We start from the raw sequence: 41,580 nt of genomic DNA on the forward strand, positions 1-41,580 counted from the left end.
ATTTTAAATCTTACCCGAGTTTGTCTACAGTCTGAGATCATTCTTTCATCAGAATGATCTTTTTAGTTACTGACAATATTCATTTAGGAACCAGTCATAGAAATCTGACTCCCCAAGTTGGAAAATAGGAATGGGTTTTGAAACGAGATTGGCAGCCTTCTGATAGCAATCTGGCCAAGCGATAACTGCTTGAATATTATCTAGTTCATTTAACAGTTTAAAATCGCTTTCTTCTTTAACTAATACGGCCTTTGGATAAATTTCGCGTTTATAGCCTTCAATCAATATGACATGCGGTTCAAAAAAACGCAGTACACCAAGCAGGGCGGGCACGGAAGGAGGTTCATTCTTACTCATTCGTGACAAAAGCTGAATCGTTCCGGCACCCTCTACCATTGAGGCAGCTGCACCGGCTGAAAAGTGTTGTTCAGAATCATTTTCGCCAATATCGGGTATCCCTCCATGACCATGATGTTTTAAGACCGCCACTTCAATTTGTTGGTTGGTTAGTAAGTGAATCAAGTTTTTAATAAGCGTGGTTTTACCACTGTTTTTAAATCCAACAATTTGAAAAACAATGGTATTTACCATGGCCAGCTACTTCCAGTTTGGTCATCAAGTAATAAGGTTTCTACTAAGTCACCTTTTTGGAAACCGCGGGTCCCGCCTGGGAGAATCGTTAAACAATCTGCACCAGCCAGACTCATAATAATATTTGACTTGTCGACGCCGCTTGGCACTACTTCGAGCCTGCCATCTTGATAAGTCAAGGTAGTGCGGACAAAGCGGTGGAAAGGGTTGGCTTTTGGTAAGTCCGTACCTAAGTAGGCTTGTACCTTACGTAGATGCGGTGTATCAGAGAAAGAAAGAGAACGGACAATCGGCCTGACAAATAATTCAAAACCTACATAACAGGCGGATGGATTTCCGGAAAGTCCGAATAATAATTTATTCCCAAGAGCAGCTACCGTGGTGACACTACCTGGCCGCATAGCAACTTTGTTAAAGAGAACTTCTGCGCCTAATTTTTGATAAATGTCGGGCAGATAGTCATAATCTCCTACCGATACACCACCAGTAGTAATTAACATGTCTACCTGATCGATCGCAACTGAAATGGCACGGTAACTCGTTTCAAGTTCATCCACTAATTGGCCAAAGTAGACAACCTCACCGCCTGCTCTTGCTATCTGAGCAGCAATCATATGGGCATTACTATTGCGGATTTTCCCAGCTTGAAGCGGTTCATGTACTTCTAATAACTCAGAACCAGTTGCATAAAGTCCGATTACCGGTTTTTTTGCGACAGGTACTTCCGCATAACCGAATGTAGCCAATACACCTTTCATTCCTGGGTTAATTTGACTCCCCTTTTTGATTATGACGTCGCCTTTCTTAGCATCCTCTCCTTGAAAAGAGACATTTTCTCCTTTTTTTATGGATCGTTTAAAAGAAATATACTTCTTCCCATCTTTCTCAAAGCCTTTTGTTAGTTCTAGCATAATAACCGAATCACATTCTGCTGGCATTTGGGTACCTGTCATAATTCGTACAGCTTGGTTTTTTTGCACAGTTTTCGAAGAAACCATCCCTGCTCCAAGTTCTTCAATTACTTCAAACTCTAGTGGATTAGAAAGCGAACCGAATGTGGTATCTTCAGATCGAAGAGCAAACCCGTCATAGGGGGAACGATTGAAATGAGGTACATCATGAGTGGCGACAATATCCTCAGCTAAAAAACGCCCCTGACATTCTGCTATGGTGACATACTCTTTTTCTCCAAAGCCTTTTTTATCAATAATTTTAGTAACAGCTTCTGCTACGCTGATTGGTATTCTACGTTCGAGCATCATTTTTCACTCCTATTTTTTCTATGTCCTGTTTTATGGTACAACTATAACAAAATAATGACAGCGATGGTATATTTCAAGGCTCTCGAAAGATACTACAAAAAAACCGTTCCGGTTATACGGGACGGTTTAAGCTAAAGCTATTTTCTTAATCGACCAAGTTCTTCCGCAATGGCTTCCATCTCTCTTGGACTGAAATTACCTTTTCTCATGACCATTTCATAAATGTCGCGAAGTTCTTCGTACATTTCAGAATTGAAATTGGTGGATTTAATCGCACCGAAATTCATGAATTTAAGCTTTGTTTTAATTTCATCCACCATGTATTCGATGGTTTCGGGTGTGTTAGTAGACAAATCCATTATTTTTCTTCCTTTCGCTTCAGGGTTCAATTATGTCCATCTTTTCATGATTACTCGAAGAAGTCAATGTTCATTTCTCCTTTTAGTTAGTGATAATATAAAATAAATGTGGACAGATGAGATATACTTAAAGAATAAATTTCTAAAAATGGATATATAGTAAAGGAGGACAAAGTGATGACTCAACATTTCAATGAGAATAAAAAAAACAGTCAATTTACGAAAGCAGTATTACTAGGCGCCCTGGCAGGTGCGGTAATAAGTTTATTTGATAAGGAAACTAGAAGCTCAGTAGCCGTCAATGGTAAATCCTTTGCTTCAGGCGTCAAAAACTTTTTATTACATCCAGATGGTGTACTGAATCAGGTGAAAGAAGCAACGGGAACGATGAGGAGTACAGTTGAGAAAATATCAGATGATGTTTCTTTCATTGCGGATAAAGTGGATGAGTTTAAAGAGGTGCCTTCTCAACTAGTGAAGATGGTAATCGATACGAAGGAATCGTTTGAACAAGACAAAGGCAGCAATACTTCGAGAGACATTCCGCAAAAACAAACAATGCTATAAAATAAGGGGCAGAAATCAGGTGAGATATGTCCAGTAATTTTGACTGGGTGCATGAATCCTTTTTAGTTAAGCTGATGAAGCGAATACATGGAGATGACGCAGTGGGGATGGCCTCACAATTGGCTTATTTTTTCCTATTGTCTTTATTTCCTTTGCTGATTTTTCTGGTTACTCTCTTGCCTTACCTGCCAATTTCACAAAACGATATCCTTAACTCGATTGGCAGTTTTGCACCGCCCGAATCAATGAAATTAATTGAAGATAATTTAACCGAGATTATGAAGGGGAGCAGACCTCTGCTCTCTTTGGGAATCTTAGGAACGATATGGTCAGCTTCAAATGGGTTAAACGCTATAATTAAAGCTTTCAATAGAGCCTACGATGTACCTGAGACGAGAAACTATATCATGGCGAGGTTCGTTTCAATCTTGCTGACACTGGCTATGTTATTTGTTTTTGTTATTGCCCTCATGCTTCCCGTATTTGGAAAACAAATTGGTCTCTTTCTTTTTGATGCTTTGGGGATGACCAAGGAATTTTTGTCCGTTTGGATTGCGTTAAGATGGATCATAACCCTTTTGATTGTGTTGTTAGTCTTTACGGTTCTTTATTGGATTGCCCCTAATAAGCGACTGAAATGTTTGACTGTACTTCCTGGTGCTGTGTTTGCAACCTGCGGGTTAGGCATCGTTTCCTGGGGATTTTCGTTTTATGTGGAACACTACGGTAATTATGCAAATACCTATGGAAGTCTTGGCGGAATAATTGTCTTAATGATTTGGTTTTATTTATCGGGGATAATTATTATTATCGGCGGTGAATTAAATGCCATGAGAAGTGAAAAGAATAATCCAAAATGTGAGTAGTCATCCATTGATTTCTGTGTTGAGTTTCCTTATGAAAAGCCATACTAAAAGGAAGTTCAACTAGGGGGTTGAAAAAATGGCGAAAAGCAGTACGAAGAAAAAGGGAAAGAAGCACTCAAAGAATAAGACAAGTGGATCAGCTAATGGAAAAAATGCATACCATTAAAAGTCATCAAGTAAAGGCTGTCGAGATTTCTCGTCAGCCTTTACTCTACATATAGTCTCTATCTGCTATTACTAATGCTGTATCCCTCTGCGCTTTTTTCTTTAAATAATCCTAATGAAATAAAAATAATCAGCAGCATGGAACTCATGACGAAGAAAAATCCTCCTTCTAAAAATTGTATGATGATTCCGCCAATGAAAGGTCCTGTAATACTTCCTAAACTGAAAAAAATACCGCACAAAAGATTTCCAGTTGGTAATAGGTTTGATGGCAGTAAATCGGCCATATAACTGATTCCTAAAGAAAAAGTGGATCCGACCATGATGCCAGCAGCTAAAAAACACGTAAATAACCCTACGGTAGATTGATCAACGAAGCCTGCGATGGTGAAAATTAAAAAACCAGAGAACATAATAATCATCAAAATCTTATGCCGGCCATATTTGTCACTTAGCATACCAAGTGGTATTTGCGAAATGATACTGCCAGCGGCAAATGCTGGAATAATAATAGAGACACTTGAAAGGTCAAGTCCAGAACGCAATGCGTAGACAGGAAAACTGCCGTTAAGTGTGGCCTCAAGAAAACCATAGCTAAATGGCGGAAGAAAGGCTACCCATGCGTATCGGCTGACTTTAGAGAAACGTTTAAGTGTACCGAAAAATGAGGATGTTTCAAGATCAGGGTCTTGATCAGGAAAAGAATTTTTTAAGAAAAAGACGAATGTCCAGACTAGTAGACTCATGATGCTTGAAATAATAAACGGTAAAGCTTCATTTATATCCAGAAGTTTAGCCATTAGTGGACCAATGGCAAAGCCTATGCTAAAAGAAAGACCATAAATAGCGATATTCCGCCCACGTCTTTGTATAGGTGAGATTGCTGTAATCCAGGTCTGTGTAGCAAAGTGGAGCGTGTGGTCACCAATGCCAATCAGCAGCCGAAGAACAAACCAAAACCAAAAGGATTTCCAAACAGGGAACATTCCAAGGGAAAGAATGACGGTTAGTCCTCCCGCAACAATTAACGGTTTATAGCCAAATTTCCTGAGCGGCCCTTCCATTAACGGTGAAATAAGCAATATCCCTATATATAGTCCCGTTGCATGTAGTCCGTTTAACGAAGAACTTACACCATTGTTTTCAAATATGACCGCAATTACGGGCAAAAGCATTCCTTGAGAAAACCCTGAAATCCCCACAAGGCTGATTAAAATGCCAATTAATAATTTCTGATTCATTCCCTAGTTCTCCTTGATATGTATAATTTTTAAACTAATAAGTGGATTATACAATAGCAAAAAGGGAATATAGTATAAATACATAAAAATAATGTGTAAAATTTGTAAAATGGAGATTGAAGCGATGATTAATAAACTGTTTTTAATTCTTGTAGGTGTTGGAGTACCATTATCAGTGGCAGGCACATTGCTGCACTGGCCAAGTGTGTTAATGTTCGTCATTTATTGCTTAACCATCATCGCTCTTGCTAGTTTTATGGGGAGAGCCACAGAAAGTTTAGCTATTGTATTAGGACCAAGAATTGGGGGATTACTTAACGCAACATTTGGTAATGCAGTTGAGTTAATTATTTCTATTTACTCATTAAAAGCCGGGTTAATCGGCGTAGTGTTAGCTTCGCTGACAGGTTCCGTGTTAGGAAACTTGTTATTGGTTGCAGGTTTGTCCTTTTTTATCGGAGGAACAAAATACAAAAGACAAACGTTCAATGTATTTGATGCTAGACATAATGCCGGACTATTAATTTTTGCTATAGTTGTGGCTTTTGTGATTCCTGAGGTTTTCTCGGTTAATATGAACGAGCAAGCAACCATGTCGTTAAGCATAGGAATTTCGGTGGTATTAATCTTACTTTATTTAGCTGCCTTATTCTTTAAGCTGGTCACTCATCGTGGAGTGTATCAGCCGACCGAACGTCTTGCAGACCAAAACCATGAAGAAGAGGTACCAGAATGGAGTAAGAAGACAGCCATACTCGTATTAGCAGCGGCTACTGTAGCAGTCGCGTATGTATCTGAACATTTAGTTCATACCTTTAGTGAAGTTGGAGAAAGCTTTGGTTGGTCTGAGCTGTTTATCGGGGTAATCATTGTTGCCATTGTCGGAAACGCGGCAGAACACGCATCAGCCTTAGTAATGGCCTATAAAAACAAGATGGACATTACGGTAGAAATAGCCGTGGGATCAACCCTGCAAATTGCGATGTTCGTTGCACCAGTACTAGTGCTCATCTCATTACTGTTTTCCACCTCGATGCCGCTTGTCTTTACACTACCAGAGCTAATAGCTATGGTAACTGCAGTATTATTAATGATTAGTATTTCTAACGATGGAGAAACAAACTGGTTTGAAGGTCTTACGCTGCTTGCAGCTTATGTCATCATGGGAATTGGTTTTTATTTACTATAAGGTTCGTCACCAACCTGCATTGACGCAGGTTGGTTTTTTAGTGGAAAAACAAAAATGGCTCTCGCTGTAATGAAACCTACAGTAAGAGCCATTTTATATTGGTAAGTGTACGAGCATCTAATTATCCAAAATGAACATTATTCTTATACATGATTATCAACTTAATGGTTAGCAGCTTATCGTACTAATACGTAAATGCCAAAACATGCAATGAACAAGTTATTCTAGAATGTCACCATCCTTTATTTAAGTATCACCAGCGAATTTCGTTAGTATAAGTAAGCATCGGTAGCAGGGAATTGTCTCTATAAGCATTCCTCCTAGACTTAGATGTGTTACAAACGAGCTTCGCCTCCTTCATATTAAGGTAAAATCAGTATATAACACATATTAAGTTTTGTAAAGATTCAGTTAATTAAAAAAAGGCAAAATATTTATCTAACATGCATAAGATGGACGGGCTTGGCAGATGATAAAAACAAAATTGACTACTCTTTAAAGGGAGTGCCACGATGAAACGATTTATTTGTTTAGCTGCTATGATGATATTGCTGCTGATTGGACAACAGACCTTTGCAGAAACTACACCCTCAAACAAAGTTCCTGAGGCGAGTAAGACAAAGATTCCATCTTCTGTTTTAAATATTGCTAAGGAAAATACATACCCAAATCCAACTCAGGATTTGCCGTATCTCATGCCTAGCAAGTTTGCAAAGTCATTGATTAAAACAACTGAAATTAAGATTGAAAACCCAGAACTCATTCATATGCTGAATGAAACGGCGATATCAAAAGCTCCGTTGGTCATTGGATACCGGGCAACCATTTATTTAGGTCACTGGGCTTTAAATTATCAATCCACGGAAACGTCACCTAATTGGGAGTACCAGCAAGTGAATACCAATTTTTTTGACAATCGCGGCACAGATACTGTCTACCCACTTCATTATAATCAACAAGCTCAAAAAGTAATTCGTGGTGGACTGACTGCTAAAATACCTGCTACTGCAGATGTACAAAAAATGATGCTGCTTAAAGCATCTGAAAAAACCAATTTACCTCTTTCCTTTGAAACAATTATTGGAGGCGGCACAAAAAAAGACCAGACGTATAATATTCCTTCGCAGCGTCTAGGGTACCTAAATGCTTACGTACCTGCAATAAATGAGAAGGGGAAGGTCACATATGGCGAGGTATATCTGATACTAAAAGGGAATACACGGACTATTGATATTAAAAACATCACATCTCAAGGAATTGGTGCTTGGATTCCAATACAAGATCATCTGACTTTTAGTTTTACCGCTGCCCAGCAGCCACGGTAAGCTTTCCATCTAACAAAAACAGGACCTTAGCAGGCCCTGTTTTTGTTAGATGTTCGATTTATTTTCTAAAAAGTTTATCTCAGGATAATAAGCATTCTTAACGAGAACATTTGGTCCAAGGCATTTTACGGCCGGACAATGACAACTCAGTGATTTCGCTAGTTTTGACTTCATCCACGTATTGTACGATTCTGTCAGCGGTTGATCGATAATATTCCCTAGACCTGGTGCATCGCCAAAGTCGGTCACAATGACATCACCAGTGAAAATATTAACATTCAAACGGGAGCGGCCATCGGGATCATTTCGAACAGTGACGTTTTTGCTGTCATATAGTCTTTGAAGCAGCCTGAGATCTTCCGGATCGTTGCTGCACGGATATAGAGGAAGTGTGCCAAATAACATCCACGTATTTTCATCTCGAATATCAAGTAAATGATGAATCGCTTTCCGCATTTCAGGTAATGGAAGTGTTTCTAAAGCTGAAGCAAAATCACTTGGGTACATTGGATGCACCTCGTGACGCTGACAGCCCATTTCCTCCACAATTTGTTTGTGGATATGTTCAAGATAAGGAAGTGTTGATTTATTGAGCATGGTTTCTGCAGAGACTAGTACTCCTGCCTCGGTTAAAGCGCGTGAATTGGTAATCATTTTATCAAATAGCTTTGCTCGTTGTTCTCGAGTTGGTTTCCGGTCCATCATGGCAAATCCAACGTCAATAAATTCATCGAGTGTTCCCCAGTTATGTGAAATATGTAAAACATCTAGATAGGGGATAATTTCTTCATAACGTTCAAGATCCAGCGTTAGATTTGAATTAATTTGTGTCCGCACACCTCTTTCATACGCATACTTCAAAAGGGGGACCACATAATTTTTTACACTTTTTTTAGAAAGCATCGGTTCACCGCCGGTTATGCTGAGTGAACGCAAGGAAGGAATTTCTTCAAGACGCTGAAGAAGTAATTCTATTGGCAGCCCATTCGGATCCTTAGGCTGCAGCGTATATCCTACAGCACAATGCTCACAGCGCATATTGCAAAGCGTAGTCGTTGTAAACTCGATATTAGTCAATGTCATTTTTCCATATTGTTCAATATCCATATATGCTTCCCATGGATCATGTGACGGAGTAATTTTAAGTGGTTGGTTTTTCAATAGTGTCATGGTATGTTTATCTCCTTACATAAGATTGCACTACTCATTATGGACTACCAAGAAATAATGTCAATTGTGAAATCGTATATGAGAGGTATTGAACTTTTTCCTTTTGTTAGGTACGATAGAAGAACAATGAAAGGAGAGTGCCCCATGGGAAAATCCATCTATAAAAAAGACGACCAACTGAGTTATTTAAAAGAGCGCCTGGCGATGTTCCTAGAGGTTCTTGAAAATATTGATCCTGAAACTACAGAACTTGATGATATCGATCGTCTAATTACGATTATTGATGAACTAGAAACAAAAATAGAGCAATTTAAAAAACGTAGTGAATAATAAAAAATATATGTAATGCCAGTTAGAACATGCGAAAAACAGCATCGCGTCACCATTTGGGTGACGCGATGCTGTTTTTTGTTCATTTAGTCTTAACTAACAAATAGATAAAATAAGGAGCGCCAATGGCAGCTGTAAATACACCAGCTGGAACTTCAAGGGGACCGAATGCTGTCCGTCCGATAAGATCCGCAAGCATTACGAGGACGGCACCAATAAAGGCCGAGGTGGGCAGAAGTGCGTCAAAGGAAGAACCAACAAGACGTCGTGCCATATGCGGTGCCATTAATCCGACAAATCCTATGCCGCCGGCAAACGCGACGGCTCCGCCTACAAGGCAGGTACTGATTAGTAAAAGGAAAAAGCGCTGTCGCTCAACAGAGCTGCCAAGGCCTATTGCTACTTCATCACCAAGTTCCTGAACATTAATAGTCCGAGTTGAGAGAAAAGCAATGATTAGTAAAATAATCGTCCAAGGCGCAAGAATCTGGACTTTCTCCCAGCTGGAACCAGAAACACTTCCAGTTATCCAAATATTAGCTTCAGCAGCTCGGTAAATAGGGCCGGTTACCATTAATAATGTTGTACACGCCTGCATGAGTGCTGCAATACCAATTCCAACAAGCACAAGACGAACAGGTGTGACGCCATTTCGCCAGGACAGGAAATAGACGCTGAAGCCCACGATGGCAGCTCCAATAAAGGCAGCAGCAGGCATCCATTTTATACTGACCGTTAATGAATGGTTATGGTCACTGAATAAAAATAAAAAAGCAACGACTGCGGCTCCTGCGCCAGCAGTAATTCCAATAATATCAGGAGAGGCTAATGGATTCCGGACCATCCCCTGCAGAATTCCTCCAGCAACAGCAAGAGCCATTCCGGCAAATATTGATACCATAATTCTAGGGAGGCGGAATTGCATGACGACCAGACGCTCCATATCCTCTCCCCCTCCAAAGAATACCTGAAGTACATGAAGCGGGTTGATTGGCATCCCGCCTAGACCTGCACTTATGATGAAGATGAGAAGAGTTAAGAGAGCGAGGAAGCCGATTTTGATCATTGCCTTCTTATCAATTAAAAAGGAAATTTTATCAGCCAGAATACGAAAACTGTAATACTTACTCATGATTGACTGAGCCCCTTTCTTGCGATGTAAATAAAGAACGGTGTTCCAATTAGCGCCGTCATTACACCAACGGGAACTTCTCGGGGCATAATTATGTACCTTGCTGCTATATCCGCGGCCAGCAGTAAAGATGCGCCGAGCAATGCAGAATAGGGAATCAGCCAACGATGATCCAAACCAATTATTTTTTTTGCTATATGTGGAATGATAATGCCAATAAAGCCAATTGGTCCCGCTGCAGCTACGGAACTTCCTGCGAGCAGAATAACAATGATTCCAGTGAAGATTTTAATCCTTCCCAATTTAAGACCGAGGCCTACTGCTACATCGTCCCCCATTGCTAACACGTTCATTCTGGGTGCAATCATGAGTGCGGCGGTCCAACCAATAAATAGGTAGGGGGAAACGGCCGCTAACAGTTCGAGTTTCCTTCCTTGGACGGATCCCGCAAGCCAGAATAATACCTGCTCAAATCCGGCTTCATTTGTAACGAGAATCCCTTGTGTCAGCGAAGAAAACATCGCCGAGATTGCTGAACCAGCGAGCGTAATCTTCATCGGGGTTAACCCGCCTGTACCTGCAGAACTGATTACATAAACACAAATGGCAGCAAGGCCGGCACCAAGAAAAGAAATCCACGCAAAAGCCTGTAAACTACTAATATGAAAAATGGTGATGGAAAGCACGACCGCAAAACCAGCTCCTGCGTTTATTCCAAGAATTCCAGGGGAAGCAAGTGGATTTTTCGTCAGTGTTTGCATCAGCACGCCTGTGATGGCGAGAGAGGCTCCACAGGCCGCGGCAATTAATGCACGAGGCAGCCTGACTGTACGAATGATCAAATGCTCATTTGATTCATTGAACTGGGTAAAGGCTTCATAGGCCAATTGGATTGAAGTATTGGTATATCCAAACACAATACTCATGCCAATGAAAAAGACCATGAGGAAACCAGTTAGTATGAAAATAGTTAGTTTAGAAAGAGATGTCTTAAGCATTAGTAACCTACCATTCTATTCTAGTTAAATTTAGATTGAATATAAAAAGTCTTCAGAATTTAGGGTTGACAGAAAAGAAAAGATGCATTATTCTGGAAAAAGTGATATTGAGAATGATTATCATTTGAATATAATACCATATTTTCAGGAGGAAAAATAGTGAAAAAGAAGAAACTAAGAGTACTTTTAACGGTAATGTCTATGCTCGCTCTATTTTCATTAGCGGCATGCGGAGATAAAGAATCAGCCACGAAGGAAGAAAAAGGAGAGAGTTCAACAGAAGAGACAAGCTATACGGTTACACATGCAATGGGTGAAACTGAACTCAAAACGACTCCCAAACGTGTTGTTGTCCTGACAAATGAAGGAACGGAAGCACTTTTAGCGTTAGGCATTAAGCCGGTTGGAGCAGTTCAATCATGGTTGGGAGATCCATGGTACGAACATATCGCAGCTGACATGGAAGGCGTAGAGGTTGTTGGAACAGAAAGTGAAGTCAGCCTTGAAAAAATCGCGGCATTAAAGCCTGACCTGATTATCGGCAACAAAATTCGTCAAGAAGCAGTGTATGAGCAATTAAAAGGAATTGCTCCAACCATCTTTGCTGAAACATTACGAGGTGATTGGAAAGAAAATTTTAACCTGTATGCAAAAGCTGTCAATGCTGAAGAGAAGGGCAAAACAGTTTTAACAGACTATGACCAAAAAGTAGAAGACTTAAAAGGAAAACTAGGAGATAAGACGAATCAAGAAATATCGGTGGTTCGGTTTATGGCAGGAATCACTCGGATTTATTATACGGATTCATTCTCTGGTGTCATCTTTGATCAATTAGGCTTCAAGCGTACAGAAAAACAAGCGAGCTTATTTAATGAAGACAACAAGCTTGGAAATCTAGCCATCGAAGTAGGCAAGGAGTCAATCCCAGACATGGATGCAGATATACTCTTTTATTTTACATATGCACCACAAGGTGACAAAGAAGCCACTGCAACAGAGGAAGAATGGACAAAAGATGGCCTTTGGAACAATCTAAGTGTAGTGAAAAATGGCAATGCTCATAAAGTAGAGGATGCTGTTTGGAACACAGCAGGTGGTGTATTAGCTGCTAACCTAGTGCTAGACGAAATTGCAGCAATTTTTGAAGTTAAATAAGAATAGGTGAAAAGAGCTGGGATACCCAGCTCTTTTTTTGAGCAATTGGATCCAAGTTAAAAGAGTAGGTAGGTTTTTGGAAGTGTTCGAAGCGGTTTTTGAGAGTTATCTTACAATCCTTCACTGTCGTTTGGTTTGCGTACTTTATTATCCATATTCTTTAAATAACCCTGAATTCTTAATTTTCTCTTCTTTTCGAAATAGTATGTTAGTTGTATAATAAGACGGGTATGCCGAGTACACGCGTTCGTTGATCGCAGGCTGATAATTACCGTTTTGCAAAGATATTTTTTTAGGGGGAAGAGTACGATGAATATTGAGAAATTTCAAGAAAGCATGTATAGCTTAATCGTTGAAACTTCAACAAATCTTCCAAAAGATGTGCGCAGAGCAATTAAAGCGGCAAAAGCACGTGAAAGTTCGGGAACTCGTTCCGCAATGAGTTTAGCGACGATTACTAAGAATATTACGATGGCAGATGACAATGTATCTCCAATTTGTCAGGATACAGGACTGCCGACATTTAAAATTAAGACGCCGGTTGGTGTAAATCAGCTGGAAATAAAACAAGCAATTAAAAACGCACTTATTTTAGCAACGAAGGCTGGGAAGCTGCGCCCGAATGCTGTTGATTCATTAACTGGAGAAAACAGCGGTGATAATTTAGGACTTGGCTTGCCGGTGATGAAGTTTGAGCAATGGGAAAAAGATTATATAGATGTCCGTCTTATTTTAAAAGGCGGCGGCTGTGAAAATAAAAATATCCAATATAGTCTGCCTTGTGAATTAGAAGGACTAGGGCGTGCTGGCCGTGATTTAGATGGAATTCGTAAATGTATCCTTCATTCTGTTTATCAGGCGCAGGGGCAGGGCTGTAGTGCTGGGTTTATTGGTGTAGGAATTGGCGGAGACCGATCGGCTGGTTATGATCTTGCTAAACAGCAGCTTTTCAGAAATTCAGAAGATATAAACCCGCACGAAGATCTACGTAAATTAGAAGAATACATAGTAGAAAAAGCTAATGAATTAGGGATTGGCACGATGGGCTTTGGTGGAGAAACTACGCTGCTAGGTTGTAAAATAGGCGTTATGCATCGTATCCCAGCTAGTTTCTTTGTATCTGTTGCGTACAATTGCTGGGCCTTCCGTCGGTTGGGCGTAGAGGTTCATGCAGAAACAGGGGCTATTAATGAGTGGCTTTATCAAGAAGGAGAAAATATTGATTTTGCTGCTGAAAAGGAACTTGAAAGTGCGAGACTAGAAATGGCTGCCACATCTGAAAAGCCTGCTGATACAGGCCGTGAAATTATCCTTCAAGCACCTATTACAGAAGAGAAAATCCGTGAATTAAAGGTTGGCGATGTGGTTCATATAAGCGGTCGAATGTACACAGGGCGTGATGCCATCCATAAATATCTATCAACAAATGATGCGCCTGTTGATTTAGACGGCCAAATCATTTATCACTGCGGTCCGGTTATGCTTAAAGATAATGAAGGAAAATGGCATGTTAAAGCAGCTGGTCCGACAACGAGTATTCGTGAAGAACCATATCAAGGAGATATTATGAAGCGTTTTGGAATTCGCGCCGTAATTGGTAAAGGCGGTATGGGACCCAAAACACTTGCCGCTTTAGAAGAACATGGCGGCGTGTATCTAAACGCAATCGGCGGGGCTGCTCAGTATTATGCAGACTGTATCAAATCAGTTGAGGGTGTTGATCTCATGCAATTCGGCATCCCGGAAGCCATGTGGCATTTAAATGTAGAAGGTTTTACTGCAGTTGTAACCATGGATTCGCATGGAAATAGTTTACATCGTGATGTCGATCAGTCATCACTTGAAAAGCTGTCTCAATTTAAAGAACCTGTTTTTGGTTAAATGAAAGAAGCGCCATGTGTTGGCGCTTCAGTTTGTAGACAAAAGAGGTTCGGAATGGTTTCATTCCAAACCTCTTTTGCATTATTCGGACCAAATAGGCCTGCGGGAATAAGCTGGTCTAGTGTGACCATTTCGAAAATACTCCTTATCACCTCAAAATTCTATATCTATTTATAAATAGGCCTTTTACTTTTAAGTGTAGAAAGTCAGTTGATGGGAGTGTTGGCGTGAAGACTCCTGCGGGAACAGCGGGACAGGTGAGACCCCGCAGGAGCGTAAGCGACGAGGAGGCTCACCGCCCGCCCGCGGAAAGCGAAGCGCCTGGAATGAAAATCAACATCACGATTTTAAAGATCTCACCTGAGTTTGTCTACAGTCTGAAGCGCCTTGTGTTTGCGCTTCTTTTTTACTCTTCTTTTTTCTCCTTCACTTCCTTACTTTCAATAATGGGAAAAGGATCGATTCGTGATGAATCACTGCGATCGAGCCCAGATCTTAAGGCAAAGAAAAAAACACACCCAAGTAAACCGAGACATATAATAAATCCAATCGTAATAATCAAAAAGTGCGCCATTAGAATCCCCCCCTATATAGAGGTATATGCAGAAGATCTACTTTATTTCTAGAGTTTTTACTTTTATTGAAGCGCAGAAACTAAATGCAACATATAGTGAAGAGAAAGGAGGGATACCTATGGATTCGCTTACAGTAGTTTTCTTTGCAGCTATGTTAGCCGGATTTGCCTTAATCAAGCTTGCTTTAGCTGGAACCATTTTTGCCAGCATTGAGGTTGTGTTGACTACACTTGGTGTCGTAGTGGTTATTGTATTTGCTTTTGTCCTTATTTGGCGGGCTATTAGAGCTTTAATAAATAGAACGAATAATCCGTTATAAATTGAATACTCATTGAGCCATTTCTCTGCCGAGGAATGGCTTTTATTATTATGAAAATGTATAGGATCCTCCCTTCTTCAAACAATAAGAGAAAAAAGAAATTGGGAGGAACACGATATTGAAGAAAATCAGCATTTTGACATTGGCCATCTGTTTGTGTCTGCCAGTTACTGCAAGTGCAGCTGCCGATTCGTATGGATGGGGCTTTAATAAAGGGAAAAATGGACAGCCTGCCGATGCTGGTCCAAAGTTTGAAAATATGATCAAAAAATCCGCTGCTATTTACAAAGGAGATCCTAGAAAAAAAGAGATTTATTTAACGTTTGATAATGGCTATGAAAATGGATATACGGGGGATATTTTAAATGTACTGCGTCGTCAGCATGTTCCAGCAGCATTTTTTATCACAGGCCATTACTTAAAAACAGCACCTGAGTTGGTTGTCAGAATGGTAAAAGAAAATCATATTGTGGGTAATCATTCGTGGACACATCCAGATATGAGCCGTTCGTCAGATGAAGTAATCCGCCAAGAGTTAAGACGGGTGAAAGAAGAAACAGAAAAACTAACCGGACAGCAAACGATGAACTACCTTCGTCCACCGCGCGGCGTATTTAATGAACGAACGATGGCAGTAGCAAAGAAAGAAGGGTACACCCATGTTTTTTGGTCACTTGCATACCGGGATTGGGTTGTTGATCAACAACGAGGTGCTAAGTATGCGTATGATGAAGTGATGAAGCAGATTCATCCAGGGGCAATCCTGCTTTTGCATACCGTATCTAAGGATAATGCCGAAGCCTTAGACTCCATTATTACCGATTTGAAAAAACAAGGATACGTGTTTAAAAGTCTTGATCAGTTAATGATTGATCAACAGCTGCCTTCTCCTATGCTTTACTAAGCAGTCTTCTGAAGGAAATAAGCTACTTCCTGAAGGGAATAAATCGTTTTTATGTTGAATAGATTAACCATATACCCCCCTCATTCATACAGAAAAACAAGGCTCAGGCCGGCTTCCGCCATTTCTGAGCTTGTTTTTCAATAAATGCATTTAATTTTGGCTGACCTTTGGGAAGCTGATTTACGTAATGCCTTCGAATTCCGTCTGAAAGAGCGTGGAAGGAGAGCATTGCTGCAGTTATAAAAGCAGCCGCTGATAGCGGAATCCATGGGGCTGGATCAATGTCAAAATAAAAATTGGATAAATAAGTCGCCCAGTTGGGTAATGTATTTTGGAATTCATAAGTAGCAAGTCCCCCAGGAACTCCGCCAATTGGAATCATGGCTTGCGCTAAAAAAATATTGAAAATCCCTAGTTGGCCGAGTAGAAACAGGATACTGCCAACATGGCTAAAAAAGTGGGACAGCCATTGTGAGAAACAATTTGGCCAGTAATACCATTTAAACAATCCCCAAAAACCGGTTCCCATGACCACTCCCGATTGAAAATAGTCGGTCGTTTGGATAATCAGAATGCTTTTCCTTACAAATTCGGCTAATTTCCCTGTTTCAATCACAATGATAGCCCCAACAAGGTAGTAGAAGCGGTGTGGGGAGAATATGAAAAAAGGGATGGTGGCAAAGAAGATGACAAAAAAGAGAAGCGGAATTCTAGAAAACACTCCATTCCAAGCCTTTAATAACCAGTGAATCCCGCGATTATGAGCAGCCCCTGCCCCTAAAACAAGTGCGAGTGAAAACGCAATAATGCTGATGCTTAATACAGTCAGTAAGGTATATCGGGTGCCCATAATAAGTGCACTATACATATCTACGCCTTTTCGATCGGAACCAAATGGAAAATCAGCATCGGGTGAGAAGATCGGAATATTGAAGAGATCTTTCCAATAAAAATTCTGCTTTAGTTGAGCATCCACGCCTGGAAAATTTGGACCTAAAAAGATAATAATCAAAAAAATAAAACAACCGAGGGTACCCAGCCATAACGACCAATTTCTGTTCATGACGCAGCCTCCTCTTTCTGCTTCGTTAAAAAATGAGTAAGGATGGAGTCAATCCATTGGACAATTAAAAGAACAAAAATAATTAAAAAGCTAAACCCGATAAAAGCACCAGGATCGATTGGAAGCGGCTGGCCAGGCAACATTTTAGTCTGAATGGCAAGAATAGAAAGCAGCCTTGTGCCAATTCCACGGTACATGGTCAAAAATTCAACTACGAGCATGGCAGACAGTAGAGTCATGACGACGGGCATAAAGTGAAGCAGCAGTTTTGGATAACAGTTTCGCAGGGCGTGCTTCCATATAATCATTCTCCGAGGTACTCCTTTTGAAAGTGCGGTTCGGATATAATCTTTCTGTTCCTCTTCTTCGAGCGCTTCAGCTGTATACTTAGCGATTAAAGAGACTGGATACATACTCAAAAAGAGTATTGGCATGATGATGTTATACCATTGTTCATCACCATACATATCAACTTTAATGAAGCCTTGGTCCATAAGGAAGAATAAGAAAGTTTGAACAGAGAAGATGATAAAGAAGTCTGGGATCGACTGACCAAGCCATGTTGTAAATGTACCAAAAAGTTTCCGAGGCCCTTTTTGATAGGTATAATCATAGACACCTTTGATAATACCGAGAATAATACTGAGTAAGAATGCAGGAATCATAATTTTTAGACTGCGGAGGCCATAATGATGCAACTCAGTCTCTACAGGGATCTTAAATTGAGTGGTACCAAGACTTTTGTTTTCTTTCACGTCCCTATAATAATTCACAATATTCTCTTCATAAGCCTTCCAGCTGAAATCCCATGCCATATAATCAATTGTACCAATTCGTTCAAAGGTGGTTTCCCTGGGAATTAGGGCTGCTAGAACAATAATCACAGCTATTGAGACCCAAAAGAATAAATTCACCAATAACTTTAAAAAGAGTGTCATAAAAATCTCCTTGGTAAGTTTTGGTTAATTATACCTAAATATTTAAAATATTGGAACAACTATGTGTGATTGTTTTGTCCAGCGTATTGGGAAGTAATTAAAGAGGAAACATGATATAATACGGGGAAAACTGTTAAAGGCAGGAATACTATGTGGACGAAAACTATTAGGGTTCAACCGCCTTATGATTTCGATTTAGTAGTAGAGCGTTTGGCGCTCGATCCCCTTCATGTAATCAACAGAGAAGAACGGACAGTAAGGGTTCCGTTATATATAGAAAAAAAGCCAGTTGTTCTAACCGTGAAAGCGGAAGGAAGTACGGATGATCCCTCGTTTACAATCAGCGGGAACACAGAGGAGCAAATGGAACAAGGATTAACCCGAGTAAAAAAGGTCTTTCATTTTCATCAGCCGCTGCAGGACATTTCGACCCATTTTGAAGATACAGATTTAAAGGGGTTATTTACAGACCATCGCGGCACACCGATTGTACTCGACTTTGATTACTACAGCTGTCTCGTAAAGTGCATCGTCCATCAGCAGCTAAACTTGGCCTTTGCACATACTTTAACTGAACGCTATGTGAAGACTTTCGGCTTTGAGCTCGACGGAGCCTGGTTTTATCCATCACCAAGAACAGCAGCAAACCTGACTGTTGAACAGCTTCGAGACATTCAGTTCAGCGGACGAAAAGCAGAATATGTAATTGGACTATCTCAGGAAATCACCGCGGGCCGTCTGGATCTTGAACAGCTTGCGCAGAGATCGGATCAAGAAATTATCGAGACATTGACAAAGATTCGCGGTATCGGAAAATGGACTGCGGAAAACTTTTTATTATTTGGAGTTGGCCGTCCTAATCTGTTTCCTAAAGCAGATATCGGGATTCAAAACGCAATAAAGCAGTTATTTGGACTGCCGCAAAAACCAACACAAGAGGAAATGGAGAAATTCAGTATAAACTGGTCTCCATACCTAAGTTATGCGTCTCTTTATTTATGGAGAAGCATTGAAAAACGGAGTGATAAGAAATGACAAATTCAGAAGACATCAAACTCGAATTAGGACAAACATTTCCATTAACTATAAAACGCTTGGGTATTAATGGTGAAGGCGTAGGCTTTTTTAAAAAGAGCGTCGTTTTCGTACCTGGAGCACTTCCAGGCGAGGAAGTGGTTGTAGAAGCAACCAAGCTTCATCCAAAATTCACAGAAGCTAAAATTAAAAATATCCGAAAAGAATCCGTTCACCGGGTTTCAGCGCCTTGCCCAATATACGAGCAATGCGGAGGGTGTCAACTTCAGCATTTAGACTACAGCCAGCAGCTTGTAGAAAAACGTGATCTTGTTCTTCAAGCAATGGAACGCCATGCAAAACTTACAGCAGATCAAGTTGAAATTCGTCCGACTATTGGGATGGACGACCCATGGAATTACCGGAATAAGAGCCAATACCAAGTAGGGCTCCGTGATGGCAAAATCATCGCAGGGTTGTACGGAATGAATTCACATAATTTAATTGATATCCCCAATTGTTTGGTGCAGCATAAATCCAGTAATAAAGTCACACGAATCATTAAAAAGATTCTGAAGAATGAAGACATTTCGATTTATAACGAAAAAACGAAAAAAGGTGCTGTCCGCACGGTGATAACCCGTGTCGGATTCGAAAGTAAAGAAGTACAAGTCGTCATCGTTACCAGCACACGAGAATTACCTAAAAAGGATCGAATCATTGAACTGATTCATGGACAGCTTCCTGAGGTTAAATCAATTGTCCAAAATGTAAACAACGAAGACACGTCACTTATTTTTGGTAAGGAAACGATTCACCTAGCAGGAGAACAGGTTATTAATGAAACACTTGGCGACCTTTCATACGAGTTATCAGCTCGTACATTCTTCCAGCTAAACCCAATCCAAACGGTTAAACTTTACGATGAAGTTAAAGAGGCAGCTGCTCTCACCGGTACGGAAAAAGTGGTTGATGCCTATTGCGGCGTTGGTAGTATCGGCCTTTGGCTATCAGAAGAAGCAGCAGAGGTTCGCGGCATGGACACGATTGAAGAATCGATTGAAGACGCCAAAGAAAATGCCATTCGTCATGATCGTGCAAATATCTCATTCGAAGTCGGAAAAGCAGAACAAGTCCTCCCTCGCTGGATTAAAGAAGGCTTCGAACCTGATGTTATCGTTGTCGACCCACCACGCTCAGGCTGTGATGACGCCCTGCTGCAAACCATTCTAGACGTAAAACCGAAGAAAATTGTCTACGTATCGTGCAACCCATCCACACTTGCTAAGGATATCGATATCCTGAACAAATACTATCAAGTAGAATTCATGCAGCCAGTGGACATGTTCCCTCAGACAAGCCATGTTGAAGTAGTTACGAAATTAACATTGAAATAAAGTAAAAAAGGCACCCAATTCAGGAAGCACTTCTTCTGAATTAGGTGTTTTTTTCATTAGTAAATGTATATGGTGCTTGTCTCGGTTATTGATTAGTTTTAATGATAGCAATAATTAATCCAAATCATTGTAAGTATAACCAGGGAATTGAACAACAGCCTATTTTTCTTTGCGCAATGCATCCATTAATTCTGGTCCTGCATTTAAATTACTGCTGACGATTTGTTTAGGGGTTAGTGCCATCCACTGTGTTAACGATATATCCGCATATTTAGAGCTTTTAAATACTTCTAAATACCAAAGCGTTTCTTTACCCGTATTTTGAACATAGTGTCCGTAACAGAAAGGGATATATCCTACATCTCCCGCCCTCACATCAAATGTGCTTGCTGTACCGTCTGCAGCGAATCCCGTCATACGTCCTTGACCTGATAAAAAATACAGCCATTCATCATTATTTGGGTGCCAATGCAATTCTCTTAAGGCTCCTGGTAAAATTTCCACAAGCGCTACAGAAATTTTTTCGGACACTGGGAAATTTGTAGAGTCAGCAATTCGGACTGAGCCGCCCGGAGACTTAATGGGTTCTTGACCAAGTAAATTATGCGTAAAGTTTCTCGTACCAAATGGATCAGGAATAGAGACACTCTCGAGAGATCCAGGAATATCGCCTTGGTAAATATATTTCTCCTGCTTTGGGATATTATCAAATGCACTCAAGGGTACGCAAAATGAAAATCGTAAGTTTGGCACTGTTCCTGCATCCGTAACTGGCGGTACAAGCATATCTGGATTTCACGCACGCAAAATATCACGTGGTCCGGGATCCGTTGCGCCAGCTCCATCAGCCCGAATAGGTTCCGGTATTTCACCAGCATAAACTTTGAAATCAATTGGCTTTGGCAATTGTATTCCTCCCGTAAATACGTATTCACCTGAACTAGCTTAAACCTGAAAATAGGCATTACTACAACTGAATGCCTTGATAAATTCTATTATGCTGAATCCCTTTCATCTCACTTCGTAGACAAATAACGTTAAGGGGAATTAAAAAAAGAGATAATGAACTCATTATCTCTTTTTAAATATCCAGTTAATTAATTCTTTCCCTTGTTGAAGAGAAAGTTGATTTGTACTTATTGAAGTGACGTGTAATTAATCGTAGGGTGTAAGGATGGGTTTTGATCGGGACCTTTGTATTTAGTTCTTTAATAAGATAAGCTATACTTTATTATAGTGAAGAAATTACGGGAGAGATTCTTTAAATTTTTAGTGAAATGGAGAAAATAAATGAGTGATAAAACAAAACAAAAATCAAAATTGCTGAAGGTATCTTCAAAAGTATTATTAATTATTATCGGAGCCATGATCACAGCTTATGGACTAGAAGCAGTACTAATCCCAAATAACGTTTCAGATGGTGGGGTAACAGGGCTAAGTATTGTGGGTTCGCAACTTTTTGGTTTACCGTTGGGGCTTCTAATTGGTGTTATAAATATTCCATTTGTTTGGTTAGGATATAAACAGATTGGTAAAAGTTTCGCTATTTATTCTGTTATCGGTATTGCTTCATTGGCGGTTGGAACGATTGTCATGCATCATGTCCCTACGATTATTGAAGGGGATACATTATTAATTACCGTTGTTGGTGGTATTATCATCGGTTTCGGTATGGGTTTAGCCTTGCGTAATGGCGGTGCTTTAGACGGAATTGATATGTTAGCCGTCTTGCTTTCAAAAAAATTACCGTTTGGAACAAGTGATTTAATCCTGTTTTTGAACACGTTTGTGTTTATTGTTGTATCAACTGTATTTGGACTTCAAGGGGCTATTCTTTCTGCAATTGCCTACTTTATTGCTTCTAAGGTTATACATATTGTCGAAGAAGGTTTGAGCGGTTCTAAAACCTTTAAAATTATTACGAAACAACCTGAGTTGATGGTAGAAACGATTCGTGATCGGTTAGGCCGTGGAGCTACTTACAATGATGCTTATGGCGGGTATTCAAATGAACAGTTTAAAGAGATTACTTGTATTATTAACCGTTTGGAAGAAAGTAAGATGAAAGAAATTATTCACGAGATTGATCAAAACGCTTTTGTTACGGTATATGACGTAGCAGAAGTTAAAGGCGGTAGTTTTAAGAAGAAGGATATTCATTAATAAGTGAAAAACAGTATAGGACGGTACTCTAAACAGGAGTCCGTCTTTTTCTTAAATTGAGGGGGGAACTGAAGATGGAAATAGGTTTAACAACATTTGTGGAGACAACTCCAGATGTCAAGACTGGTAAGGTAATCAGTCATGCGGAGCGTATACGAGAAGTCGTGGAGGAAATTGTGTTAGCAGACGAGGTGGGTTTGGACGTCTATGGTGTCGGCGAGCATCATCGGAGGGATTATGCGGCCTCATCACCAGCGGTTGTTTTAGCCGCAGCTGCTTCACAGACAAAACGGATAAGGCTTACTAGTGCTGTTACGGTGTTATCTTCGGACGATCCAGTGAGAGTGTTTGAACAATTTTCGACGCTCGATGCGATTTCAAATGGCCGTGCAGAAATTATGGCGGGACGGGGTTCTTTCATCGAGTCCTTTCCGTTATTTGGGTATGATTTAGATGATTATAATGAATTGTTCGATGAGAAGCTGGACTTATTGTTAAAAATCCAGAAGTCCGAAAAGGTGACTTGGAATGGCAAGCATCGTCCGGCTATTCAAAATCTGGGTATCTACCCTATCCCAGTTCAAAATCCGTTACCTGTTTGGATTGCCAGCGGTGGGACTCCGCAATCAGTTGTTCGTGCAGGCATCCTTGGTCTACCGCTCGTCCTAGCCATTATCGGCGGAAGCCCGCGGCAGTTTGCCGGGCTCGTACAACTTTATAAAAGAGCCGCTAAAGAGGCTGGCCATGATGTAACTAAGCTGCCAATTGCCTCACATTCACACGGATTTATTGCCGAGAGTACAGAACTTGCAGCAGATAAATTCTTCCCTTCCACTCAGCAAGCGATGAATGTTATAGGAAGAGAGCGAGGGTGGGGGGAATATACGCGGGCAACGTTTGATTCTGCACGTAGTTTAGAAGGTGCGCTCTATGTTGGCGATACGGAGACAGTCGCAAAAAAAATTATTCATCTTCGCAAAAACGTGGGGATTACACGCTTTATGCTGCATGTACCCGTGGGATCAATGCCGCATGATGATGTAATGAAGGCCATCGAACTGTTGGGCAAAGAGGTTGCCCCGATGGTTCGGGAGGAAATTGGCAGATGGGAAGCTAAGGGTGAAGAGGAATCGTAAGCTTTACGATGCTTATCCAAACTTAATGTCGTCTTAATCCTTTTTTAGGTATAATAAAACATACAGTACACTTACAGCATCCGGGAATCTGTAATAGATTCTCGGATTTTCATTTGCCGTTTAGTATTCGAAGAAATTACTCGGGCAATGATAAAGATGAAGCTGCTGAAACAGGTACGATAATAGGAGGTTAATGGATGCATAATCATGATATTTTAATCAGAGTACGCTATGCTCTAGATATAAAAAATAACGATATGGTAGAGATGTTTAAACTTGGCGGCGTGAACGTGACTAAAGAAGAAGTGCTAGAGATGCTTACCAAACCAAAAGAAGATGACTATGATGACTACGACGATGATGTTGATTTTTATGAGTATGATGAGGAAGAAGATTCAATCAAGTGCAATAATAAGATGATGGAATCCTTTTTGAATGGCATGATTATTTTTAAAAGAGGGAAACAACAGCCAAAACCAGGACAACCAGAAAGCCCTGCACCGACAGGGAAGGAAAGTGTGAATAATGTCCTTCTTAAGAAATTGAAAATCGCTCTGAGCTTAACTAGTGAGGATATGATTGATATCCTGAAAGAAGCAGGTGTCGATATAACAAAAGGTGAGTTAGGTGCTATTCTAAGAAAAGAAGGACATCGAAATTATAAACAGTGCGGCGACCGATATGCTCGTAACTTCTTAAAAGGGTTAACTTTGAAATATAGAGGATAACGAGAAAACAATAGGCTTGGGTGATAAGGAGAAATTCTTATTGCTTGAGCCTTTTTGTATACAGCCTTTTTTATTTTCAAATAAGTACTAGATAGAACCTTAGTGTACAATAAGTAGTGAAAAGGGACTAGATTACAGAACGACAATAGAAAAGGTGAATCAAGGATGATAATATATGAGGCAATTAAAAGTGAATTCCTTCATGATGTTTTTGAGGATAAATTAATAGATAATATCGTAAATAATTACGCAGAAAAAGTAGGCGGGATAAATAAAAGTGAATTAAGAGCTTGGGATAATTCAATGAAGTATATGCATCTTATTCTATTGGATCCAGAAATACCTGATGATGCAGGTGTTGCGATAGAGTTTAAGATTCCTTATACATCTAAACGGGTTGATTTTTTGATATCTGGCAGTAATGATAGAAATCAATCTGTCGTTATCGTTGAGCTCAAGCAATGGCAGGATATTGAGAAAGTAGATGGAAAAGAAGCTATTGTTAAGACTTTTCTTGGCGGCGGTGTAAGAGAAACTACTCACCCTTCTTATCAGGCGTGGTCGTACGCTGCGCTAATTGAGGATTATAATGAAAATGTCCAAGATAACCAAATGGAATTATTTCCTTGCGCTTACTTGCATAATTATATCAAGGTACCTGATGATCCTATTGTTAATGATAGTTATCAATATTATGTAGAGAAGGCACCCGTTTTTCGAAAAGGCGATGCGGCAAAGCTCCGCGATTTCATCAAGAAACATATCAAATTTGGTGATAACAAGGAAAACTTGTACAAGATTGAGAATGGCAGAATTCGTCCATCTAAATCATTGCAGGATTCCCTTCTTAATATGTTGAAGGGAAATACTGAATTTGTCATGATTGATGATCAGAAGGTTGTGTACGAAGCAGCAAAGATGCTTGCAAAAGAAGCGCAGAGAACAAATAAAAAGCAGGTATTGATTGTTAAGGGTGGACCAGGAACAGGGAAATCAGTGCTGGCAATCAACCTGTTAGTTGAGTTGACGGCACAAAATATGGTTTGTCAGTATGTGACCAAGAATGCTGCGCCAAGGGCTATTTATGCTAAAAAGCTAAAGAAGGACTTTCGAAAGGGGCATATCGATAACCTCTTTAAAGGATCGGGGAGTTATATTGATGTTCCGAAAAATACGTTCGATGTGCTGATTGTAGACGAAGCGCATCGTCTGAATGAAAAATCAGGCATGTTCAATCATCTTGGTGAGAATCAAATGAAGGAAATCATTCATGCCTCTAACTTCTCAATCTTTTTCATTGATGAGCGTCAACGCGTAACGCTAAAGGATGCTGGGAGCATATCGTCAATTCATCACTTTGCTGAACAAGATCAGGCTAGTGTATCGACAGCATTATTGGATTCACAGTTCCGATGTAATGGCTCGGATGGTTATTTAGCTTGGATTGATGATGTTCTTCAAATACGAAAAACAGCTAATGAGAGCTATATTGGCAGTAACTATGATTTTCGTGTTTATAGTGATCCAGTTCAGATGAGGGATGAAATTTACAGGCTGAACAAGTTGAATAACAAAGCCCGATTGTTAGCAGGTTATTGCTGGGACTGGAAAAAGGAAGGCAAGAACAATTCACAGGTACATGATATTGAACTATCGAATCAATTCAGCATGAGCTGGAATCTCGGTAATTCGGACAGCTGGGCAATAGATGAAAACTCTGTCCAAGAAGTGGGCTGTATCCACACCTCTCAAGGGTTGGAATTTGATTATGTAGGAGTAATCATTGGAGATGACATGTACCATAGTGATGATTTGGTACAAACCGATTTTACAAAAAGGGCCAAAACCGACAGTTCATTAAAAGGAATAAAAAAGCTATCAAAAGAAGAACCAGAGAAAGCAATGAAACTGGCTGATGAGATTATCCGGAACACGTATAGGACGCTCTTAACCAGAGGGCAAAAAGGGTGCTTCGTCTACTGTACAAATAAGGATTTGGAAAATTACTTGCTCGAACGCATTGGAGAAATCCAAGCACAGTATGAGCCTAACGAGTTTTTTGAAGGGAAGAAGAGTGTTGCAGAGGAAAGGGAGTCTTATAAATAATGAGTTTGGTTTTCAATACAGGGAGCCATTTATAAGTGAGTGTGGTCTATTTCAAGATAAATGACCTATCTTAATGTTTTTGCTTTAAAACTACACACGTAATCTAAAGTCATTGATGAAATTTTTCATTTAATGGCTTTTTTTCATAAATAAAAGCTTTACATCGATATATTAAAAACTGAATATTCAAAATAAAACTTCTTTAAATTCCTTTCCTCGTTTATTATAAAAATGAAAGGCGGTGTTAGTTTGATGAATGAAATAGCAAAGAACTTGTCTCTTCCTGCTCTTTTATTGGATCTAGATGCTTTTGATCATAATTGCAAGAAGATCGCTGAAAAGGCAAATGGAAAAACGATCAGAATCGCTACTAAATCGATACGGTCAATTCCAGTTTTAAAAAGAATTCTCGAATACAGCCCTGTCTTTAAAGGCGTTATGTGTTATAGCCTCAGTGAAGCTATTTTTCTTGCAGAACAAGGCATTGCGGATATCCTTATAGGTTATCCATGCTTCGATCCCGAAGCTCATACTAATATAGCAAAATTAAATGGTGAAGGTAACCAAATTACCTGTATGGTCGATTCCATTGAACAGGTTAAGCAGTTAAATGAGATTGCTATAAAGGCAAATGGTTTTTTTATTTATGTATTGATATTGATATGAGCACCACGTTTGGCAGCCTTCATTTTGGAGTGAGGCGTTCTCCATTAAGAATATCTGATGATGTCATCCAGCTAGTCCGATATATAAAGGAATATCCGACACTAAAGCTGATTGGCATCATGGGCTATGAAGCTCAAATTGCTGGGGTAAGTGATAAGCTGCCTTCTCAGAAACTAAAAAACATAGCTGTTTCTTTTATGAAAAAGAAATCACTCAATAAAATTAAACTGCGAAGGGAGAAAATTGTGCAATCTCTTCAGAGCGAGGATCTTCAACTAGTATTTGTAAATGGAGGTGGGACGGGTAGTCTTGATACGACGTCGAAAGAAGAAGGTGTTACGGAACTGACTGCAGGTTCAGGTTTCTATGCCCCTCTGTTATTTGATTATTATCGAGATTTCCGCTATACCCCTGCCTTATTTTTTTCGTTGCCAGTCGTTAGAAAACCATCCCCCAATATTTATACTTGTCTTGGAGGTGGGTATGTTTCATCTGGAGTGCATGGTCGGGATAAGGTGCCCATGCCAGTCTATCCGCCGGGTGGTAAACTATTACCATTTGAAGGAGCGGGGGAAGTGCAAACCCCTGTTTATTATGAAAAGGAAACGTTAGAAATTGGAGATGTCATCATTTTTAGGGCAGCTAAAGCTGGAGAAATATGTGAACGGTTTAATGAAATTATTTGTCTTTCTAATCAACAAGTAGTGAATCAATTTCTAACCTATCGGGGGGAAGGGAAATGTTTTCTATAATGAAAACGGCGCAAGGAAAACGATGGAGAAATTGGTCTAAAACATGTGAATGTACTCCGGAAAAAATCCTGTATCCATCCTCAATTGAGGAGGTTGTTTCATTCGTTAAAGAAGCAGTGAAACAAAAGAAAAAGATTAGAGTAGTAGGAGCAGGGCATTCATTTACTGATTTAGTAAAAACAGATAATTGGCTGGTATCACTTGATTTACTTAGTGGAATTGAACAACTTGATGAGGCAGCTAGCACAGTTACCGTTCTGGGCGGCACTAGATTATTTCAATTAGGAGAAGGGCTTGGTCAAGAAGGATATTCTCAAGAAAATTTAGGGGATATCAATGTCCAAAGTATTGCGGGGGCTATTTCAACTGGAACGCATGGAACAGGCCTGGAGTTTGGCAATATACCAACCCAAGTAGTGGAACTTGTCATTGTTACAGCGTCAGGAGAGGTACTTACTGTCTCCGAGGAACAAAACCCGCAATATTTTAAGGCTTGTCTTCTATCTCTCGGAGTTCTTGGAATAATTGTAAAAGTAACACTGAAAATAATTAGAACACCTATATACGAATATAGAAGTGAAAAGATAGAATATCCACTTTTTGTGCAACAACTTGAATACTTTATCAACGAAAACCGACACTTTGAGTTTTATCTATTCCCATATTCAGATCTTGTCCAAGTTAAAACGATGAATATTACGACGCATAAACCACAGCGTTTATTATTCCACAATTTAAAAAATCTAATTCTTGAAAATTACTTATTTTTTGTACTGTCAGAGGTATGTCGATTGTTCCCAAAAAGCAGTCCAACCATCAGCAGATTATCCGCGATGGCCGTTGGAACAACAACCATTACGGCAAAAAGTCATGAGATATTTGCTACTCCAAGACTCGTGAAGTTCAGAGAAATAGAATATTGTATTCCGCTTCACTATTTTAAGAGCGCCATTCAAGAGATTCGGGAGTGTATTGAACTAAAGAAGCATAAGGTTCATTTTCCGATAGAATGCAGGACGGTCAAGGCGGATGATATATGGTTTAGCCCTTCTTATCAAAGAGATTCCGCTTATATTGCGTTTCATATGTACAAAGGAATGCCGTATGAAGAGTATTTTAGAGAAGTGGAAGCGATTATGCAGAAATACGGAGGAAGGCCGCATTGGGGCAAAATGCACAGCCTAGGAAAAAAGGAATTACATGCCTGTTACCCGAAACTGCCTGACTTTTTAGCCATAAGGCATGAACTAGATCCGCAAGAAATTTTTCTAAATGACTATATCAAAAAGATATTGATTGGATGAACAAAGAACTTACGGGAACAAGGGTAAGACGGTCTCAGTACACAGAGCAATATTTGGAATAGTATATGGCAATTTGTGTTTTTCAAAGTGTCTGGCCTTTGCCCAGGCACTTCAACTTTTACCCTCTATAACGCTAGAAGAACACCAATCAAACAGATAACGATCTCCTGCTTTACCCCACACATACTAGGACAGTCCTTTGAATAATTTTTCATCACAAAATTAAAATCTATTAATGCTAGAGACACAAGGGTTTTGACAAAAAAGGAGGAATTTCCTAATATGTCGAAGTGATTAAGTAAGTTCTCAGTTTCTTTTAAGAACCTTCTCAAAGTGGTGATTTCCTTTTGGCTTACAGCAGCACTTCATACCCACCATAAATATAAAATGAACGATTAAATGTGTGACCAATTGGAGGTTGATCATATTGGATTCTGGGGAAATGTGCAGAATACTGATTGTAGATGATGAAATATTAATCAGACGAGGGATTATGCATTATTTAGATTGGAAATCGGAAGGTTTTCAAATCGTTGGTGAAGCTTCAAATGGTCAAGAAGCTTTGGAATTGATAGAAGCATCGTATCCTCACATTATTATTACAGACATTGTTATGCCTATCATGGATGGAGAAGAATTAACACGAATCGTCAAAGAAAAATATCCACAAATTCAAATTATTATTTTGAGTAGTTATGGAGAATTTGATTATGTGCGCTCCGCCTTTCAACGTGGAGTGGTCGACTATATTCTAAAACCAAAGCTCGAGGCGGACAGTCTATTAAATGTTTTGAAAACGGCTGTTAAAAGAATTCCAGGTTTTCAATCCAGAGAAAAGGATTTAAGTATTAATCTATCCATCGATCAAATTATCAACAAGTTAGTTTTAGGATACGATGTATATTATGGTTTGGAACAGGTTACAAGAGCGTTTCCCTATAGTCATTACTGTTTAATGGGTGTAGACATGAAAAAACAACCATCTAAGGGTTCTGCTGAATTTCCTGCCCAAGTCAAAGATATCGTTGAAAATGCCTTCAACAAACAGCTAAGCGAGGCCGCTTACTATTCTTTTAACTTTGATTCGAACATAATCGTATTTCTGGTTAATGTAAATCAAGAAGATTTGACAAAGGTTAGGGATGGTGCCAATCAATTAGCAGCTTCGCAGGTTGAGAGCGGTTTTGCTTTAACCGAGGGATTTCAACAATTTGGTCAACTAGGAAAAATGTTTAAGGAGAGCCTTCTAAAACTCTTAAACTATCGTTTTTATTTTCCCGATATCCTCGTTTTAACTGAATTTGATTTGCCAAGTATTGTGCCTAAAAGTGAAAAATTCAATCTAGATTGGTTTACAGAAGAGTTTATGCGCAAACACTTTGATTCATCCTTTTTCTATTTAAGGGATTATGCCGAAAAATTATCCAACTGTTTTACTATGGACGTTTTTGAGTATAAAGCATTTTTCAGTAATATCATCTTTAACATCACGATTCTCCTTGGCAATATGAATTATGAAATAAAAGAACTTGAACAAAGCAGGTACACCTTTTTCAAGCTCATTGACGAAGCAAATTCTGCAAGGGAGACAATTAAACTATTGGATCGTTTTATTGTGGAAGCGAATGAAAGCATATTCAAAATGCAAAACCGAGCGGAAAATATAAATATGAAGAAGTTCATGGACTATCTAAAGAATCATTATTCGGAGCCGCTTACATTAAACGATGTAGCTGCTACTTTTCATTTTAATCCTTCTTATATTTCAAGTTATTTCAGTGCTCACAATAATGAAGGATTTATAGAATCTCTGAATAGAATACGGATTGAAGAGGCATGTAAGCTGCTCCTAAAAGAAACAGCGGCCATCTCGGAGATTAGTGAAATGGTCGGTTTCTCGGATCACAGTTATTTTTGTAAGGTATTTAAAAAAGTAAAGGGAATGTCCCCTAGTCAATACAAGAGAAAACAATTGATATGATAAGGGACGTGATAAGATATGAGATTCATACCCATGCGCTTTAAACATAATACTTTGTTTATTACAATATCCCTTATTACCTTTATGATTATCATTCTGGTTTCAGTAACCATTACATGGACGACGATTCGGATGTCTGAGCAATTCTTTTTTGAAAAGTTTAGTATTACGAATGTGAAAATCATAAATGAAATAAAAGAAAGCTTTGAGTCTTTTCATTATTCTATTGTAATTGCATCCAATAATATACTGCAAAGCGGTGTAATCAAGACCAATCTTACTGAAGAGCAAACAAATGCCGAGAAAATGATCTCATTTTTTACTATGGGGGAGTACATTAAGCAAATTCAATCGAACTTTGATACGTATGAGTTTGAAATCATTGTTAAAGGAGAAAATGGGGTCACTTTAACGACCAATCGGCCTCATTGGCCAATTACTGATCAGGAGCTTAATGAGAGTTTTTTAACAAGCAATACACTAAAAGAACCAAAAAGACTGCTGTATCAATATGATGAACGAAAGAGTGAAACGAGAAGTATTGAGGAAACAAGGTTTGTTGTGGCTACTAAAGCATTAATGGATCGACTTTCCGGTACGGTATATGGCTCCCTTTATTTTTCATTTAGGGAAAGTGAATTCAAAAAGGTCTATGCGAACTATACTAGCCCTGGGAATGATATTTTCATAGTTGATAAGTCAGGGATGATTGTTTCCAGTAATCAATCTCAATTAATTGGGAAAAAGGAAGTGGATCTTCTGCGGTATGCGCAAGAGATCAAAACCAATTCTCATAAGTACATGATTGGAAGTTTTAGAGGGAAGGAGCAGATTATTTTAGTGGAAACACTTCCCTCTTTAGATATGTATCTATTTAATATTATTGACAAGGAAAAGGCATTTGGAAATTTAATCGATAAAAGAAAAATTGTGCTGATCTCGATAGGGATTGTCTTCATAGCATTGGTCAGTGTATTTTTCGTATCAAGAAGACTGACTAACTCTTTATCAAGACTTGTAAGACAGATTGAAAATGCGCCAAAATCTGAATTTCGTCAATATGTGGCTGTCTTAGGTACATATGAAACGAGGCAGATCGGCCATGCTTTTAATTCTATGCTGGACGAGCTGCATGAGTATGTGGAGCAGCTGATGCTTTCGCAAAAGCAAAAACGGAATGCGGAACTGGCAGCCCTGCAGCAACAAATCAATCCACACTTTTTGTACAATACATTGGCTTCCATCAAATTTATGGTGCAGCAGGACAGTAAGGAAGATACCGAAGCAATGATTACCGCTTTGATTTCGCTGCTTCAGAATACAATAGGGAATGTTAATGAAACTGTTACTGTCAGAGAGGAATTGGATAATTTGAAAAACTATGTTTTCATAAATCAAAAGCGTTATGGTAATCAAATAAATGTAAGTTATCTGGTTGCGCCTGATTGTCTGAATGTCAGATTGCCTAAACTGATCTTACAGCCCTTTATGGAAAATTCATTTTTCCATGGGTTCAATCGTAAAGCGGGGGGATCAATCCATGTCTTAATTTGGCAGGAAGAGGACAATCTGATTTGTGAAGTAGTAGATAACGGTGATGGAATAGGGGAATTAACAGAAACTAATCTTCCCAAATATAAACGACAGCTTTTCTCAGGAATAGGTGTTATGAATGTTCATGAGCGAATTCAACTCATTTATGGGGAAGAGTATGGTGTAACCATTTCCAGCAAACAGGGTGAAGGAACAAAGGTACGGATTATCCTTCCTTCTCATGTAGAACAAAAATAGTTATAAAATCTAAAGATATTCCAAATTCTAAAAAATAAACGCACGACCAAATCCTAAAAATAATCCAAGTTTACGAAAATATCTTCCTACCGAGTAATGGTGAAGAGGTGATAACATAAATATGTAGAAATGATAACGCTTACAAATAGAATTGGGGGGATATCATTGAAGAAGATTTTCGCATTATTGTTAGCAAGCTTGCTTTTATTATCAGCATGCTCTTCTGAATCAAAAACGACGGAAGAGGCTTCCGACACAGAAAAAGAAACCAACGAGTTAACAGTATGGACTTGGGATCCAAACTTCAACGTGAAAGCAATTAATATGGCAATGGACACTTATAATAAGGAAAATTCTAAGCTTAAACTAAAAGTCATTGAGAATGCCCAAGCAGATATTGTCCAAAAACTGAATACCAGCTTAAGCTCAGGTACATCTAAAGGGATGCCTAATATCGTCCTAATTGAAGATTATCGTGCGCAAAGTTTTCTTAAAGCCTATCCAGATGCATTCTTCGAATTATCAAGTTACTTCAAAGCAGAAGATTTTGCAGAATATAAACTTGCTCCTACCAGCTTGGAAGATAAACACTATGGAATTCCATTTGATACAGGAGTATCCGGTTTTTACGTAAGAACAGATTATTTAGAGAAGGCTGGATATACTGTTGAAGATTTGCAAGGAATAGACTGGAACAAGTATATAGAAATCGGTAAAAAAGTTAAACAAGCTACTGGAAAATCTATGATATCAATGGATCCGAAAGATCTTGGGCTTATTCGTCAGATGATTCAGACCAGTGGCTCATGGTATCTAAAGGAAGATGGCGTCACTCCAGACTTAGGGGATAATGAGTTTCTTAAAGAAGCATTTACTACTTACAAAGAAATTATAGATGCAGATATATCGAAACCTGTCTCTGACTGGGGGCAATACCTTGCGTCCTTTAACAGCGGCGAAACTGCATCCGTTCTAACAGGTAACTGGATGACAGCTTCCGTAAAGCAGGAAGCTTCTCAAAAGGACAAGTGGGCAGTTGTCCCTTTCCCTAAACAATCGGGTAATGCAAATTCTGTTAATGCAACTAACCTTGGTGGAAGCTCCTGGTACGTTCTTAATATATCAGGTAAAGAGAAGGCTGCAGATTTATTGGCTAAAACATTCGGTTCAAATGTTGATTTTTATCAGGACATCAACAAAGAAATTGGTGCTATTGGTACGTATAAGCCTGCTGCAGAAGGAGAGGCTTACAAAGCTGCAGATGAATTCTTTGGAGGTCAACCAATCACACAAGATTTTTCTAAATGGGTGGCAGACATTCCACAAGTAAACTACGGTGCGCATACGTATGTAATTGAAGATATATTAGCGGTCGGTATGCAGGATTACTTAAAAGGAAAAGATCTTGACACAGTTTTGAAAGACGCTCAAAAACAAGCGGAACAACAAATTAAATAATAGAATAATTGCCTCGGGAATTCGCCGGCTTCTCATATTGGTATGGCGGAGCTACTCTGTGTAACAGGCGGGATTCCCGAGGTTTTTTTATCAAGATAGTAAGGAGTTGATGCAAAGTGATCCCGGCAAAAACCAAACAAAGTTATTCTACGACAACGACCGGCCAAAAGGTGCGATTCATGAAAAACAGTCGGAAGCATCGGATAAAAAGTGCAACGATTGGATGGTCTTTTGTCGTACTGGCAGTCGTCATGATCTGTACGTTTACTTTCTATCCAATGGTTCATGCATTTATGATGTCTTTGCAATCAGGAACAGGTACAAATCTTACCTTTGTCGGATTGGACAATTATGCACGTTTATTGAAGGATCCAACATTTTTGACAACTGTAAAAAATACGGTTATCTATCTCATTATTCAAGTTCCGATTATGATTATCCTTGCTCTATTTATATCGGTATTGCTGAATAACCCCAAACTAAAGTTTAGGGGGTTCTTTAGAACAGCGATTTTCTTACCGTGTGTAACCTCACTTGTTGCATATTCGGTTATTTTTAAATATTTATTTTCTCTAGATGGCATTGTTAACATCCTGCTAATGAAAATTTCACTTATTTCTGAACCAATTCAGTGGTTGACTGACCCTTTTTGGGCGAAAATCACCATTATTGTTGCCATCACTTGGAGATGGACTGGTTATAATATGATCTTCTATTTATCTGCCCTGCAAAATATTGATTACTCAATTTATGAATCAGCAAAAATGGATGGTGCGTCCCCAATTCAGCAATTTTTTAAGATTACTATACCATTACTAAAACCAATTATTTTGTTTACTTCAATTATTTCAACAATCGGGACCCTTCAATTGTTTGATGAAGTCATGAATATTACACAGGGCGGGCCAGGAAATGCAACGATGACCATTTCTCAGTATATTTACAATCTGTCGTTTAAATATACTCCTGACTTTGGTTATGCGGCGACTGTCTCTTATGCAATTGTGATTATGATTGGCATCTTTTCCATTCTTCAGTTTAAGGTGGCAGGTGATAAAAATGAGTAAACTATCGAGCATATTTACCTATACCTTTTTAAGTTTAGCCTCCATTGTCTCCATCTTCCCGTTTCTCTGGATGGTTGTCAGTTCGACAAATAAGTCAGTGGATGTGACGAAGGGCCGATTATTGCCAGGGAGTCACCTTTTAGAAAATTTCCGGAGCTTGTTGGATACAGTTGATCTTATACCTGTATTGATTAATTCTATTAAAATAGCCGTTATAACAACACTGCTTGCTTTGCTGATTGCCTCATTAGCCGGTTATGGCTTTGAAATTTTTAAAAGTAAAATGAAAGACTATGTGTTTAGTTTCTTATTACTCTCAATGATGATTCCATTTGCCGCTCTGATGGTGCCCTTGTTTCGGATGTTTGGCACCATTTCCGAAGCCGCACCAATGATTGGTATTGATACACTTGCCGCAGTCATCTTACCAACGAGTGCAACGGCTTTTCTAATCTTTTTCTTTCGCCAAAGTACAAAGATGTTCCCTAGGGAAATTATTGAGGCTGGGCGAATTGATGGGTTATCGGAGCTAGGGGTTTTCATAAGAATTTATATTCCAACAATGAAAACAACGTATGCTGCAGCCGCCATTATTACATTTATGGCTAGCTGGAACAGTTACCTATGGCCGCTTGTTGTACTCCAGTCTTCAGAAAAGCATACATTACCGTTGCTCATATCAAATCTTGGATCTGGATATTCCCCAGACTTTGGAGTGATTATGACAGCAATCGTTATTGCAACCCTGCCAACTGCACTGATATTCTTCATACTGCAAAAACACTTCGTTGCCGGCATGATGGGGTCAGTAAAGTAATTTTTAAATAGTTGAAGTGGATTTGTGTATCATCATTATTAATAAATTGATCATGTCACAAAAAAACTACTAAGTTTCTGTACTTTAATAAGTGGAAAGAAAGGTGAAATGTTATGACAAAAGAATCGAAGGATTGGGAAAACTTATCTATACTTCACGTGAATCGTTTGCAGGAGAGGGCTTACTTCTTTTCTTATGCAAGTGAATCATCCGCGTTGACTTACGACAGAGGTAAAGCTAAGGGGTTTAAGCTGCTAAATGGTGTATGGAAATTCCACTATGCTGAGAGTCCTGCCTTGGCACCAAAACAATTTCTTGAAGAATCATATGATTCTAGTGAATGGGATGATTTGCAGGTTCCATCTAACTGGCAGATGCATGGATATGGAAGACCTCATTATACGAATGTACAATATCCATTTCCCGTAGATCCGCCGCATATTCCATCTGAAAATCCAACTGGCTCTTATAGACGTGAGTTCACTATTCCAAGTGAGTGGGCAGATCAAGCCATCATTTTGCGATTTGAAGGGGTGGATAGTGCGTTCCATGTTTGGGTAAACGGCAAGGAAGTAGGCTATAGTCAGGGCAGCCGTCTGCCAAGTGAATTTGATATTACTTCGTTTGTACATGGAGGGAAAAATGTTGTAGCTGTTCAGGTTTATCAATGGTCTGAGGCGAGTTATATTGAGGACCAGGACATGTGGTGGCTCAGTGGTATATTTAGAGACGTTTATTTGCTCGCAAGACCACAGACGAATGTGAGAGATTACTTTGTCAAAACGACTCTCGATGAAAACTACGAAAATGGCGAATTAGAAATTGAAGCTTTTTTATTAAACCAGCAGAATAATACGATTACCAATTATCAGCTGGAAATAAAACTATTAAATCATTTATATGAAGAAGTCGAAACAAAGAATTTAGATAATATCAGCATTGATGTGATGAATGAACAGAAGATATCTGCTGCAATCCCAGTTTACAGCCCAAAAAAATGGAATGCTGAGAGTCCATACCTATATCATCTGCTTCTTACCTTAAAAGATGAAAAGGGGAATGTGATTGAAGTCATCCCAACTAAAGTTGGTTTCCGCACAGTAGAAATAAATGATGGTGTGTTGCTAGTAAATGGGGTTCCAGTCATGTTTAAAGGGGTCAATCGTCACGATCACCATCCAGACCTCGGAAGAGCTGTTCCACTGGATTCGATGATTGAAGATATCCAGCTGATGAAACGTCACAATATTAATGCGGTCAGGACATCCCACTATCCTAATGATCCTCGTTTTTACGATTTGTGTGATATTTATGGGTTGTATGTCATCGATGAGGCGGATTTGGAATGTCATGGATTTGAAGAGATTAATAACTTTAATCAAATCAGTGATGACTCCAATTGGGAAGAGGCCTACGTTGATCGAATGAAACGAATGGTTGAACGGGATAAGAACCATGCTTCCATTGTTATGTGGTCGCTTGGGAATGAATCAGGATTTGGCAGAAATCATGAAGCTATGGCTGATTGGTCCAGAGCAAAAGATCCAACAAGGCCTATTCACTATGAAGGGGAATGCCGCTTCATTATGGATGAGGACCAAAATAATCCGTCCAGGGATCCAATCGCTTCTGATGTCCACACTACTATGTATACACCAGTCGAGGTAATGGACGAATTAGGAAAAAGGAACGACTTGACTAAGCCGCATATTCTTTGCGAATATGCTCATGCGATGGGAAATGGTCCTGGAGGGTTCAAAGAGTATTGGGACACCTTCTATAAATATAGAAGATTACAAGGAGGTTTCGTCTGGGAATGGATTGATCATGGTATCAGACAAGTAAATGATAAGGGAGAAGAGTATTTTGCGTACGGCGGTGATTTTGGCGAAATGCCGCATGATTCGAACTTTGTCATAGATGGTCTTATCAGGCCTGACCGTACGCCATCACCTGCGTTAATAGAATACAAGAAGGTAATTGAGCCAGTTAAAGCAGAAATAGTAGATTTAGAGAAAGGGATTATCGCAATCACCAACCGCTATGATTTTATTTCTTTAGACCATCTACAATTATCATGGTCTATTATATGTGATGATCAAATTCTTGATCAGGGAATACAATCAATACAAGCTATTCAAGCAGGTAACTCGAAGAATATCACAATACCATTTACGCTGCCTGCAAATATAAAGGCTCACACTGATTACATGTTGAATGTTAGTTTACGGACGACTGTGGACACCTTATGGGCTAAAGCAGGTCATGAACTAGCATGGGAGCAATTTAACTATCCTGTTTCAGCCAAAGTAACTGAAAAAATCATCCCGCTATCTTATCCGATGACGGTTAAAGAGTGTGACTCGTTGATTTCTGTATCTGGAGATACGTTTGAATTTGCTTTTAATAAAATTTTTGGTGTCATTGACTCATGGACTGTTGAAGGATTGAAGGTTTTGGAAACAGGGCCAAAATTGAATTTCTGGAGGGCACCGACAGATAACGACAAATTGGCTATTCATAAAGGCATTAGTTCAAAGGAAGTATGGCAAAAATATGGTCTGCACTGGATGCAACATAGAATCGATGATGTATCGTATGTTGTTTCCTCTAACAAGAAGAAAGTGGATATTCATGTCGCTGTGCGAATTGCGCCGCCAAGGTTAGCATGGGGAATCACCGCCACATACACCTATACCATTTTAGGCAGCGGCGATGTTTTCTTAAATGTAAAAGGCGACCCACAAGGAGAACTGCCAGAAACGATGCCAAGAATTGGGTTAACGATGAAGCTGCCAAAAACGCTGGAGAATGTCAGCTGGTACGGCCGCGGCCCTGGAGAAGCTTATGTGGATAGCATGATGGCCAATAAAATAGGCGTATGGACCAATAATGTTGAAGGGTTATATACCCCTTATGTCTGGCCGCAAGAAAATGGCAATCGGCATCAGGTTAAATGGGTCTCATTAACGGATGCAAATGGTTTTGGGCTTTTAGCGGTCGGCGAACCAGAAATAGATTTTAGTGCTCACTACTATACTACTGAAAATATTGAAAACGCTAACCATACGCATGACTTGAAGATTGAGGATTACATTACCTTTAATTTGGATCATAAACAGCATGGTCTTGGCTCATCCAGCTGCGGTCCAGATGTACTGGAAAAATATCGTTTAAGACCTGATGCTTTTGAATTTGAAGTGCGATTCAAACCTTATTTCAAAAATCAATTTTCCCCGATTGAACTAAGCAAGTTTTAATTAGAGATACTAACAAAAAAATGGCGAAGTCCCAATGAACCTTATGATGGAAATTCCTAAAAAGTGCATCCTCGGTATCGCAATTGTGGGAGTGCTGTAGAGCAGTAGTAAGAGCGGTAACTGGGGAGAAATTCAAGAATAGGCTGTCTGGCATCCAAACGAATTTGGTGCAGACAGCCTATTTTAGTTACGTCTCAGGATAATTCAAATCACTCTTTTAAGAAATCTTCTCGAGCAAAAGTAGGGTTAGGGTATTTGTAGAATCCTTCTCCTGCTGCTCTTCCGGTTTTACCTTTATCGATATACTCCGTTTTCAAGAGGGAAGCCAATTTTTTGAAATGTGGATCACCTGTTTGAGCTTTTGCATTGGCAATGTTATAAGCAGTTGTAATTCCAACCACATCTAGTATAGCGAAGGGTCCAAGAGGTGCACCAGTTGCAATCATCCATGTTTTGTCGATGGTTTCAGGATCGGCCACATCATTTAATAACAGCCCCTGACCTGCTTCTAATAAAGGGACTAATAAAGAATTTAAGATATAGCCGGGCTGCTCTTTATGTAATGGGAGGGCGACCATTCCGATAGCTTTTGCAAATTCAATCACCTCATTAAAGACCTCTTCAGCTGTCCCAGGGTGTTTCATGACTTCAGCTGTATTGTTTTTCCAAATTTCATTAGCAAAGTGTAGAGCCAGAAATTTCTCGGGACGGCCAGTCGCTTCAGCAAATTGGCTTGGTAATAATGTAGAGGAGTTAGTTGCAAAAATGGTCTTTTCCGGAGCCACTTTCCCCAGTTGGTTATAAAAGTTCGTTTTAATGTTTACGACTTCTGGAATCGCTTCAATCACAAGATCCGCATTAGCTACGGCTTTTGCTAAATCAGAGTGGAAAGACAGTCGATTATAAGCGTCATTAAGGTCCTCATCAGAAGCCCCTAAATCTTCTTTATAATATGGCTTTAAGTTCAAAATTCTATCTTTCGCACGTTCTAATGCTTCATCGTTAATGTCATATATAACTACATTAAATTTTCCTTTATATGCAGTCTGAAAGGCAATCTGACTTCCTAAAACGCCGCTTCCGGCCACTGTTATGTTTTTGTAGTTCATAATACCTGTACCTCTTTTCCTTTTTAAATAATATTTATATTATTACAAAATTCAAGAAAAAGATGCATAAATTTACATAAATTAAAACATTCCATGAAGGGTTAAAAAGTCCCCTCTATTATAAAAGGAGACTTAAATGACCAATATAGCTTTATTGTATTTTATCAATAGACATCCCTGGAATCGATATGTCTCCACCCATTGTAGATTCGTAAGTTAATAGTCCAGTGGATAGGCCCATAACTGTAATAATATCATCTTCTAAAATTCTAGAATTAACAATAGATGAGTCATATTCCCCAAAGAGTATGGTGTCATAATCTTCGCCAACTGCTAATCTTATTTGGGTAGTATCATCCCCCTCCATAACTTGAATGACTTTTCCACGGAATTTAATTTTTTCGCCCATATAGTCATCGGGAGTTCTTGCCAATTGATTATAAGTGATTCCTGTTTCATACCCTTTCTTTTCCTTTTCTTCAGCTTTCTTCTTTAATTCTGCAGCTTTTTTCTTTTCTTTAGCTTCCGCTTCTGCCTCAGCAGCAGCCTTTTTCTTCTCTAATTCTGCAGCTTTGGCTTCCGCTTCAGCTTGTTTGTTTTTTCGTTCTTCTTCTTCCATTTTAAAATATGGTTCCGCTTCTTCGACCTTCGCGGCAAGTTCTTTATTAGTATCGCTTAATTTATCATTCTTCTCTTTTTCTTTAGATAGGGTTATCTCCATGTCTTGTTTATCTGATAGAACTTGGTCTAACTCTTCCTGAGACGGGCCGAATGCTCCTCCAATAAATAGTGCAATAATGA

At 39.3% G+C, this 41,580-nt stretch carries 37 protein-coding genes and 1 pseudogene; 24 read left to right on the forward strand and 14 right to left on the reverse strand.

From position 1 onward, the window contains the following. Positions 1-66 precede the first annotated feature (66 nt). The 3 genes from mobB to WYK_RS06935 form a co-directional block, all read right to left on the reverse strand. Complete coding sequence (gene mobB / locus WYK_RS06925) at positions 67-591, reverse strand: molybdopterin-guanine dinucleotide biosynthesis protein B (protein ID WP_051387363.1); 525 nt, start codon at positions 589-591, stop codon at positions 67-69. Continuing rightward, entirely contained in the window at positions 585-1,850 is a 1,266-nt protein-coding gene (locus WYK_RS06930) for a molybdopterin molybdotransferase MoeA (RefSeq protein WP_040373816.1), read from the reverse strand. The genes mobB and WYK_RS06930 overlap by 7 nt, the downstream gene beginning before the upstream one ends. A gap of 140 nt (positions 1,851-1,990) precedes the next feature. After that, a complete protein-coding gene (locus WYK_RS06935; RefSeq protein WP_040373817.1) occupies positions 1,991-2,212 on the reverse strand; it encodes a DUF1128 domain-containing protein in 222 nt (73 codons plus the stop codon). A 177-nt stretch (positions 2,213-2,389) separates the two neighbouring features. Between WYK_RS06935 and WYK_RS06940 the strand changes: the two genes are divergently transcribed. After that, on the forward strand, positions 2,390-2,779 hold the full coding sequence (locus tag WYK_RS06940; RefSeq protein WP_051387364.1) for a YtxH domain-containing protein: 390 nt from the start codon (positions 2,390-2,392) through the stop codon (positions 2,777-2,779). Positions 2,780-2,805: 26 nt separating this feature from the next. Further along, positions 2,806-3,645 (forward strand): YihY/virulence factor BrkB family protein, encoded by an 840-nt coding sequence (locus WYK_RS06945; RefSeq protein WP_040373818.1) that lies wholly within the window; start codon positions 2,806-2,808, stop codon positions 3,643-3,645. Between the two features lie 224 nt (positions 3,646-3,869). On the opposite strand, the gene WYK_RS06950 is transcribed toward WYK_RS06945, so the two are convergent. After that, a complete protein-coding gene (locus tag WYK_RS06950; protein ID WP_040373819.1) occupies positions 3,870-5,051 on the reverse strand; it encodes an MFS transporter in 1,182 nt (393 codons plus the stop codon). Positions 5,052-5,175: 124 nt separating this feature from the next. Here WYK_RS06950 and cax point away from each other — a divergent pair, with 124 nt between their 5' ends. Together cax and WYK_RS06960 are read left to right on the forward strand one after the other, a co-directional pair. Continuing rightward, positions 5,176-6,240 (forward strand): calcium/proton exchanger, encoded by a 1,065-nt coding sequence (cax, locus tag WYK_RS06955; RefSeq protein WP_040373820.1) that lies wholly within the window; start codon positions 5,176-5,178, stop codon positions 6,238-6,240. 512 nt (positions 6,241-6,752) lie between these two features. Further along, positions 6,753-7,565, forward strand: a complete 813-nt coding sequence (locus WYK_RS06960; RefSeq protein ID WP_040373821.1) for a YfkD famly protein — start codon at positions 6,753-6,755, stop codon at positions 7,563-7,565. A gap of 45 nt (positions 7,566-7,610) precedes the next feature. On the opposite strand, the gene yfkAB is transcribed toward WYK_RS06960, so the two are convergent. Next, positions 7,611-8,735, reverse strand: a complete 1,125-nt coding sequence (gene yfkAB, locus WYK_RS06965; RefSeq protein WP_040373822.1) for a radical SAM/CxCxxxxC motif protein YfkAB — start codon at positions 8,733-8,735, stop codon at positions 7,611-7,613. A 144-nt stretch (positions 8,736-8,879) separates the two neighbouring features. On the opposite strand from yfkAB, the gene WYK_RS06970 reads away from it, so the two are divergent. Further along, on the forward strand, positions 8,880-9,065 hold the full coding sequence (locus WYK_RS06970) for an SE1561 family protein (protein ID WP_040373823.1): 186 nt from the start codon (positions 8,880-8,882) through the stop codon (positions 9,063-9,065). Positions 9,066-9,147: 82 nt separating this feature from the next. On the opposite strand, the gene WYK_RS06975 is transcribed toward WYK_RS06970, so the two are convergent. Both WYK_RS06975 and WYK_RS06980 read right to left on the reverse strand, forming a co-directional pair. Beyond that, complete coding sequence (locus WYK_RS06975; RefSeq protein WP_040373824.1) at positions 9,148-10,197, reverse strand: FecCD family ABC transporter permease; 1,050 nt, start codon at positions 10,195-10,197, stop codon at positions 9,148-9,150. Continuing rightward, the gene (locus WYK_RS06980; protein WP_051387365.1) at positions 10,194-11,195 is read right to left on the reverse strand and encodes a FecCD family ABC transporter permease; all 1,002 of its coding nucleotides are present in this window, start codon (positions 11,193-11,195) and stop codon (positions 10,194-10,196) included. The genes WYK_RS06975 and WYK_RS06980 overlap by 4 nt, the downstream gene beginning before the upstream one ends. A gap of 195 nt (positions 11,196-11,390) precedes the next feature. Between WYK_RS06980 and WYK_RS06985 the strand changes: the two genes are divergently transcribed. Next, positions 11,391-12,350, forward strand: a complete 960-nt coding sequence (locus tag WYK_RS06985) for an ABC transporter substrate-binding protein (protein WP_040373843.1) — start codon at positions 11,391-11,393, stop codon at positions 12,348-12,350. 309 nt (positions 12,351-12,659) lie between these two features. After that, positions 12,660-14,231 carry a fumarate hydratase gene (locus WYK_RS06990; protein ID WP_040373825.1) on the forward strand — a complete coding sequence of 524 codons (1,572 nt, stop codon included), beginning with the start codon at positions 12,660-12,662 and terminating at the stop codon, positions 14,229-14,231. Here the strand turns inward: WYK_RS06990 and WYK_RS25990 are convergent. Together WYK_RS25990 and WYK_RS25115 are read right to left on the reverse strand one after the other, a co-directional pair. Continuing rightward, on the reverse strand, positions 14,228-14,362 hold the full coding sequence (locus WYK_RS25990; protein ID WP_268870047.1) for a hypothetical protein: 135 nt from the start codon (positions 14,360-14,362) through the stop codon (positions 14,228-14,230). The genes WYK_RS06990 and WYK_RS25990 overlap by 4 nt on opposite strands. A 275-nt stretch (positions 14,363-14,637) precedes the next feature. Then, complete coding sequence (locus tag WYK_RS25115; RefSeq protein WP_169732061.1) at positions 14,638-14,805, reverse strand: hypothetical protein; 168 nt, start codon at positions 14,803-14,805, stop codon at positions 14,638-14,640. A gap of 119 nt (positions 14,806-14,924) precedes the next feature. Between WYK_RS25115 and WYK_RS06995 the strand changes: the two genes are divergently transcribed. Then, positions 14,925-15,125: a hypothetical protein gene (locus WYK_RS06995; RefSeq protein WP_040373826.1), complete on the forward strand. Its 201-nt coding sequence runs from the start codon at positions 14,925-14,927 to the stop codon at positions 15,123-15,125. A 142-nt stretch (positions 15,126-15,267) separates the two neighbouring features. Continuing rightward, on the forward strand, positions 15,268-16,029 hold the full coding sequence (gene pdaA, locus WYK_RS07000) for a delta-lactam-biosynthetic de-N-acetylase (protein ID WP_407951475.1): 762 nt from the start codon (positions 15,268-15,270) through the stop codon (positions 16,027-16,029). A 103-nt stretch (positions 16,030-16,132) separates the two neighbouring features. On the opposite strand, the gene WYK_RS07005 is transcribed toward pdaA, so the two are convergent. Then, positions 16,133-17,092, reverse strand: a complete 960-nt coding sequence (locus WYK_RS07005; protein WP_040373828.1) for a hypothetical protein — start codon at positions 17,090-17,092, stop codon at positions 16,133-16,135. Then, positions 17,089-18,030: an ABC transporter permease subunit gene (locus WYK_RS07010; RefSeq protein WP_040373829.1), complete on the reverse strand. Its 942-nt coding sequence runs from the start codon at positions 18,028-18,030 to the stop codon at positions 17,089-17,091. The genes WYK_RS07005 and WYK_RS07010 overlap by 4 nt, the downstream gene beginning before the upstream one ends. A 150-nt stretch (positions 18,031-18,180) precedes the next feature. Here WYK_RS07010 and WYK_RS07015 point away from each other — a divergent pair, with 150 nt between their 5' ends. Together WYK_RS07015 and rlmD are read left to right on the forward strand one after the other, a co-directional pair. Further along, positions 18,181-19,065 (forward strand): DNA-3-methyladenine glycosylase family protein, encoded by an 885-nt coding sequence (locus WYK_RS07015; protein ID WP_040373830.1) that lies wholly within the window; start codon positions 18,181-18,183, stop codon positions 19,063-19,065. Next, positions 19,062-20,441 carry a 23S rRNA (uracil(1939)-C(5))-methyltransferase RlmD gene (rlmD, locus tag WYK_RS07020; protein WP_040373831.1) on the forward strand — a complete coding sequence of 460 codons (1,380 nt, stop codon included), beginning with the start codon at positions 19,062-19,064 and terminating at the stop codon, positions 20,439-20,441. The genes WYK_RS07015 and rlmD overlap by 4 nt, the downstream gene beginning before the upstream one ends. 159 nt (positions 20,442-20,600) lie before the next feature. Here the strand turns inward: rlmD and WYK_RS07025 are convergent. After that, positions 20,601-21,353 (reverse strand): annotated as a pseudogene (locus tag WYK_RS07025) (cupin domain-containing protein). Between the two features lie 378 nt (positions 21,354-21,731). Between WYK_RS07025 and WYK_RS07030 the strand changes: the two are divergent. The 13 genes from WYK_RS07030 to ebgA all read left to right on the forward strand — a co-directional run bounded on the left by WYK_RS07030 (position 21,732) and on the right by ebgA (position 39,670). Continuing rightward, the gene (locus WYK_RS07030; RefSeq protein WP_040373832.1) at positions 21,732-22,604 is read left to right on the forward strand and encodes a YitT family protein; all 873 of its coding nucleotides are present in this window, start codon (positions 21,732-21,734) and stop codon (positions 22,602-22,604) included. Between the two features lie 74 nt (positions 22,605-22,678). Next, on the forward strand, positions 22,679-23,740 hold the full coding sequence (locus tag WYK_RS07035; protein ID WP_040373833.1) for an LLM class flavin-dependent oxidoreductase: 1,062 nt from the start codon (positions 22,679-22,681) through the stop codon (positions 23,738-23,740). Positions 23,741-23,937: 197 nt separating this feature from the next. Then, the gene (locus WYK_RS07040; protein ID WP_040373834.1) at positions 23,938-24,468 is read left to right on the forward strand and encodes a YehS family protein; all 531 of its coding nucleotides are present in this window, start codon (positions 23,938-23,940) and stop codon (positions 24,466-24,468) included. 165 nt (positions 24,469-24,633) lie between these two features. Further along, on the forward strand, positions 24,634-26,574 hold the full coding sequence (locus WYK_RS07045; RefSeq protein WP_040373835.1) for a DUF2075 domain-containing protein: 1,941 nt from the start codon (positions 24,634-24,636) through the stop codon (positions 26,572-26,574). A 252-nt stretch (positions 26,575-26,826) separates the two neighbouring features. Next, positions 26,827-27,240, forward strand: a complete 414-nt coding sequence (locus tag WYK_RS26130) for an alanine racemase (RefSeq protein ID WP_328286267.1) — start codon at positions 26,827-26,829, stop codon at positions 27,238-27,240. Then, a complete protein-coding gene (locus WYK_RS26135) occupies positions 27,237-27,992 on the forward strand; it encodes a type III PLP-dependent enzyme domain-containing protein (RefSeq protein WP_328286268.1) in 756 nt (251 codons plus the stop codon). Before WYK_RS26130 ends, WYK_RS26135 begins: the two co-directional genes overlap by 4 nt. After that, the gene (locus WYK_RS07055) at positions 27,992-29,296 is read left to right on the forward strand and encodes a D-arabinono-1,4-lactone oxidase (RefSeq protein ID WP_040373844.1); all 1,305 of its coding nucleotides are present in this window, start codon (positions 27,992-27,994) and stop codon (positions 29,294-29,296) included. The genes WYK_RS26135 and WYK_RS07055 overlap by 1 nt, the downstream gene beginning before the upstream one ends. 427 nt (positions 29,297-29,723) lie before the next feature. Continuing rightward, positions 29,724-31,277, forward strand: coding sequence for a response regulator transcription factor (locus WYK_RS07060; protein ID WP_051387366.1), 1,554 nt, complete (start codon positions 29,724-29,726; stop codon positions 31,275-31,277). Between the two features lie 33 nt (positions 31,278-31,310). Then, positions 31,311-33,068, forward strand: coding sequence for a sensor histidine kinase (locus WYK_RS07065; protein WP_235782462.1), 1,758 nt, complete (start codon positions 31,311-31,313; stop codon positions 33,066-33,068). A 165-nt stretch (positions 33,069-33,233) separates the two neighbouring features. Next, positions 33,234-34,526: an ABC transporter substrate-binding protein gene (locus WYK_RS07070; protein ID WP_040373837.1), complete on the forward strand. Its 1,293-nt coding sequence runs from the start codon at positions 33,234-33,236 to the stop codon at positions 34,524-34,526. 179 nt (positions 34,527-34,705) lie between these two features. Continuing rightward, entirely contained in the window at positions 34,706-35,593 is an 888-nt protein-coding gene (locus WYK_RS07075) for a carbohydrate ABC transporter permease (RefSeq protein WP_040373846.1), read from the forward strand. After that, on the forward strand, positions 35,586-36,410 hold the full coding sequence (locus WYK_RS07080) for a carbohydrate ABC transporter permease (protein ID WP_040373838.1): 825 nt from the start codon (positions 35,586-35,588) through the stop codon (positions 36,408-36,410). The genes WYK_RS07075 and WYK_RS07080 overlap by 8 nt, the downstream gene beginning before the upstream one ends. A 113-nt stretch (positions 36,411-36,523) precedes the next feature. Next, the gene (gene ebgA, locus WYK_RS07085) at positions 36,524-39,670 is read left to right on the forward strand and encodes a beta-galactosidase subunit alpha (protein WP_040373839.1); all 3,147 of its coding nucleotides are present in this window, start codon (positions 36,524-36,526) and stop codon (positions 39,668-39,670) included. A gap of 209 nt (positions 39,671-39,879) precedes the next feature. Here ebgA and WYK_RS07090 read toward each other — a convergent pair whose 3' ends face one another. Both WYK_RS07090 and WYK_RS07095 read right to left on the reverse strand, forming a co-directional pair. Further along, positions 39,880-40,779, reverse strand: coding sequence for a 3-hydroxyacyl-CoA dehydrogenase (locus WYK_RS07090; RefSeq protein WP_040373840.1), 900 nt, complete (start codon positions 40,777-40,779; stop codon positions 39,880-39,882). Between the two features lie 151 nt (positions 40,780-40,930). Beyond that, positions 40,931-41,580: toxin regulator (locus WYK_RS07095; protein ID WP_081704801.1), on the reverse strand; the 650-nt coding region annotated here is incomplete at its 5' end.

The sequence above is a fragment of the Peribacillus psychrosaccharolyticus ATCC 23296 genome, from assembly GCF_000305495.1.
Classification (GTDB): Bacteria; Bacillota; Bacilli; order Bacillales; family DSM-1321; genus Peribacillus; species Peribacillus psychrosaccharolyticus.

Excerpts from the sequence above, each read along its gene's own strand:
- WYK_RS25115 (WP_169732061.1), bottom strand. The coding sequence starts at position 14,805 with ATGGCGCACTTTTTGATTATTACGATTGGATTTATTATATGTCTCGGT.
- WYK_RS06985 (WP_040373843.1), top strand. The coding sequence starts at position 11,391 with ATGTCTATGCTCGCTCTATTTTCATTAGCGGCATGCGGAGATAAAGAA.
- WYK_RS07005 (WP_040373828.1), bottom strand. The coding sequence starts at position 17,092 with ATGAACAGAAATTGGTCGTTATGGCTGGGTACCCTCGGTTGTTTTATT.
- ebgA (WP_040373839.1), top strand. The coding sequence starts at position 36,524 with ATGACAAAAGAATCGAAGGATTGGGAAAACTTATCTATACTTCACGTG.
- WYK_RS26130 (WP_328286267.1), top strand. The coding sequence starts at position 26,827 with ATGAATGAAATAGCAAAGAACTTGTCTCTTCCTGCTCTTTTATTGGAT.
- WYK_RS07055 (WP_040373844.1), top strand. The coding sequence starts at position 27,992 with ATGAAAACGGCGCAAGGAAAACGATGGAGAAATTGGTCTAAAACATGT.
- WYK_RS06960 (WP_040373821.1), top strand. The coding sequence starts at position 6,753 with ATGAAACGATTTATTTGTTTAGCTGCTATGATGATATTGCTGCTGATT.
- WYK_RS07065 (WP_235782462.1), top strand. The coding sequence starts at position 31,311 with ATGCGCTTTAAACATAATACTTTGTTTATTACAATATCCCTTATTACC.
- mobB (WP_051387363.1), bottom strand. The coding sequence starts at position 591 with ATGGTAAATACCATTGTTTTTCAAATTGTTGGATTTAAAAACAGTGGT.
- WYK_RS07015 (WP_040373830.1), top strand. The coding sequence starts at position 18,181 with ATGTGGACGAAAACTATTAGGGTTCAACCGCCTTATGATTTCGATTTA.
- WYK_RS06930 (WP_040373816.1), bottom strand. The coding sequence starts at position 1,850 with ATGCTCGAACGTAGAATACCAATCAGCGTAGCAGAAGCTGTTACTAAA.
- WYK_RS07080 (WP_040373838.1), top strand. The coding sequence starts at position 35,586 with ATGAGTAAACTATCGAGCATATTTACCTATACCTTTTTAAGTTTAGCC.
- WYK_RS25990 (WP_268870047.1), bottom strand. The coding sequence starts at position 14,362 with ATGGTCACACTAGACCAGCTTATTCCCGCAGGCCTATTTGGTCCGAAT.
- yfkAB (WP_040373822.1), bottom strand. The coding sequence starts at position 8,735 with ATGACACTATTGAAAAACCAACCACTTAAAATTACTCCGTCACATGAT.
- WYK_RS06990 (WP_040373825.1), top strand. The coding sequence starts at position 12,660 with ATGAATATTGAGAAATTTCAAGAAAGCATGTATAGCTTAATCGTTGAA.
- WYK_RS07090 (WP_040373840.1), bottom strand. The coding sequence starts at position 40,779 with ATGAACTACAAAAACATAACAGTGGCCGGAAGCGGCGTTTTAGGAAGT.
- WYK_RS07010 (WP_040373829.1), bottom strand. The coding sequence starts at position 18,030 with ATGACACTCTTTTTAAAGTTATTGGTGAATTTATTCTTTTGGGTCTCA.
- WYK_RS06970 (WP_040373823.1), top strand. The coding sequence starts at position 8,880 with ATGGGAAAATCCATCTATAAAAAAGACGACCAACTGAGTTATTTAAAA.
- WYK_RS06980 (WP_051387365.1), bottom strand. The coding sequence starts at position 11,195 with ATGCTTAAGACATCTCTTTCTAAACTAACTATTTTCATACTAACTGGT.
- WYK_RS07035 (WP_040373833.1), top strand. The coding sequence starts at position 22,679 with ATGGAAATAGGTTTAACAACATTTGTGGAGACAACTCCAGATGTCAAG.
- WYK_RS06945 (WP_040373818.1), top strand. The coding sequence starts at position 2,806 with ATGTCCAGTAATTTTGACTGGGTGCATGAATCCTTTTTAGTTAAGCTG.
- cax (WP_040373820.1), top strand. The coding sequence starts at position 5,176 with ATGATTAATAAACTGTTTTTAATTCTTGTAGGTGTTGGAGTACCATTA.
- WYK_RS07030 (WP_040373832.1), top strand. The coding sequence starts at position 21,732 with ATGAGTGATAAAACAAAACAAAAATCAAAATTGCTGAAGGTATCTTCA.
- WYK_RS26135 (WP_328286268.1), top strand. The coding sequence starts at position 27,237 with ATGAGCACCACGTTTGGCAGCCTTCATTTTGGAGTGAGGCGTTCTCCA.
- WYK_RS06950 (WP_040373819.1), bottom strand. The coding sequence starts at position 5,051 with ATGAATCAGAAATTATTAATTGGCATTTTAATCAGCCTTGTGGGGATT.
- WYK_RS06995 (WP_040373826.1), top strand. The coding sequence starts at position 14,925 with ATGGATTCGCTTACAGTAGTTTTCTTTGCAGCTATGTTAGCCGGATTT.
- WYK_RS07040 (WP_040373834.1), top strand. The coding sequence starts at position 23,938 with ATGCATAATCATGATATTTTAATCAGAGTACGCTATGCTCTAGATATA.
- WYK_RS06935 (WP_040373817.1), bottom strand. The coding sequence starts at position 2,212 with ATGGATTTGTCTACTAACACACCCGAAACCATCGAATACATGGTGGAT.
- WYK_RS06975 (WP_040373824.1), bottom strand. The coding sequence starts at position 10,197 with ATGAGTAAGTATTACAGTTTTCGTATTCTGGCTGATAAAATTTCCTTT.
- WYK_RS07045 (WP_040373835.1), top strand. The coding sequence starts at position 24,634 with ATGATAATATATGAGGCAATTAAAAGTGAATTCCTTCATGATGTTTTT.
- rlmD (WP_040373831.1), top strand. The coding sequence starts at position 19,062 with ATGACAAATTCAGAAGACATCAAACTCGAATTAGGACAAACATTTCCA.
- WYK_RS06940 (WP_051387364.1), top strand. The coding sequence starts at position 2,390 with ATGACTCAACATTTCAATGAGAATAAAAAAAACAGTCAATTTACGAAA.
- WYK_RS07075 (WP_040373846.1), top strand. The coding sequence starts at position 34,706 with ATGAAAAACAGTCGGAAGCATCGGATAAAAAGTGCAACGATTGGATGG.